This is a genomic window from Catellatospora tritici (assembly GCF_019083965.1).
In the GTDB taxonomy this organism is placed as follows: domain Bacteria; phylum Actinomycetota; class Actinomycetes; order Mycobacteriales; family Micromonosporaceae; genus Catellatospora; species Catellatospora tritici.
In genome coordinates, this window is sequence record NZ_JAHRCY010000017.1 from 1 (window position 1) to 56,587 (window position 56,587).

Here is a 56,587-nt window from a genome sequence, read left to right on the forward strand (position 1 = left end):
ACCTACAAGCCGAACATCGCCGACAAGCGCGAGAGCCCGGCCACGCCCCTGGCCCGCGCCCTGGCCAACCTCGGCGCCAAGGTCAGCTTCCACGACCCGTACGTCCAGCACTGGGACGTCAACGGGGTCGAGGTTCTGCGCGCCGACGACCTCGACGTCGCCGTGGCCGAGGCCGACCTGGTCATCCTCGTCCAGCAGCACCGCCAGTACGACGTCGACGCCCTGGCGGCGGCGTCCCGCGAGTTCTTCGACACCCGCGGCGTGACCACCGGCGACGACGCGCACCGCCTCTGAGCAGGCAGGCTGTCTGAGGTGCCAGGCTATGGGCCTGCTCACAGCGGCAGGCCCGGCCGCGGCGTCGGCCTTGCCGTCGCGCCGGTGCGGAATCTAATGTCGCTCCCGGTCCGAAGCCGTGCCCGAGGAGTGTGAAGGTGACGCTGTTTGCGCTGCGCTGCGCGGTGCGGCCGTACACCTGGGGCTCGCGGGAGTTCATCGCCGCCCTGCAGGGCCGGTCCGTGCCCAGCGCCGGACCCGAGGCGGAGCTGTGGATCGGGGCCCATCCCGGTGACCCGTCGCGCGACGGCACCGGGCGCGGACTCGACGAGTTGATCGCGCGGGCGCCGCGGGCACTGCTCGGGGCGGCCGCTGACCGGTTCGGGCCGCGGCTGCCATACCTGATGAAGGTCCTGGCCGCGGCGTCGCCGCTGTCCCTGCAGGCCCACCCCGACCTGGCCCGCGCCCAGGCCGGATACGCCGCCGAGGACGCCGCGGGCGTGGCCCTGGACAGCGCCGCGCGCAGCTACGTCGACCGCAACCACAAGCCAGAACTGCTCGTCGCGCTCACTCCGTTCGACGCGCTGTGCGGCTTCCGGCCGGGCGCGCAGGCGCGGGAACTGCTCATGGCGGTCGCGTCGCCGCCACTGGACGGGGTGCTCGCGGCGCTGGCGGCGGGCGGGCCCGTCGCGGCGGTCGGGGCGCTGCTCGCGCTGCCCCGCGACACCGCCGCCGAGGTGGTCCGGCACGCGTTGGCGCGGGCCGACCGGCTGCCCGCGGCCGAGGCCGCGCTGCTGCGACGGCTGGACGAGGCGTTTCCCGGCGACATCGGCGTGCTGGTGGCACTGTTGCTGACGCACCTGACCCTGGCGCCGGGCGAGGGGCTGTGGGTGCCCGCCGGGGTCATGCACGCCTACGTGCAGGGGGCCGGGGTCGAGATCATGGCTGCCGGTGACAACGTGCTGCGCGGCGGGTTGACCGCCAAGCACGTCAACGTGCCCGAGCTGCTGGCGGTGCTCGGCGATGGTTGCGCCGCACCGGTGGTGATCGCGCCCGTCGAGGTGGACGAGGGTGTCACGGCCTGGCCGGCGCCGGTTGAGGACTTCGCGCTGCATCGGGTGACGGTCGCCGACGGTCGCCGCGAGTTGGCGCCGGGCGGCCCGCGCCTGGTGCTGTGCGTCGCGGGCGAAGTCGTCGTGACAGACGGTGACGGCGAGGTCAGGCTGGGTTCGGGCGAGGCCGCGTTCGTGGCCGCCGGGCCTGGGTTGGCGCTGTCCGGCACGGGTACGACCTTCGTCGCCTCGGTCTGACCCGACGGCAGTCTGACCGCGACGGCAGGCTGACCCCGGCGGCACGGATGGGATGTGTCGGAGTCGGGTGGGTTTGCCCTGGTTGAGTGATGATGGACGCATGGTGTTGCGACGCATCCTCAGCAGCCTCGGCTTCGGCGGTGTCGACGTCGACACCGTGCTGTCGACCCCGACCGCCCGGCCGGGCGGTCCGTTCGCCGGGCAGGTACGCCTGCACGCGCGCGGCGCCGTCGAGATCGAGTCGATCGAGCTGCTGGTGGTCGCCTCGAGCCCGGCCGGTTCGGGTGAGGTCGAGCTGGCGCGCTTCCCGGTCGCGCAGCGGCTGGAGCTGGCCGGGGGCGCCGGGCAGGCGGTGGGGTTCCACCTGGTGCTGCCGTACACCGTGCCGGTGACCCTCGTGTACGGCCACCCGATGCCCGGCATCGGGGTCGGGGCGCGTACGCAGGTGAGCGTGGCGGGTGGGTCGGCCAAGACCGACTTCGACCCGCTCGGCGTCGAGCCCACCGAGATCCACCAGCGGGTGCTCGACGCGCTGGGCACGATCGGCTGCCGGTTCATCCGCAGCGAGCTGCGTCCCGGCCCGCAGCCGTGGCAGGCGATCACGTTCTACGCGCCCGTACCGGCCGGACAGCCGGTGGGTCCGCACATCCCGCAGCTGCTCTTCGCCTTCACCGGCGACCCACAGGGCATCACCGTGTACGCCGAACCCGCCGCTCGTCCCGGGCAGGGCACCACCCACCGGGTCACCGGCGAGCAGGCGCGCGAGCTGGGCGCCGACACCGGCCGCTGGATCGAGTTGGTCGACGGCTGGGTGCGTGGCGCCCTCGCCGAGCTGGCCAAGGCGCCCGTCGACCAGGGCTCGTTCATGCGCCCGCCCGCCGCCGCGCCCGCCGGTCAGGGCTGGCTGCCGCCGCGCCACCCCAACCACGGCTACGCCTACTCCGGGTACGAGGGCTCCGGCGGTTACCGCTACGGCGGCTACCGGCCCGGGATGGGCGGGGCGGTGGTGGCGGGGTTGGGCGGCGCCGCGCTGGGCTTCCTCGGCGGCATGGTCATGGGCGAGATGATCCACGACGCGCTGACCCCCGACGTGACCGGCGACGCCGCCGGTGCCGCTGCCGACCCTGGCCCAGAGCAGGGCACGGACCAGGGCGGCGACACGGCGTCGGCGTTCGAGGGCGGCTCCGACCCGAACAACTATGAGGTGACCGGCGACGAGTTCAACCAGGGCGGGTTCGAGACCGACGGCTTCGGCGCGGGAGGCTACGACCCGGGCGGTTACGACCCCGGCATGAACGACTTCGGCGACTTCGGCGGTGACTTCGGCGGCGGAGACTTCTGACCGCCCCCTCAGCGGCGGACCTGGAGGGTGGCCAGGAGGGTGGCGGTGGCGGCCGCGACAGCGGCGACGGCCTCGTCGAAGGCCTGGGCGTTGTGGGCGGCCGGGGCGCGGAAACCGGAGATCTTGCGGACGTACTGCAGGGCGGCGGCCTGCACGTCCTGCTCGGTGACGATCTCCTGGAACGGCGGGCGAAGGGTCTTGATGCTGCGGCACATGGTAGCCATTGTCCCTCGCTGGGCATCATGGACGAGTGACCGCACCAGCCGACCTCTCCGTCGCCCGGCCTGCCTCCGTACGCGTGCTGGCGGCGTTGCTGGTGCTCACCGCGCTGGTCACCGCCGCCGTCGAGTGGCTGAACTGGTACTACGCCGAGGACGGGGGCTACGGGCTGTTCGTCCGCACCGGGTGGGCGCTGCTGCGGGCGCTCGGGTTCCTGGTGTTGATCTGGCACGTGTGGGCGGGGCGGCCCGGGGCGGCGCCGTTCGGGCTCATCCTGTGCATGACCACGATCTTCTCGGTGGCGCGGCTGGTCGTACCGAAGCGGGGCTATCCGCCGCTGCCCGGCGTGATCGGGTTCGGTGTGGTCACGCTGCTGTGCCTGCTGGTCATCGCGCTGCTGTATCGCTCGACGGGCGTGGCCGGGCATCTGAGCAGGCCGCGTGCCCGGTGGGTGGTGGACCGCGACGGGATCAACCGCAAGGTCGTCGAGACCCGGCCGCAGGTCGCCGGATGGCTGATCACGGCGCGGGTCGCGTCGTTCAGCTACAGCGCGCTGATGCTGGTGGCGTGCGCGGTCGCGTTCGGGCCGGTGTTCGACGGCCGGTTGGCGCAACTGCCGCTCGTGCTGGTCTGGCTGCTGCTGGCGCTGGGGATCAGCTACGTGACGTTGTTCGCGACGTACTTCCTGCTCAAGGGCAAGGGGTGGGCCCGGCTGATGCTGGTGGCGCTCACCGTGTTCGTGCTGGTGGTGCACCTGCCGCTGTGCTGGTGGCTGCTGGGCATGGACGGGTTGGTCCGTGAGGGCGGGCCACTGCTGGTGGCGGCGCTGCTCACCCTGTACGGCCTCTGGCGCGCGGGCCGCAATGGCCGCACCCCGGCCACCGCGTGACACCCGCGCCCCCGCGCTCCACGTGACCGTCCGCCCTCCGCGTGACGCCCCCCGCCCCCCGCCCCCGCGCTCCGCGCCGTTGGGAGGGTGCAGTTTCGGGGAAAGTGCACGAATCTTGGCCGCTATTCCAGCACTTTCCCCGAAACTGCTGCGATCAAGGCGCGAGGGTCGGGGTCGGGGTCGGGGTCGGGTCGGGGGAAGGGCTGGTGGTGGGGCGGAAGGTGCGGCGGTAGGCGAGCGGGGCGGTGCCGATGCTGGCGCGCAGGTGCTGGCGCATGGAGACGGCGGTGCCGAACCCGGCCCGCTCGGCGACCTGGTCGACGGTCAGATCGGTGCTCTCCAGCAGGTGGCGGGCGTGTTCGACGCGCTGGCCGGTGAGCCAGCGGCCGGGGCTCAGCCCGGTCTCCTCGCGGAAGCGACGGGTGAACGTGCGTACGCTCATCCGCGCGTGGCGGGCCAGCTGGGGCAGGTCGAGCGACTCACCGAGCCGCTGCAGCGCCCAGGCGCGGGTGGAGGCGGTGGAGGCGTCCCCGGCCTCGGGCAGCGGGCGTTCGATGAACTGGGACTGGCCGCCGTCGCGCCACGGCGCCACGACGCTGCGCCGGGCGGCCCGGTTGGCGACCTCGGTGCCGTGGTCGCGCCGCACCACGTGCAGGCACAGGTCGAGCCCGGCGGCGACCCCAGCCGAGGTCAGGATGTCGCCGTCGTCGATGAACAGCACGTCGGCGTCCAGTTGGACCTGCGGGAACATGGCCCGGAACAGGTCGGCGTAGGCCCAGTGGGTGGCGGCGGGGCGGCCGTCGAGCAGCCCGGCCGCGGCCAGCGCGAACGCGCCGGTGCAGATGGACATGATCCGGGCCCGCCCGGCGACCCGGCGGACGGCCGCCAGCGCGGGGTGGTCGGGGTCGAGGCGGACGTGTTCGCGGAACAGGCCGGGGAGGATGACCGTGTCGGCCCAGTCGAGCAGTTCCAGGCCGTGCTTCGGGACGATGTCGTAGCCGCCGCTGCTGTGCACCGGGGCGGCGCCGGGGGTGCACACGCGCACCTCGTAGAGGCGGTTGCCGTCGGGGTCCGTGGCGCTGTTGAAGACCTGCGTGGGGATGCCGAGGTCGAGCGCGACCACGCCGTCGAAGGCGAGGACGGCGACGCGGTGCGGTCGGTCCATACCGTCGATGATGCCACGCACGTGGCCGGATGTTTTCGGATAGTGGCAATCAGGCCACTGGTCGCCCGCGCCCGCCCCTCGCATGATGATCACGTGACATTGCTGGAAAGCCGCGTCAAGCGGGTCAGAAGTCAGAACGTCGCCTGGGCGGTGGCGGCGGTCGCATTGGTGGCGATCGTCGGTTCGGCCGGGTTCCGGGCCACCCCAGGCGTGCTCATCGAGCCGCTGCGGCAGGAGTTCGGCTGGTCGCGCGGCACCATCTCGGCGGCGGTATCGATCAACCTGGTGCTGTTCGGGCTCACCTCACCGTTCGCCGCCGCGCTGATGGAGCGCTTCGGCATGCGCAAGGTCGTGGCGGCGGCGATGCTGCTGGTCGCCACGGGCAGCGGCCTGACCGTGTTCATGAACGCCGGCTGGCAGCTCATTCTCTGCTGGGGCGTGCTGGTCGGGCTGGGCACCGGGTCGATGGCGCTGGCGTTCGTGGCCACGTTCACCGGCCGCTGGTTCATCAAGCACCGCGGTGTGGTGACCGGCATCCTGACCGCCGGTGGCGCGACCGGCCAGCTGATCTTCCTGCCGTTGCTGGCGAACCTGGTCGCGCACCACGACTGGCGCGTCGCGGCGCTGACGGTGGCCGGGTCGGCGCTGCTGGTGGTGCCGCTGGTGCTGTGGCTGCTGCGCGACAATCCGGCCGAACTGGGCGTGCTGCCGTACGGCGCCGACCCGGCCGAACCGGTGGCACCGGCGCCCGCGCCGACCGGGGCGGCCCGGCGGGCCGTGGGGGCGCTGCGCGACGCGGCCCGTACCAAAACGTTCTGGCTGCTCGCGGCCGGGTTCGCCATCTGCGGCGCGACCACCAACGGCCTGGTCGGCACGCACTTCATCCCCGCCGCGCACGACCACGGCATGCCCAGCACCACGGCGGCGGGGCTGCTCGCGCTGGTCGGCATCTTCGACATCGCCGGTACGGTGCTGTCGGGCTGGCTGACCGACCGGTTCGACCCGCGCAAGCTGCTCGGCGCCTACTACGGCCTGCGCGGCCTGTCGCTGCTGGTGCTGCCGAGCCTGTTCGCGGCCGACCCGCACCCCAGCATGCTGGTGTTCGTCATCTTCTACGGGCTGGACTGGGTGGCCACGGTGCCGCCGACGATCGCGCTGTGCCGCCAGGCGTTCGGCGCGGCGGCGCCCATCGTGTTCGGGTGGGTCTTCGCCTCGCACCAGCTCGGCGCGGCGGCGGTCGCGTTCGTGGCGGGCGTGGTCCGGGACCAGTCGGGCACGTACGCGGGGGCGATCTACGTGGCGGGGCTGCTGTCGCTGGTGGCGACGGGCCTGTCGCTGGCGGTCCGGCGCCCCGGTGAGGTGCGCCGCTGGCGCCTGGCCCGCGCCTGACCCCGCCCCCACCCTGTCCCCAACCCTGTCCTCACCCCGGTTGTCGATCACGGTGCCGGGGTGGGGACACGCCGTCGAACCCGGCCATAAGTTCATGATCAACGGGAACCAGGTGTGGGAGAGGGCGGGTGGGGGTAAACAGAAGTGGTGAGAACCACGCTGGTCAAGGGCGGTGACAGTACGCCCGAACGTTTCGGCAGGGTGCAGAACACCCTGCTCGGCTCCGGGTCCGCACCGTTGCGGATCGCGATGGTGGCGCCACCGTACTTCGACATCCCACCCGCCGCGTACGGCGGCATCGAGGCTGTCATCGCCGACCTCAGCAACGCCCTGGTCGAACTCGGTCACAAGGTGACCCTGATCGCGGCCGGACATGACGGCACCCAGGCCCGGTTCTGGCAGGTCTGGGAAGAGGCGGTGCCGGAGCGGCTGGGCGAGCCCGGCCCGGAGATCATCTACGCGGCGCTGTCGCGCCGGGTGGTGGAGAACCTCGCCGCGGCGGGCGAGGTGGACGTGGTGCACGACCACACCTTCGCCGGTCCGCTGAACGCCCCGGCGTACGAGCTGCTTGGCCTGCCCACCATCGCGACCGTGCACGGGCCGGTCGACTCCGAGCTGCGCGGCTACTACCAGACCCTGGACCGCGATCTCTCCCTGGTGGCGATCAGCCGCCGCCAGCGCTCACTGGCACCGGAGCTGAACTGGCTCGACACGGTGTACAACGGGCTCAACCCGAACGACTGGCCGTTCCAGGAGCGCAAGGGCGACTACGCCCTGTTCCTGGGCCGGTTCAACGCGGACAAGGGCGCGCACACCGCGATCGAGGCCGCGCACCGGGCCGGACTGCCGCTGATCCTGGCGGGCAAGTGCGCCGAGCCCGAGGAGAAGGAGTACTTCGCCAAGGAGGTCGAGCCGCGGCTGGGCCCCGACGACCGGATGATCGGCGTCGCCGACGCCGCGCGCAAGCGCGAGCTGCTGACCAACGCCCGCTGCCTGCTGTTCCCGGTGCAGTGGGAGGAGCCGTTCGGCATGGTCATGATCGAGTCGATGGTGTGCGGGACGCCCGTGGTGGCGCTGCGTGCCGGTGCCGTGCCCGAGGTCGTTGAGCCCGGCGTGAGCGGACTGATCTGCGACGACCCCGACGAACTGCCCCAGGCGCTGGTCGACGTGGCCCAACTGGACCCCCGGGCCTGCCGCGAGCACGTCGTGCGCGGGTTCAGCGCGACCCGGATGGCGGTCGGCTACGCGCGGGCGTACCGGGCGGCGCTGGCGCGCAAGCAGCGGCCGCAGGCAGCCGCACGCGGAGCAGCCCGTATGGCGGTCCGCGCCAGCCGACTCACCCCCGGAAGGTGACCGTGACGAATCCCGCCCCGCTCAACGCCTCCGAGCCGGTTCCGCACGGCCAGGGTGAGGTCACCATCGTGGAGGGCACCACGTTCAGCATCTGCGCGCCCAACGGGGACATGAACCCCGGGGCCGCGCAGGGGCTGTTCTTCCGCGACACCCGCATCGTGTCGTGCTGGCAGCTGCGCCTGGACGGCCAGCCGCCGCAGCCGCTGCAGGTCGTCGACCGCGACGCCTTCGCGGCCCGGTTCATGCTGCGCCGCCCGCCCGCGCCGGGGCACGCCGACAGCAGCCTGCTGGTGGTGCGTGAGCGCGTCGTCGGCCAGGGCATGCGCGAGGTGATCACGCTGGAGAACGTCGGGTACGAGCCGACGATGGTCACCCTGGAGCTGCGGGTGGAGACCGACTTCGCCGACCTGTTCGCGGTGAAGGAGGGCCAGATGGTCCCGTCGGTCACGCATGCCACCGCGACCGGCGTGAACCTGGTGTTCAGCCGCTCGGACAACTCGCGCGGACTGCTGGTGCACGCCACCGGTGAGCCGACCAGCAGCCACAACGGCCTGAGCTGGCAGGCGGTCATCCCGGGCCGCGGCCGCTGGCGGACCGAGATCGAGGTGCATCCGGTGGTGGAGAGCCGCCGGATCGAGCCTCGCTTCCGTGACCACCTCGCGGCCGAGGACGCCGACTCCGGTTCGTGGCGGCGCCAGGTCACCAGCATCCGGGTGCAGCACGACGGCATGTCGCTGGTGCTGCGCCGCAGCGTACGAGACCTGGACGCGTTGCGGATCTCGGTCAGTGACGAGGCCCGGCAGACGTTCGTGGCGGCCGGGGCGCCGTGGTTCATGACCCTGTTCGGCCGCGACAGCCTGCTCACCTCGTGGATGGCGCTGCCGCTGGACCCGGGGCTGGCCGTGGGGACGCTGTACACGCTGGCCGGACTGCAGGGGCGCAAGGTCGATCCGCGCACCGACGAGGAGCCGGGGCGGATCCTGCACGAGCTGCGGCTGGGGCCGGAGAGCGCGTCGGCGCTGGGCGGCTCGCACTACTACGGCACCATCGACGCCGGGCCGCTGTTCGTGGCGCTGCTGGGCGAGGTGTGGCGGTGGGGGGCGGCCGAGTCCGACGTACGCGCGCTGCTGCCCGCCGCCGACGGGGTGCTGGCCTGGATGCAGGCGTACGGCGACCGCGACGGCGACGGGTTCGTCGAGTATCGCCGCGCCACCGACCGAGGCCTGTTCAACCAGGGCTGGAAGGACAGCTTCGACGGCATCAACGACGCGGCCGGGCGGCTGGTGGAGCCGCCGGTGGCCCTGGCCGAGGTGCAGGGCTACGCGTACGCGGCGTGGCGGGCGCGGGCCGAGCTGGCCGAGGCTTTCGGCGACCAGGCCTGCGCGGCGGCCTGCACCGAGCGGGCCGAGAAGCTGCGCGAACGCTTCGCCGAGGCGTTCTGGCTGCCCGACGACGGCTACTTCGCGGTGGCCCTGGACGGGCACAAGCGGCCGTTGGACGCGTTGACCAGCAATCCGGGCCACTGCCTGTGGACCGGGATCGTCTCCGACGAGCACGCCGCGCAGATGGTGCGCAAGTTCGCCGGCTCCGACATGGACAGCGGGTTCGGGCTGCGTACGTTGTCGGAGCGGATGGGCGCGTACAACCCGATGAGCTACCACAACGGGTCGGTGTGGCCGCATGACACCGCGCTGTGCATCGCCGGGCTGATGCGATACGCCCACGTGCCGGGCGCGGTGGAGCTGGCGCACCGGCTCGCCGACGGGCTGATCGCCGCCGCGACGGCGTTCGGCGGGCGGCTGCCCGAGCTGTTCTGCGGCTTCCCGGCCGACGTGTACAAGCCGCCGGTGCCGTACCCGACCTCGTGCTCGCCGCAGGCGTGGGCCAGCGCGGCGCCGCTGCTGATCGTGCGGGCGTTCCTCGGCCTGGACCTGGACGCGCCCCGGCGCAACATCGTGCTGAAGCCGCGGCTGCCCGAGTCGTGGGGCACGGTCACCGTCGACCGGCTGCCGTTCCTGGGCTCGAAACTGCGCATCAGCGCCAAGGGCACCGACGCGGAGATCCGCGGCCTGCCCGAGCCGTCAGGGGCGGAGCTGGGCCTGGTCGCCGAGTGACGCGCGCAGCTGGGTGAAGCAGCGGTTGAGCAGCCGTGACACGTGCATCTGGGACAGCCCGAGCCGCTGGGCGATCTCGGCCTGGGTCAGGTCGTCGGTGAACCGCAGCGCGAGCAGGTGCCGGTCGCGCTGCGGCAGCGCCGCGATCGCCTGACGCACCACGTGCTGGTCGGCCAGCGACTCCAGCCGGGCGTCGGCCTCGCCGAGCAGTTCGCCGAGCTCGGCCAGGCTGCCGCCGGTGCTGACCATGCTGTTCAGTGAGCCGACCGCGTACGCGCTGGCGCAGGCCATCCCGGCGCGGATCTCGTCGGGGTCGCGGTTCAGATGCGTGGCGAGGTCGCCGACCTGCGGGGTGCGCTGCAGGCGCTGGCACAGCTGCGGGATGGTCCGGTTGATCTCCAGGTGCAGCTCCTGCAGCCGCCGGTGCACGCGCAGGGTCCAGCCCCGGTCGCGGAAGTGGCGACGCAGCTCGCCGAGCATGGTCGGGGCGGCGAACCGCTCGAAGCGGACGCCCTGGGCGACGTCGAACCGGTCCACCGACTTGATCAGCCCGACCAGGGCGACCTGGGTGAGGTCGTCCAGCTCCTCGCCGCGGAAGCTGAACCGGCGGGCGATCCGCCGGGCCAGCGGAATCGCGGCGTTGATCGCCTCATCGCGGGCCTGCGTCCAGGCGGGGTCGTCGCGCGGGAACCGGCGCAGCCTGACCAGCGCCGCCGACACGACCCGGTCGCGTCGCGCCGACCATCCGTCTGTAACGCCGTCTCCGTTCACTATGCGAATTTTATCCGCGTATGCCGTGGCCGCCGCCTGATCGACAGAGTTGCCCGGCAACCGGGCGTATCTTGTACCCTCATATGCCCGCTTGCCGGGCAACTTGCCCGCACCATCGACCTGGGGGACCGATGCTCACGCCGATCATGGCGACGTTGGCGTACGTGGTGGCGCCTGATGGGGGCAGCGTGCTGCTGCTGCATCGGGACAAGCGGCCGGACGACATTCACTACGGCAAGCACGTCGGACTGGGCGGTCGGGTCGAGCGCGACGAGGACGTGCTCACCGGCGTATGCCGCGAGGTGCGGGAGGAGTCCGGACTGGACGCGGGGCAGCTGTCGCTGCGCGGCACGGTGTCGTGGCCCGGATTCGGCAAGCGCGGCGAGGACTGGTTCGCGTTCGTGTTCCGCGTCGACTCCTTCAGCGGGCAAGCGCACTCCGGCAACCACGAGGGCACGCTGACCTGGGTGCCGATCGAGAAGCTGTACGACCTGCCGATGTGGGCCAGCGACCGGGAGTGGCTGCCGATGGTCTTCGACGACGACCCACGCCCCTTCCACGGGGTCATGCCATACCGCGACGGCGAGATGGTCAGCTGGTCCTACGTACGCTGACGTGGTGGACCCCGGTGACACACTGTCGGCCCTGTGGCGGGCCGACGGCCCGAAGCTGCGCGCGATCCTGGCCCGGCGGCTCAACGACCTCGACCTGGCCGAGGAGTGCCTGGCCGAGGCGCTGGCGCGGGCCGCGCAGAGCTGGCCCGTCGACGGCCTGCCGGACAACCCCGGCGGCTGGCTGGTCACCACCGCCTGGCGGGCCGCGCTCGACCAGCTGCGCCGCGCCGAGACGGGCCGCCGCAAGCTGGCGCTGCTGGCCAACGAACCCCCGGCCGACAGCGACGACGACACCCTCGCGCTGATCTTCGGCTGCTGCCACCCGGGGCTGCCCGAGGCGGCGCAGGTCGCGTTGACCCTGTACGCGGTGGCCGGGCTGAGCACCGAGGAGATCGCCGCCGCGTTCCTGGTGCCGGTGCCGACCATGGGCCAGCGGCTCAGCCGGGCCAAGCAGAAACTCAAAGCGGCGGGGGTACGGTTCGCACCGCCCGACCCCGAGGACTACCCGCAGCGGTTGCCCGCCGTCCTGGCCGTGGTCTACCTGATCTACAACGAGGGCTACCTGGCCAGCTCGCACCACGCCCCGCAGCGGCGCGACCTGGCCCGGCAGGCGCTGTCGCTGGCCCGCGAGCTGGCCGTGCTCATGCCGACCGAACCCGAGGTGGCCGGGCTGGCGGCGCTGCTGGAACTGCACGAGTCCCGGGCGGCGGCCCGCTTCGACGGCTGGGGGCGGCTGGTGCTGCTCGACCGGCAGGACCGCGGCCGGTGGGACGGCAAACTCGTTGCGGCGGGCACCGCGCGGCTGGAGCAGGCACTGGCGCGGCGGCGGCCGGGGCCGTACCAGCTGCAGGCGGCGATCGCGGCGCTGCACGCGCAGGCCGAGTCGACCGAGGCCACCGACTGGCTGCAGATCGGCACCCTGTACACGCTGCTGCACCAGCGGACCGGCAACCCGCTGGCGCTGCTCAACCGCGCCGTCACCGCCCGCTACCTGTTCGGCCCGGACACCGCGCTGGCCGAGGTCGACGCGTTGGCGCCGGAACTGGGCGACTACCGGCTCTTCCACGCCGTACGCGGCGAGCTGCTGGCCGCGCTCGGGCGGGCCGAGGAGTCCCGGCAGGCGGTGCTGGCGGCGCGGGAACTGGCCGTCAACCCCGCCGAGCGGGAACTCCTCGACCGCAGGCTGGCTCAGTGCGCGACGATCGGGCGCACCTCGACGCTGGCTCCGTGACGCAGACCCGGCCACTCGGCGGCGACCTCCACCGCCTGCTCGATCGTGTCGGTCTCCAGCATGATGAAGCCGCCGACGACCTCCTTGAGCTCCAGGTACGGCCCGTCGGTGACGACGGTGCCGCCCACGCCGTCACCGCGCAGGGTGCGGGCGGTCTTCGGGTGCTGCAGCTCGGCGCCGCCCGAGGCGAGCACACCGCGCTCCTGCCAGCCGTCCATCACGGCGACGATGCGGTCGTACTCCTCGCGCAGCTGCTCGGGGGTGAGCGTCTGCTCCAGGTCGGGGTCGTTGCAGATCAGCATGACGTACTTCATGGGTGTCTCCCTCGTGGGCGGGTGCCGTTCGCACCCTCTCACCTGGGTGACGTACGGCCGCACCCCGGTTTCGACACGTCGCCGAATTTTTCCGCGGTCAATGACGGTGAATATAGGGCCCGCTGTACCGCCACCGCGGTGGTTGCCCTACGGCGTCAGCAGCGCGTCGGCCAGCACCACGATCGTGCCGGGCTTGTTGCACTGGATGAGCAGGCGCACGTAGTAGGCGTCGTCCACCTTGGCCGACACAGTCGCAGGACTGTCGATGGTCGCCTGCACGGTGCTGCTCGGTCCTTCGTCCGCGCTGCCGGGCTTCCGGTCCTGCGGGTCGGGGAAGACCATCAGCTGGACCAGCTGATTGACCGGAGTCGGGTCCTGGAAAGCGCGCAGCGTCGCGGTCAGTCTCTTGGCCGTGCGCGGCCGTTCGTAACTGATCTCGACCTTGTTGTCCATGGTGGTGTTCGCCGGGCAGCGGGTGGCGATGGCATGGCTCATCGGCGGCAGCCCATCCGGCAGGCTGATCAGCCGACCCTTGCCGAGCGCGGGAGTGAGGTCGGAGAGGTACACGCCGGACGTCGGCGCTGCCGAGGTGGCGGACACGGCCGCCGCTGAGGCGGGCGCCGGACCCGCAGTGGCCGTCACGCCCGCGGGACCGGCGGGTCGCGTCGGGTCGGCCGGAGCCGCGCTGTTCGGGAAGAAGATCGACCAGGTCTGCGCCAATGTGCCGACCACGGTCACCGTGCCCACGACGAACGCGCCGATGAGCGACCACTTGATCTTGCGTCGGGCCGGGGTCTCGATGGGGGATGGCGCGGACACGGTGCTCCTGGGCGGTCAAGGGGCAAGGACGACGATTTTCGCACGGATTCGTACAGGTGAGAATGGTCCCAGCGGAAGAGATATCCGACAAGACCGATGATCTGCCCTGTTGCGCTCCGAGGGCAGAATGCCGTCTTATGGCCGACTCCCTTCCCACGCCACCAGCGTCGCCGCAGCCACCGTCCACACCGGACGCATCGGCCGACCGCACCGTCCCTATGAGCGTCCCGCCCACCGGCGCGGGTGCGGCTCCCACCCCTGCCAAGGCCGCGCCCCGCGGCGGCCGCGGCCTGGCGGCGATAAGCCTCGTGGTCTCGCTGATCGCGGCGGCGCTGTCCGTCGTCGCGGTGCTGCGCTCGGGGCCGTCCGAGCCGGAGGCCACGGCCAACCCCGGCGGCGCACCGAGCGCCCAGGCCAAGCCGGGCAACGACGCCCCGCAGGGCCAGCCGACGAATGAGGCGGCCCCGCAGCCGTCGCCCTCGGCCAGCGTGCTCGACGTGCTCAACCCGCAGGCGACCTTCACCTCCGCCTACACCCAGCAGCAGCTCATTCCGCAGGTCACCCGGAACGACCGGGCTTACCTGGACCTGAACGAGCCGCGCGTGGTCAACGGCAACAGCGACCGTTTCGACGTGTACCTGACCCTGCCGTACAGCAGCAGCGTGCCGGTGATCCAGCTTGACGAGGGTGTCGAGGCGGCGGTGCTGATGAACAACGAGAACCCTCAGCCTGAGGACTGCACCTCGGCGATCCGCACCAGCCCGGTCCCGCCGAGCGCGACGACCGCCGCCCAGCGGCCGCTGGTGATGTGCATCGCGACGTCGCCGAAGCAGGCCGCGAGCGTCGGCCAGGCGCAGGTGATCGTGGTGCTGAAAGTGACCGCGCTGTCGGATGACGCGAAGGTCACCATGCAGCTCACCGCCTGGAAGCTGCCGAGCTGACACGGGCTTCGTCTGCGGCCCGGGGCTTGCCGTCCCGGGCCGCAGACGTCAGCTCAGTCGGTGCGCAGTGCGACGACCGGGTCGAGCTTGCCCGCCCGCTGGGCGGGCACCACGCCGAAGGCGATGCCGACCCCGGCCGACACCCCGAACGCCAGCACCGCCGACCACCAGGTGACCGTGGCGGGCACCGGGCTCAGCGCCCCGACCGCCAGCGACACCCCGACCCCGATGACGATGCCGAGGATGCCGCCGACCGAGGTGAGCAGCACGGCCTCCAGCAGGAACTGCAGGCCGATGTCGCGGGGCCGGGCGCCGACGGCCTTGCGCAGCCCGATCTCGCGGGTCCGCTCGCGTACCGACACCAGCATGATGTTGGAGACGCCGACCCCGCCGACCAGCAGCGAGATGCCCGCGATCGCGGCCAGCACGGCCGTGAGCACGCCCAGGATCTGGCCCAGCGCGCCGAGGATCTGCCCTTGGGTGACCGCGCTGAACTCGTCGTCGGGGTGGCGCCGGTGCAGCTCGGCGACGATGTCACGGCCGAGGGCGTCGATGCCGTCGCTGTCGGGGGCCTTCACCGCGAACGCGTCGATCCGGTTGGTGCCGATCAGCCGTTGCGCGGTGGTCAGCGGGATGTGCACCTCGTTGTCGCGGTCGACGCCCAGGCTCTGGCCCAGCGGCGCGAACACGCCGATGACCCGGAACCGGACCCCGGCGATGGACAGCTGCTGGCCGACGGGGTCGCGGGCGCCGTACAGCCGGTGGGCGACGCTGTCGCCGAGCACCGCGACCCGGCGTCCGGTGTCGACGTCGGTGCGGCTGAGGTAGGTGCCGGTGCGCAGGTCGCGCAGGAACACCTTCGGCGTCGACTCCAGCACCCCGAGCACGCTGGTGAACATGGTGTTGTTGCCCGCGCGCACGTTCTCGCCGGAGGTCAGCGACACGGTGACCCGGTCGCGGTCCCCGACGACCTTCACCACCGCGTCCAGGTCGGTGCGGTCCAGTTTCGACACGGTGGGGGCGGCGTTGAAGTTGACCTGCCCGGGGACCACGATGAGCAGGTTCGAGCCCAGCCCTTCGACCTGGGCCTGCACCGCGTCGCGGGTGCCGGTGCCCAGCGCCACCAGGATCACCACGGCACCGACGCCGATGACCATGCCCAGCATGGTAAGCATGCTGCGCAGCCGGTTGGCCCGCAGCGCGTCCAGCGCCACCCGCCAGGCCTCGGCGAACCTCACGGCGCCACCTCTCCGGCCGGGGCGGCGCTGTCGGACAGCACCAGCCCGTCGCGCATCATGATCTGCCGCCGGGCCCGCGCGGCGACCTCGCGGTCGTGGGTCACCAGCACCACCGCCACGCCCTCGTCGGAGTTGAGCCGTTCCAGCAGCTCCAACACGGCCGCGCCGGTGGCGGAGTCGAGGTTGCCGGTCGGCTCGTCGGCCAGCAGCACGACCGGTTCGGTGACCAGGGCGCGGGCGATGGCCACGCGCTGCTGTTCGCCGCCGGACATCTGGTTGGGGCGGTGCAGCATCCGGTGGCCCAGGCCGACCCGCTCCAGCATCTGCGCGGCCTTTCGCCGCCGCTCCTTGGCGCCCAGGCCCCGGTAGACCAGCGGCAGCGCCACGTTGTCCAGGGCGCTGGTGCGGCCGAGCAGGTGGAAGGCCTGGAACACGAAGCCGATGGTGGCGTTGCGCAGGTGCGCCATCTCACCCGGGTCCAGCCCGGACACGTCGCGGCCGCCGATGCGCAGCGTGCCCGCGGTCGGCTGGTCCAGGCCGCCGAGCAGGTGCATCAGCGTCGACTTGCCGGAGCCGGACGGGCCGACGATCGCGGCGTACTCGCCGTTGTCGATGGTCAGGGTCACCCCGCGCAGGGCGGGCACGTCCACCCCGTCCAGGGCGTACACGCGCTCGATCCCGACGGCCTCGATGGCCGGGGCGTCGCCGGTCATGGCAGCTTGTCCCCGGCGGTGACGCGGTCGGCGCCGCGTACCACCACCTGCTCGCCCTCGCGCAGACCGTCGGTGATCTGCAGGGTGTCCATCCCGGACACTCCGACGGTGACGCGGCGGCGTTCGGCGGTGCCGTCGGCGGTGCGGACCCACACCGTGTCGTGGCCGTCGGTGGTGAACACGGCCGAGGCGGGCACGGTGACCGCGTCGGCGGCCTCGCGCACCTGGAGCCTGGCCACGGCGCTCATGCCGGGTCGGGGCGTGGGTGCACCGGCGGGCAGCGCCCCGAGGGAAAGGTGCACCCGGTAGGCGACCGCGCCACGGCTGTTGGCCGTGGGCAGCACGTCGATCGCGGTCACCGTGGCCGGGTAGGCCACCCCGGGCGCCGCGTCCAGTTCCGCCTCGGCGGCGATACCGGTGGCGACCAGCAGGATGTCGGTCTCGTCGACCTCGGCGACCAGGCCCAGCTCGCTGGTGTCGACGACGGTGACGATCGCGGTCCCGGCCGACACCGGGGCGCCCACCGCGGGCACCCCGGCCACCCCGGCGGGCACGGTCGTGCCACCGGAACCGGCCGTGCCGGTGCCGCCGCTCAGGCCGCCGAGCAGGCTGGACAGGTCGGGTGCGGCCGCGGCGGTGGAGGTGCCGCCGAGCTGCACCACGCCGGGGATCGGCGCCCGCAGCGTCAGCGCGTCCACAGTGGCCCTGGCCAGGTCATACGCTTGCTGGGCCTGGAGTCTCTGGGCGGCGCTCAGCGCCTTCATGGCCGAGCCGAGCGAGGCCACGCCGCGCTGCACCGCCCCGGCGGCGTCGGCGACGGCGGCCGAGGCCTGCCGGTAGCCGCGCTCACCGGCAATGATCTGCGCCAGCAGTGCCTGGCGCGCCTGCTCGTCGGCGATCTGCGCGGCCGCCGTCCGGGCCTGGGTGAACGCCTCGGCGGCAGCCTTGTCCAGGTGCTTCTGGGCACCCCGCAGGTCGATCGAGGGGCTGCCGCCGCCGGAGCGCTTCGCCGCGTCGAGGGCCTGCTTGGCCTGGGCCAGCCGGGACTGGGCGGACGGGGAGGCGACGACGGCGAGCACCTGGCCCTTGGCCACCTGCTGACCGGGTGTTACGGCGAGCTTGGCGAGGGTACCTTCGGCGGGTGCGGTCAGGGTCGCGGCCGCGCGGGCGGTCACCGCGGCCGGAGCGTCGACGACCTCGGTGACGGTGGCGCGGCTGACCGCGGCCAGGGTCACCTCGGGGGCGTCGTCGCAGGAGGCGGCGGACAGCGAGACGGTCAGCAGCACCGTGCCTAGCAGCAGGGTGGGCCGGGCGGATCGGTGCAGGAGGGGTCGCACCCGGGCGATGGTAGCCAGCGTCGGCTGCCGATGGCCATACTCAGGTGGCTCAGTTCACCGTCCGATGTGGCGGATTTGGGGAGGTAGAGGGTGGAGAAGCAGTTGCCGTCGCCGCGGCGGTCGGTGTTCGCGACCGGGTTCGTCGGCGGGCTCGGGCTGGTGTGCGCGGTGGTGCTGGCGCTGGCCGTACGCGAGGCGGCGTCGATTCTGCTGCTGATCCTGGTGGCGCTGTTCCTGGCGATCGGGCTGCACCCGGCGGTGTCGTGGCTGCAGCGGCGCGGACTCAACCGGGGTCTGGCCGTGACGGTGGTCGCGCTGGCGGTCACGCTGCTGGGCTGCAGTGGCATCGTCGCGTTGGTGCCGCCCCTGGTGAGCCAGTCCGACCACCTCGTCGACGCGATACCCACCTATCTGGACAAGATCGGCAAGGATCCGCAGCTGGCCGAGTTCCTGGCCCGCTACGACCTGGTGAACCGGCTGAAGTCGGCGGCCACGCCGGAGACGCTGGGGCAGGCGCTGTCGGGCGTGTTCGGCGGCGTGCTGCTGTTCTTCGGGCTGATCTTCAACATCGTCACTGCGGCGGTGCTGACCATCTACTTCCTGGCCGCCTGGCAGCGGCTCAAGGAGGGCTTCTACCGGCTGTTCCCGGCGAACCGGCGCGAGCAGGCGCAGGCCGTGGGCGACGAGATCTTCGAGAAGTTCGGCGCGTACCTGCTGGGGTCGCTCGCGGTGGCGCTGCTGGCCGGGGTGTTCGCGTTCGCCTTCTTCCTCATCGCCGGGGTTCCGTACGCGTTCGCGTTGGCGTCGGTGGTGGCCGTGTGCGACCTGATTCCGCAGATCGGGGCGATGCTGGGCGCGATCGTCGGCGTCATCGCCGGGTTCGCCGTCTCCATTGAGGTCGGCGTCGCCTGCATCATCTTCTTCATCGTGTACCAGCAGGTGGAGAACTGGCTGATCGCCCCGCGCATCATGAAGCGCTCGGTCGACATCTCCGACCTGGCGGTCATCCTGTCCGCGCTGGTCGGTGCGGTGCTGCTGGGCGCGGTCGGCGCGCTCATCGCGATCCCGGTGACCGCCGCGCTGCAGCTGATCCTGCGCCGCATCATCATTCCCAGCCTGGACCGGGCCGGGATCATCGACGCCCCGGCTGAGGAGGAAGCAAGCCGACACACCGAAGAACAACCCGATGCGGTATGACTGTCGCCATGACGAACGGCTTCCCCGCCCCCGCGCCGTCCACTGCCGACACCGACGCGGTCGCCAAGCTCGGTGAGTCGGCCCGTGGCTGGCACGGCCTGCAGCTCGGTGTGCTCGGCTTCATCGGGTTCTGTGGCGTGCTGCGCATGGGCGAGGACAGCCCCGGCCCCGAGTGGCTGTCCTGGATGGCCGGACTGATGACGGTGGGTTCGTTCGGCACCGCGCTGTGGTCGATCCTCAAGGTCGGCAAGGTCGCCTGGCCGACCGGCGAGGCCCCGGCCGAGCCGGTGTCGCTGGGCGCCCAGCTGCGTACGGGCATCCGCGCCACCATCGCGTCGGTGGCGATGATGGCGGTGGCCGGGTTGACCGCGTGGTGGCCCGCGCCCCCGGCGCCGTCGGTGGAGCTGGAGTTCGGCAACGGCGCCACCGCGTGCGGCGTGGTCACCGACGGGGCCCCGCCGCGCACGCTGTGGCTGAGCACCAGCGGCGGCGTCACCCTGCCGGTGCCCGTCGACGCGATCGTCACCATGCGCCCGGTGTCGAGCTGCGCCTAGCGCGGCCACCGGGCAACGGTCGGCGAAGACGAGAACGTATCTCGTGCCGGTGATGCCGAATCCGGGTCGCCGGCGGTCGGTCAGCGCGCCCGCTGGGTCACCTTTCCCTGGTCGATGGTGTAGACGGTGGTCGCGGTCGTCATAATGATCTTTTGGACCTTCCCGTCATCCGGTACCTGCGCGAGGTACACGCCGTCGCCGACCTGTGCGCGCACCGTCGTCCCATCGGAGCTGACGATCTCCACCGACTCCGTACCGGCCGGGGCGACACCCGCCGTCCACATACCGGCACCGTCGCGGTCGTTGGCGCTCAGGGTCACGCCGAGCGCGACGGTGCCGGCCGAGACCGTCGACAGGGCCGGTCCGAAGTACGACAGGCCGTGGTCCGGGTCGTCCGCAATGTTGGTCCAGGAGCAGACGGCGAAGGCCTTCGAGGTCCGGTAGACCTTCAGCACCCAGGTGTCCTCGTGCCGCACGGTCAGGCCCAGCGTGGCCCCGGCCAGCCCTTTGTGGTTGTCCAGCGTCCGCCGGCAGTACTGCGCGAACTCCTCCTCCTGGTATGTCGCGGTCGTCGCCAGCGGGTCTCGGGCCAGGTCCAGCCCGCCGTCTCGCACCGTCAGTTTCGCGTCGGCCAGGGCGTCGCGCGGCCCCCACAGGACGGCCATGCCGTCTCGCCGGGCCAGCTGCACCTCACCGCGCGTGGCGGTGACCGTCACCGCGTCGGTGGGGTCGCGCAGCTGCGCGACGATCGCCACCGTGCCGTCCGGCAGCCGGTCCCGGTACGCCACCAGCGGCTGCTGCGGTTTCACCACGGTGGTCGGCCCATACGAGATCCGCCCGGAGATCGCTCCGTCGGCGGTGCGCGCACAGTCGAAGATCATGGCGCGCAGCGGCCCGGGAGCGCTGGTGTAGAGGCGGAACCGGGCGTCACCGCGGCGCATCTCGATGAGCGGCGTCCCGAGCGTGGTCGGCAGTTGGGCCGCCCGCAGCGTCTTGGCGGCCTCGGCGGTGTAGCTCGCCTGGCAGCCGCGATCGAGTGCCGCGACGTCGAGGGACTCCGTGTGCCGGTCGATCCCGTACACCGTCGCACCGGCCAGGCCGAGCAGGGCGGCCGCCGCCATCGCGATCCGGGCCCGGTGCCGGCGCTGCCGTCCGCGCCGTTCCACCTGGGCGAGGTCGACGCGGAGCGAGCCGTCGCCGAACCTCGTCGCGATCAGGCTGGTCAGCTCGTCGTCGGTCATCGTCATCGTCGGGCCTCCATCCGGTACGTCGCCTGGTCGCCGAGCGCGCCGCGTAGCGCCGCCAGGGCGCGGTGCAGATGGACGTGCACCGTCGCGGAGGTGATCCCGAGCAGCTGCCCGGCCTCCTCGGCGCTCATGTCCGCGAGGATGCGCAGCGCCACGACCTCCCGCTGCCGCCGAGACAGCGTCCTGACGGCCGCGACCAGCGCATCGTCGGGTGCCTCCGCGGTCGAGGTCATGATCATGGGGTCGGGTCCGTCGGCGGTGAGGAACTCGCCCCTGCGGCGTCGCCACCAGGACCGGGACACGTTGAGTGCGGTCCGGATGACCCAGGCGGTCGGGTTGCCGTGGTCGCGCACGGATCCCCAGTGCTGGTACGCGCGCGCGAACGCCTCGGCGACCGCGTCCTCGGCGGTGGCTCGATTGCCGACGGCCATGAGCACCGCGCGGTACGCGACGTCGCGGCGTGCGCTGAAGAAGTCGGCGAAGGTGTTCACGGCGTCTTTCGATCTGGTGGGTTCGGCCTGGTCGGCGCTCGGAATACGCCGTAGGGACCTGCCACCTTTACGGAGCCGGATAACGACCCGATAACGGCTGACTCCGCAACCGGTCGCCGACGCCCGGCCGCGTCCGGGCCGCCGGGAAGATCACACCTGCCAGACGTCCACGCAGCTGGTGTCGGCGGCGCTCCACTGCGCCAGCAGGTGGTGGCCGTCGGCGCTGAACGCGGTACGGGCCGACTTGACCGAACCAAGGTCGGTGCGGAACACCTCCTCGGCGCTGCCGGTCTCGTGCAGCCACACCGCCAGGCCCGCCGCGCTGCGGGCCGTGCCCGCCCGCAGCCGCCCGTCCGGGCTGTCGCACTCGGAGGCGAACCCGTCGGTCGTGCTGTGGTCGGTGTATCCGGCGTACCGTCGGTTCAGGTCCTCGCCGACCATCTCCTCGATGACCGTGCCGGTGAACAGGTCCCACATCGTCGCCACGTCCCGCACGTACCGCCCGACGTGCACCTTCCGGTCGGCCTCGGCGATCAGCCGCCACTGGCCCTCGTGCACCAGCACCTTCACCGGCCGGTTGTTGGCCGCGGCCCGGAACTGGTTGGTGAGCTGCCCGGACATCACATCCCAGACCGAGAACCGGCCCTGCGGATCCCACGACACCAGGGCCAGCCGGTCGTCGGGGCCGACGAACACCTTGCCGCGGCTGTCCGACGACATGCCCATCGGTCGTACCTCCCGCACGACCGCCCCGGACGAGATGGCCCGCATCCGCACGTACACGCCGGAGCGCTCGCACTCCACCAGCAGCTCGTGGTCCGGGGTGAGCAGCCAGTCACCGGCCACCCGCATCTGGTGCCGCTTGGCGGCCCGGTCCCCGGCGATCACCTTCACGGTGCGGGTCATCGCCGCGATCGCGTCGGAGGTCAGCAGCGCACCCGGGGCGATCCGCTGCTCCACCAGGATGCCCTCGCGGGCGGCGGTCAGGTCGTAGACCCGGTCGTCGGCGGCGCGGACCTGGGCCAGTGCCGTGCCCGGCCCGTACTGCTGGCCCTGCCCGACCAGCCATCGCACGAGCCGGGCCCGTCCCTCCGGCACCTCCCAGGTCAGCGGCTCCATCCGCCACGTCGCCGCGTTCGCCGCGATGCGGCGCGAGCCGACCCGCCCGGCCCAGCGGGCCGCACCCCGGATCACGGCCAGCTCCGGGTCGGTCGGCTGCCACAGTGGCCGCTGCAGGTCGCCGCGCAGCGCCGCCCGCGCCACGGGCAGCCGGGACGCTCCGCCGACCAGCAGCACGCCGGTGACGTCGTTGAGGGTGAACCCGGCGCGGGCCACCACGGCGCGGCAGCTCGCGATCAGCCACCGCAGCGCCGGTTCGGCCAGCCGCTCCAGCCCGGCCCGGCTCATCCGGTACGTCGGGGCGTGCGGGGAGATCCGGTCGGTGACCTCGTCGGTCTCGGACAGGCGGTGCTTGACCGAGCGGACGAAATCGGCCGCCGCGAACCGGGCCAGCAGGCCGGTTTCCCCGCCCGCGTGCAGCGCGGGCGCCAGCCACTCGTGCAGCGCGGCCCGCAGGTCGTTGACCAGCAGCAGGTCGAAGTCCTGCCCGCCACCGGAGGTCTCCTGGCCCAGCACCACCGGGTGCTCGCCGTCGACCCGGGTCAGCGCCACCGACCAGGACGCGCCCAGGTCGCACACGAGCAGCAGCGCCCCGTCCGGGAAATCGCCGTGCGTGTGGGGGTCGACCACCGCCGACACGGCGTCGCCGACCAGCTCCGCGTCGGGGAAGCCCGCGTCGGCGGCCAGTGCGAGCAGCTGCTGGCGGCGTGGGTCCTGCGGCCCGTACGCGGACGGGACGGTCAGGGCCAGTCGCTCGATCGGCTGCCCGGTCCGCTGCTCGGCCTCGGCCCGCAGCACCTTCAGGTACGCCGCCAGCACGTCGGTCGCGGACACGGTGCGGTCGCCCAGGTGGATCGGCTCGCCGGTGTCCAGGGCCTGGCGCGGCCCGGCCGCGAACCAGCGTGGCAGCAGCTCGCGCCGCTGCACCGCGGCCGTGCCGACGACCAGGCTGTCGCCGTCCAGGCACACCGCCGACGGCCAGCGCATCGCGCCGGAGATCGGGCACGGGACCGGATGGAGCTGGGTGCCGGTGACGACGGCAGCCGACGTCTGATACGCGCCGAAGTCGACCACCAGGATGGGCTGGGTCATCGTGGACTCCCTGCTCGTGCTGCACCGAGGGTTGACACCGTCGTCAGCCGCGCGCTGATGGTCGCCGATGTTAGCCAGCGGCTGTTGCCGGGCGGTTAACCTTTCGGGCATCGGGGTTAAGAATTCGGGGGAGCTCAGGGCGGACCCCGGGTGCGCGGTTCGGGGTGCCGATCGGGATGCTTCCCGATGGTTCGCCGACCAGCGCTGCGGCAGGTTTATGGCATGACCGACCAATCGCGACTGACTCGCACCGCACTCGTCGGGGCGCCGCTGCTGTGGCTCGCCGGGTGGCTCATCATGCGCTGGCGGGGCCACCTCGGGCCTGGTGCCGCCTGGACCGCGGCCCACTCGGTCTGGGTCGTCGCGTTCGCGCTGTTCGCCGTGGCGGCGGTGCACCTCTACCGCAGGCTGGACGGCTCGGCGCGGGTGCTCGGCGTCGTCACCGCCGCGATGAGCCTGTTCGGCGCGGTCGCCATGATCGGGCAGATGGGCATCGACCTGTGGTCGGGCTTCGGCGCGGCGGACAAGGCCGCGATGGGCGAGCGTGCCGACCAGGCGATGGCGCTGCCCGGGGTGGACCTGGTGCTGTACCAGTTGGCTCCGGCGCTGCTGTACTTCGGCCTGTTGCTGCAGTTGGTCCTGCTGGCGGCGAACCGCCGCGCCGGGTGGACGGCTCCCGCGCTGGTCGCGCTCGGCATCGTGCTGGTGCTGGTCGGGCGGGGCGTCGACGGGGTACGGCTGCTGGAAGGGCTCGGGTCGGTGGCCATCTGGGGTGCGCTGGCGCCGCTGGCCCGCCAGGCGCGGCACCAGGTCTGAGGGCGTACGTCACCGACGGGTACTGCCGGCAGCCGGTCCGGCAGTGCCCGTCGGGCTCAGCCGTTGACGCTGCTCGAGGACAGGATGTCGTTGACGGTGTCGGAGATCGATTTGGCCACGTCGGGCAGGAAGATCGAGACCACGGCGATGACCAGGACGAGGAACAACAGCAGGCCGAGGCAGCCGCCACAACCGCTGCTGGCACTGGACTTGCGGCCCAGCAGCGGCACGTAGCCGTCGGTCTGGTCGTAGCGAACGTCGACCTGGTCGCCCTGCCGGAAGTGGCCGTCCAGCCGGACGGTGCGCGGCTCGCCCCAGTGCGTCGTGTATGTGGCCTCGGCGTGGTGGTTCGTGGTGGTGTGCATGCCGCCGTTGGCGTTGTGGCTGGTATGGGTGGTGGTCCAGGTCTTGGTGATGGTGCCCTGGGCGGACCAGCCGCTGGATTTGATACGGCGGCGCCGGAAGAACTGATAAACCAGATAGAAGAACATGCCCACGCAGATCAGGGCGATGACAAGGCCGATTACTCCGCCCATGCCCGCGACATCGAAGTCCATCACGCGAGTGTAGGGAGCGGTGGCACAGTCCGGTGAGTCGGAAATCATTCCGTTCACGACACGGATTGTGTCCGGTGAAGATGGAGCTGCCCGGGAACGTGGAACGTTCCCGGGCAACTCCGCGAGCGCACTCGTCAGCCGCAGATTCCGGGCTGAGCGGAGAGCATGGACTGGCCCCAGTCGGCGGAGGTTCCCACCGGCTTGGTGAGGTGCGGGATGGGGTTGTCGTCGAGCACGGTCGGTGCGGCGTCGCGGTAGAGCGTGACCGTGTTCGAGTTGTCACGCACGTAGTAGAGGCCGCCACCGGGCGAGAACGCGCTGTTGACGTTCATGCCCCAGTTGCCGGGTGATCCGCTGGTCCAGCTCGTGCCCGAGGTGATCTGGTAGTTGCGGACCAGGCCGTCGGAGGTACGGCTGCCGATCACGTAGTTCGGTGCCGTGGCGGTGAAGGTGGTGAGGCCGAAGCCGGTGCCGACCGTGGACCAGTTGATGATGTCGGCCAATACCGGCTTGGCCGTGGTCACCTGATACCGGCGCAGCACGTCCCCGCTGGTGATCCCGTAGTAGTAGGTGCCGTCGAAGCCTGCCTTCAGCAGGGTCCAGCCGGTGCCCAGCGCCACGGGTGCGGCGAAGGTGAGGGTGTCGGTGTTGGTCAGGATGTCGATGCGGTAGAGCGTGCCGCTGGTGCTGGGCACCAGGAGCGTGTTGTTGTTCAGCACCGCGATCGAGGCGGGTGTGTAGCCGATCGTCGCGGTCGACGTCAGCTTGCGCACCACTGTGCCGGTGGCCGGTTCGAGCATGGTGAAGGTGAGCGCCCCGTTGGCGTTGATGCCGTAGATCACCGGGTCCGAGGTGCAGTTGGCGGTCGTGCTCGGGGTGATGTTGGCGGTGTTGTAGAGCTGTACGTCGGCGACCTGGCCGTTGAGGAACGCGCCGCTGGTCTGCCAGTCGACGCCGATCCGGAGTTGGCCGCCGGCGTAGGTGCTGGTGGTGGGGTGCTGCAGGCTCGCCGAGTTGACCCCGTCGATGCTCAGGATCGCCATGCCGGTCGACTTCTGGTAGCTGACCGTGAGGTGGGTCCACACACCGAGCCGGGCGCTGCCGGGCGGGGCGACTGCGGTGTGCCACGCCGCGGTGGAGGCGTCGCTGTCGGCCATGGCGAACCGCCACGAGCTGTCCGAGCCGTTGGCGTAGAGCTTGAACTCGGACTTGACGGTGCCGTCGCCGGAGAGCACGACGCCGTCGGAGTTGTTGAGCTTGACCCACGCGCTCAGCGTGAAGTCGGCGTTGACGAAGGTGAGCGAGCTGCTGGTGTGCAGGTAGCCCGCGCCGCCGAACTGTGCGTTGGGGCTGAAGACGTCCCCGGTGTGCCAGACCACCCCGGTGCCGCCCGCGGTCAGGGGCGCCGAGGTGGCGCCCGCGCCGACGATGTCACCGGCGGTGGTGATCGGTGCGCCGTCGGCGGCGGAGCCGATGTCGGCCAGGGTCCAGGCGTGGGTCGAGGTGATGAGCCCGGCCGTCGTCTGCGCGGTCAGGGTGGCGGTGCCCGCCCCGCTGTTGAGGGCGGTGGTCAGGTATGCCGTGGTCGCTCCGGTGGCGGCGACACCCCACAGGTCGGCGTCACCGTCGGCGTCGATGTCGGACGCCTGGATGGTGTCGGCCGGGGCGAGGCCGGTGGTGGTGACGGCGTACTGGGTGTAGGAGACGGTCGCGGTGTAGTCGGGGTTGGTGGTCACGGTGACGCCGGTCCACAGGTAGAGGGCGCCGGTGGACGTGTTGTGCAGGAACAGGGCGGTGCCGCCGGCGAGTCTCGTCGAGGCCAGGGCCCAGTTGCCCCAGTTCTGGTCGCCCGCCGGGGTGTTGACCGTCACGTCGTAGCCCATGGGGTAGCCGCCGACGGTGTTGTTGTTCGGGTAGAACGACAGGTAGTAGCGCCCGAAGTCGGCGGAGCCGTTGACGGCGAGCAGGTCGGGATAGGCCAGCCCGGCCCCGGAGGCGTTCCAGGCGTTGACCACCCGCACCGGGTCCTGGCCGTGCATGTCGGTGAACGTGCCCGGACTGACGGTGCTGACGAATCCGCTGGTGGTGTGGAGGGTCGAGCCGTCACCGTTGCCGTTGAGGATCACCGCCATACCGGGCCGGTCGACGGTCGGCGCGTAGTAGGCCATGACGTCGTTCTGGCTGCCGCCGGTGAAGGTGCCGGTGCTGACGGTCGTGGCGTCGAAGTCGTGGGCGCTGTCGGTGCCGAAGGTGCCGTTGCCGTTGACGCCGATGTTCTGGGCGAGGCGGTTGATCCGGGAGTCGGTGCCGCTGGCCGGGTCGTCGTAGCCGGAGGCGAGCCAGAGGCCCGGCGGCAGGTCGGCCCGGCCGACGGTGAGCAGGTCGGCCTTGCCGTCCATGGTGAGGTCGTCCACGGCCTCGGGGCTGGCGGCCTGGGCGGTGAAGGTCTGCGAGGCGCTGTCGCCGATGTTGCCGCCGGCGGTGACGCCGGTGACGGTGATGGTGTTGGTGAACCGGGTCGGGGTCACCGTGAACGACGCGTTTCCGCTGGTCGCGGGGACGGTGATCGGGGCACCGGCATTCAACTGGTACATGTACGACGCCGGTGCCGTACCGGTGGGCGGTGGCGTGACGGTGACCTGGATGGGCGAGTTCACGGTGGCCGTGGCGGCGACGGTGACGTCGGGCGCGCCGGCCCGGGTCGGGTCGAAGTTGAAGTCACAGGTGCTGGAGTAGGAGCTGTAGGCGCGGCCGTCGTAGGTGCGTACGTGCCAGGAGAACTTCGTGACGGCCCCGGCCGCGGCGGTTTCGAGGACGGACTTGTTGACGAGGGCGACGGCGGTTTGGCCGGAGCCGAAGTCGAAGGTGGCCGGGGGCGTGGAGTAGAGGATGCTCCCGGGGGCGCTGGACTTCCAGAGTTCGAAGCCGGCGCCGACGGTGTTGCCGTCGGGGTCGGAGACGACCGCCTTGAGGTTGATGTTGGCGTCGCCGACGGTGGTGAGGGTGGTGCATCCGGTCACCGGTGAGGTGGACAGGGTGCTGGGGACGTTCGGGGGCTGGTTGTACTCGAGGTTCAGGGTGGCCGTGGACGGGGAGAACTCCTTCCACGAGTTGTGGTCGTTGGCCTCGTTGGTTCCCATCAGCAGGAACGTCTGGGTCTTGCCCAGTCGGCTGGTGACCACGCTCTTCACGTCGAACTCGACGTCGGCGGCAGGGCACGAGGAGTTGTAGCCGTGCGCCTCGGGCTGGCCGTCGATCACCGAACCCTGCTTGCCGTTCCAGTAGTTCCAGGTGGCGTTGGACGACGACAGCGTGTACGCGGTGGGGGCGTACACGTTGACGGTGCTGGCGGTGCACGACCATGACCAGACCTCGCGCAGGCGCAGCGTGGCCTTGTTGACCGTGCTGCCGGCGGCCAGCGTGGGCAGCGCGAAGTTCATCAGCGTGTGCGACCACACGACGCCGGAGTTGCCGACCTGCATGTTCCCCTGCGGGTCGGGGGTGTCGTTCCAGTAGTTGCTCGACGGGTACGTCTCGGCCACCGACGCCCACCCGGTCTTGTTGTAGCTCTTCGGGGTCCAGACAGGGGTGGGGTCGATGTAGACGGGGTAGGTCGTCTTCGCTCCGGACAGCACCTTGGTGTCGGGGGTGAGCGTCATCGCGTCCTTGCCGACCGACAGCCCGACCGGAGCCAGGGCGGCACCGGCACCGGGTGCGCGCGCCGACGACCGCGCCGGGCGGCCGTCGGCGACCCGCCCGCGGACCTCGGCCGCGCCCGGGGTGAAGGTGGAGTCCCACATCTTCGGCGGCTGGGCGTGCAGCACGACGTCGCCGGAGCTGTCGCGTCCGCTGAGGCCGCCGTCTGCGTCGACCTTGAGGTCCATGCCGGAGGCGCGGGTGGCGAACCGGAGCTGGCGCAGGGCGGGGTTGCGGGCCGCCGCGGCGTTCTTGACGACGAGCACCTCGCTGACGCCGCCCAGGGTCGTGACCCGCACCTGCAGGTCCACCCCGGGCAGGATCTCGGCATAGGTGGCGGTGTCGCCCGCGAGCTGCGGCGCCGGCAGGGTCATCGGCAGCGACAGCTCAAGGCTCGCCGCGCCGCCGTCCATGCTGGCCACCGGGCCGTCGCCGCCGCCGGACAGCTTCACCGACGACGCGGTGACGGCGGGTGTGATCGAGCCGTCCGCGTTGCGTCGCAGGGTCGGATCGAGCTCGGCCCACTTGGTCCCGGTCCGCTTGCGGACCGGAACGAGGTTCTGGCTCAACGACATGCGGCCGTCAGGGAGTGCGGTCAGCATGCTCGAGGCCGTCGTCGATCCGGTCACGACGACCGGCTTGCCGGACGTCTTCGCCGCGGCGACGGCCTGCGGGATCGTCAACGCGTCTGGGTTCACCGCCGGTGCGGGCGGGGTGGCCGGGCTGGCGGGTGCCGCCGGTGCGGCGCCCTCCGCGACGCCGCCGAGCTGCACCGCGACACAGACAGCGGTCAGCACGCCCAACACCCTGAGTCGGGTTGAGTGCATTCTTAACCATCCTTGGCGTGGGGTGGAACGGGGAAACCCAGAGGCGGCCCCGTTTGTCAGACGACAGCTAAGCACCAACCCGGTAGCCGTGGGGGGCGGGAAAAGGCGGCGGTCGCCGGTGCCGGGAACGCCCCGGAACCGGCCTCGATCCGGCTCAGATCCGGGCGCCGGTCCTGCCCCAGGGCTTGTAGACCGACAGGACGGTGGCGGCGGTCAGCACGACCACTGACGCGATCGAGGCGTCCAGCACCTGCCGGGCGGGGTCGACCAGCAGCCCGGAGCGGGCCGCGGCCAGGGCGTCGGCCAGTGCCGGATGGCGGGTCAGCATCGGGATGACCAGCGCGGCCAGGTTGAGGAACAGCTTCACCGCCACCCACCAGTGCTTGACCAGCCCCCAGTGCGTGCCTACGCCGAGGATCACGCCGGTGGCCAGGGCGAGCAGGCCCAGCGGCAGCACGGCGGCCAGGTCGAGGGTCGACATGAGGGCGTACGCGCCCTGCCGGGTCGCCAGGTCGGTCGACCCTTCGGCGGTGATCGTCATGATGAGCATCGCGTAGGCGACGCCGAGCCAGCCGACCGAGGCGCCGATGTGCGTGGTCAGCAGCCAGCGCCGGTTGTCGCGCGACAGTCGCATCTCACTCACCGGCCCAGCCGGGCCGGACCAGCCCCGACTCGTACGCCTCGACGACCAGGTGGGCCCGGTCGCGTGCGCCGAGCTTGATCATGGCCCGGCTGACGTGGGTCTTGGCGGTGGCGGGGCTGACGAACAGCCGCTCGCCGATCTCGTCGTTGGACAGCCCGGCCGCGACCAGCGCCATGACCTCCCGTTCGCGCTCGGTGAGCACGGCGAGCCGATCGGTGTCGCGGGGGCGCCGCGAGCGCTGGGCGTACTCGGCGATGAGGCGGCGGGTGACGCCGGGGGACAACAGCGCGTCGCCGCGGGCCACCACCCGGACCGCCTGGATCAGGTCGGCGGGCTCGGTGTCCTTGACCAGGAAGCCGCTGGCGCCGTGGCGCAGGGCGTCGAAGACGTACTCGTCGAGGTCGAAGGTGGTGAGGATGACGACCTTGATCTCGGCCAGGGCCGGGTCGGCGGCGATGCGGCGGGTCGCCTCGATGCCGTCGAGGCGGGGCATGCGGATGTCCATCAGTACGACGTCGGGGCGCAGGGAGGCGGTCAGCGCGACCGCCTCCTCGCCGTCGGCGGCCTCGCCCACGACGGTGATGTCCTCCTGGGCGGCGAGCAGGGCGTGGAAGCCCGCGCGCACCAGTGCCTGGTCGTCCACCAGCAGTACGTCGATCATCACGCGGCTCCGGTCGGCAGCGCCGCGCAGACGGTGAAGCCGCCCTCGGCACGCGGGCCGACCGCGACGGTACCGCCCAGCGAGGCGACCCGTTCGCGGATGCCCGCCAGCCCGTTGCCGTCGCCGGGCACCCCGCCCCGGCCCCGGTCGGTGATGTCCAGCAGCAGCTCGTCGGCGCCGTACCCGATGGTGACCTGGGCGTTGTCGACTCCGGCGTGGCGGTGGACGTTGGTCAGCGACTCCTGCACGATCCGGTACGCGGCCAGGTCGACGGCGGCGGTCAGGGCGCGCGGGGTGCCGGTGACGCGCAGGTCGACCCGCAGCCCGGCGGCGGCGAAGCGTTCCACCAGTTCGTCGAGCCGGGTGAGGCTGGGTGCGGGGGTGCGCGGGGCGTCCTCGTCGACGCCGCGCAGCACCCCGAGGGTGGTGCGCAGCTCGCGCAGGGTGTCGCGGCTGGCGGTCTTGATCGCGGTGAGCGCGGTGCGGGCCTGCTCGGGGTCGGCGTCCATCAGGTGCAGGGCGACGCCCGCCTGCACGTTGATCAGGGAGATGTGGTGGGCGACGACGTCGTGCACCTCGCGGGCGATGCGCAGGCGCTCGTCGCCGACGCGGCGGCGGCGGATCTCGATGACCCGGTCGCGGTTGCTGCGGATCAGCTGGCCGAACAGCAGCGGTGCGGCGAGCACGAACGCTCCGGCGATGAGTCGCTCCTGGTGGCGCCACTCCGCGACGGGGAGGTTGTGGATGAACTCCGCGACGGGGAGGTTGTACTGCCACCAGGCGGCGTAGGCCAGCGCGGCGGTGATCCAGGCGGCGGTCCGGTGGCCGAGCACGACGGCGCTGGCCAGCGCGATCACCAGGGCCAGGAAGAACGGGCCGATCGGGGGGTACTGCAGCACGACGTAGGCGGCGGTGCAGGCGGCGGTGGCGGCCAGTGCGACGACCGGGCTGCGGCGGATCAGGTACAGCGACGCGGCGGAGGCGAACAGCAGGCCGTAGCCGAGCAGGGGCAGGTCGTACGCGCCGCCGGTGGACATGCTGGAGAACGTGGTGTGGGTGATGGCGAAGACGGCGAACACCTGTATCAGGCCGACGACGATCGGCAGGGCGCGGCCGCGGCGGGCGCGCAGGTCGCGGAATTCGGGGGAGTCCCAGGTCATGCCTCAACGCTAGGTCGCGCGGGAGGCGGTGTCGTCGCATGGGCGGAGTGAGCGCGCCTACTCCCGGGGGAGTAGGCGCGCCGCGTGTCCGGTGCGCTCGGGCGCAGCCAGGGTGGCCCCGATCAGGCCGGGGGCATGAGCACGCCGTCGAGGATGTACACGGTGCCGTTCTTGGTCTTGATGTTGCCGCAGGTGATGGTCGCGGTGTCGTTGACCTTGAAGTCGGTGCCGCTGCCGCTGATCTTCAGGTCCTGGCCCTCGACGGTCTTGTGGGAGCCGTCGAGCTGGTCGGGCGCCAGGTTGCCGGTGACGACGTGGTAGGTCAGCACCTTCTTGAGCAGCTCCGGGTCGGCCATGACGCGGTCCAGGTCGGCCTTGGGCACCTGGCTGAACGCGTCGTTGCTCGGGGCGAACACGGTCAGCTCCGGCGCGGAGTTGAGCGTGTCGGCGAGCCCGGCCTTGGTGATCGCCGCGACCAGGGTGGACAGCTGCGGGTTGCCCGCCGCGGCCGAGGCGAGCGGCTGCTGTCCCATCTGTTCGAGGCTGCCCGCCATGGCCGGGTCGGTGGGCAGCGCGGCGCAGGCCGCGCCGAACGTGCCGCCGGGGCCCATGCTCATGCCCGGGGACGGCATGCCCATGCTCGGGCTCATCATGGGCATGCCGGTCTCGGACTGACGCGCCTGCGGGGCCGTCATGGTGTCGCTGCCGCCGCAGGCGGCCATGGCCAGGGACAGCGACAGGGCGACGAGACTCGCCGCGGCGGTCAGCTTCTTCTTGCCGTACATGACTGGTGGGGTCCTTTCTCCGGTGAAACCTCCACCGGTGATTCGACACCGAAGTCGCCCCGGTTTGGTGCAATTCACGCCAAATTTGTCGTTTTTGTGTCAAACCATCGGTACCTGGGCGATGATGGGCAGTGTCGGCGAGTCTGATCCTCCGGCCGGTTCGACCGTCACGCCCAGCAGATCCGCCCCGCGCACGCCCTCGACCAGCTGGGTCGCCTGCGTCTGTCCGGCCGCCAGCCAGCCCGCCGACCGCGGCTTGCCATCCCGCATGAGCCAGAACTGGTACGCGTGCCCCGCACCCGGATCGTGCGCCCCGGCCAGCAGCACCACCGCCGCGTCGCGGGTCGGCGAGGCGACCACCGTCACCCGGCCGCCCCCGGCCACGGCGGCCTGGCGCACCGTCGCGTCCGGTGCGGTCAGCACCGACTCGATCGTGGCCGCCCGCTCCTGCGCCTGCCGCGCGGCCGCCCGCTCGTCGCGCAGCCGCTGCTCCTGCACCGCCCAGGTGCCGCCGACCAGAGCCGCGGCCAGTACGCACGCCGCGGTCACCAGCGCCGCCGGATGGCGCCACCAGCGCCTGGCCGACGCGCCCGGACGGTCGCGTACCGGCCGGGCCGGGGGCACCTGCCGGGTGCGCCGGATACCCGCCAGCACCTGCTCGCGCAGCCGCGGTGGCGGCACCGACCAGGTGTCGTCGGCCAGCCGCGCCGCCGTCTCCCGCAGCTCGGCCACCTCCGCCGCACACGTCGCGCAGCCGTCCAGGTGCCGGGCGAAGACCTGGCGCTCGTCGGGGTCCAGCGCGTCCAGCGCGTACGGCCCGGCCAGCGTGTGGAGCTCGTTCGGGCTGCTCATCGGGCCACCTCCACACCGAGGCAGTCGCGCAGCCGGATCAGGCCGTCGCGCATGCGGGTCTTGACCGTGGGCAACGCCGCGTCGAGCAACTGCGCCACCTGCTTGTACGTGTAGCCGCCGTAGTACGCCAAGGTGACCGCCTCGCGCTGCAGGTCGGTCAGCGTACGCAGACAGCGGCGCACCTGCTGGCGCTGCAACCGGGCCGTGGCCTGCTCCACCACCTCGTCGGCCGGGGTCTGCTCGGGCTCGGGCGCCAGCCGCTGCACCCGGTCCAGCGCCGCCTGCTCCGAACGCACCCGGTCCACCGCCCGGCGGTGTGTGATGGTGAAGACCCAGGCCGTGGCCGAGCCCTTCGCCGGGTCGAACCGGCTGGCGTTGCGCCACACCTCCAGCAGCGCCTCCTGGGCCACCTCCTCGGCCTGGGCCGGGTCGCGCAGCACGCGGCGGGCCAGGCCGTACACGCGTGGCGCGACCAGCTCGTACAGCCGGGTGAAGGCGGCCTCGTCGCCGCGCGCCACCGCGCGCAGCAGGGTCTCGGCATCGGGCGCGGGGTCGGGCACCGCCGCCAGATGATCGGGCCGTTGGTACGGCTGCTCGTCGCTTGTGTTCACCGCTGTGCCTCTCCGGCCGGAATCCCGCCACCTGGGTACCACAAGGCATTCGCGGCCGCGCGCCGGACGGATGGGTCGGCCGTGATCCAGGCCTCACACCTGCACGAATGCGGTCGACGGCTGGCTACGGTCGATACGACTCCGTTTCGTTCTGCAAAAGGCTGCCCCTGTGACTGCCACCCTCACCCGTGCCGACGGGCCCACCCCCGCCGCCGCGCCGGTCCACCCCCGCCGCTGGCCGGCCCTGGCGATCATCGCGCTGGCGCAGCTCATGGTGGTGCTCGACGCGACCATCGTGAACATCGCGCTGCCGAAGATGCAGGTGGACCTGCAGATCAGCGACGCCGAACGGCAGTGGGTGCTCACCGCGTACACGCTGACCTTCGGTGGCCTGCTGCTGCTCGGCGGCCGCATCGCCGACTACTGGGGCCGCAAGCGCACCTTCATCGTCGGCGCGATCGGCTTCGCGCTCGCCTCGGCGCTGGGCGGCGCCGCGCAGGACGGGCTCACCCTGTTCGCCGCGCGCGGCCTGCAGGGCGTGTTCGGCGCGCTGCTCGCCCCGGCCGGCCTGGCCCTGCTGACGGTGCTGTTCACCGAGGCCAAGGAGCGGGCCAAGGCCTTCGCCGTGTACGGCGCCATCGCCGGCGGCGGCGCCGCCATCGGCCTGCTGCTGGGCGGTGTGCTCACCGAGTACGCCAACTGGCGCTGGTGCCTGCTGGTCAACATCCCGATCGCCGTCATCGCGATCGCCGCCGCGCTGCCGGTCGTGCCGGAGAGCCGCGCCCACGGCGACACCCGCTACGACATCCCCGGCGCCGTCACCGTCACCCTCGGCCTGGTCGGCCTGGTGTACGGCCTCACCAAGGCCGCCGAGCCCGCGTACGGCTGGGAGTCGCCGGTGTCGCTGGGCTTCATCGGCGGCGGCGCGCTGCTGCTGGCCGCCTTCGTGATCATCCAGCTGAAGTCGAAGCACCCGCTGCTGCCGCTGCGCATCGTGCTCGACCGCAACCGCGGCGGGGCGTACCTGTCCGGCATCCTCACCGGCGCCGGGCTGATGGGCGCGTTCTTCTTCCTGACCTTCTACTTCCAGGGCATCCTGCTCTACACCCCGATCGAGGCGGGCCTGGCCTCGCTGCCGATCTCGGCGGGCGTGTTCATCTCCGCCGGCGCCGCCAGCCAGCTCATGCCCAAGCTCGGCGCCAAGCCGCTGATGGTGGCCGGGGCGGTGCTCGCGGCCGGGGCGATGTTCTTCCTCACCCAGATCGGCCTGGGCACCGCGTACGCCACCCACGTGCTGCCCGGGGCGCTCGTGCTGGGCCTCGGCCTCGGGTTCACCTTCGTGCCGCTGTCCAGCCTCGCGCTGGTCGGGGTGCCCGAGCACGACGCGGGCGCGGCCAGCGCCACGCTGAACGCCACCCAGCAGGTGGGCGGGTCGCTGGGGGCGGCGCTGCTGAGCACGTTCGCGTTGAACGCGTCGGCGGCGTACCTGACCGAGCACATCGCCGACGGGCCGTTGCCGCTGGTGCAGGCGAACGCGGCGGTGCACGGGTACACGGTGGCGTTCGCCTGGGGCGGTGGGCTGCTGACCTTCTCGGCGCTGGTCATCCTGCTGCTGATCAAGGTCAACAAGAAGGACCTCCCGGCCGAGGGCGCCATCCACGTCGGCTGACGCCCGGCCCGGCCGACCACCCGGTGCAGCTTGACGCGGCCCGTCCAGCGGACTCTTTCCGAGATCCGTCCGCCGGACGGGCCGCCGTGGGTCAGGGGGCGGTCGGCTTGGTGGGGCAGCCGTTCTTCTTCTGCCAGGCCGTGATCTCGGCGACCGGGGACTTCTGGCCGCCCTTCTTCCACGAGTCCAGGTACTTCCACGGCCAGATCACCCCGCGCCGGTTCCACCAGTCGCCGGTACGCGCGCACACCGGCGAGATGCCGAAGTGCAGGTGGCAGGCGCTGGCCAGCCCGGTCTGGCCGACCTTGGCGAGCTTCTGCCCGGCGGTCACCCGCACCCCGGGCTGGATCGACGTCTCGATCGCCGAGAAGTGCGAGCCGTAGTAGCGCAGGCCGTCGTCGCCCAGGATCGAGATGTGCAGGCCGCCGCGCAGGGCGCCGTCGTCCTTCTTCGGGTCGTACCGGTTGACCCGGTCGACCTCCAGCACCAGCCCGTCGACGGCCGAGACCACGGTCGACCCGCACTTGGCCATGACGTCGGTGGCCGGGTAGTCGTGGTGGGTGTGCCCGTAGGACGTGTTGCCGAGCACCGGGTAGACGTACTTGCCCTGGTAGCCGCTGGGGCTCGGGCTGGGGGCGGGGCTCGGTGCCGTCGACGGGGTGGCACTCGCGGACGGGCTGGTCGCGGGCACGAAGGCGGGTGCGGCCGCGGGGGCCGTGCCGCAGGCGGCGAGGGTGGCCAGCGCGACCGCGCCGGTTACGAGGAGGGGGAGGCGCACAGCAGCCGACCATACTCCCGCCGCCGCGCTGCCGCCCGTCCGGCAGGACGTTCCCTGGCCGGCGGATGAATCTGCGAGATCCGTGTTTTGACAGGCCAGGGTCGATCCACAGGGCCGGGTGGTGCGGGTCAGCGCAGCGGGCGGCGGCGGGGGACGTACCGGACGACGGTGCCGAAGAGACGGTCGTGCCAGGCGCGCCGCCGGTCGTCGGTGAGCACCCCGAGCATGCCGAGCAGCCATACCGGCGGGAAGGCGAGACCGACCGCGGCCCGCAGCAGAGCCCGCCCCGGACCCAGGTGGCGGCCGTTGGGCCGGCGGACCATGGTGCCCAGCAGCAGGCTGCCGACGGTCTGGCCGGTCAGCCACCAGCAGGCGGCGAAGTAGACGACGGGCAGCAGGGCCGCGATCAGGCCGGTGGTGGCGTTGAGCCAGCCGGGCGTGCTGCCCTCCAGGGTGGCCCAGACCGACGGCACGCCGGTGACGACCAGGGACGCGGCCAGCGTGAGCAGGGCGGCGTCGATGGCGAGCCCGGACAAGCGTGAAACGATTCCGGCGTACGACTGATGGTCGGGCGCCGTCACCGGTCACCGTTCGTGTGGTGCACGTGGAACAGCCGCCGGAACGACTCCTCGAGCCGGTCGTCGGCGGTGGCCGAGGTGGTTCGCAGCTCGTCGGCGGCGTTGGCCAGCATGCCTCGGCTCTGCTCGGTGATCAGCGCCTGCATCCGCGGGTCGCGGGTGAGGTCGTCGATGACGACCGGGATGACCTTGTGCCGGATCTCGGGCAGCGCGCCCTCGACCAGCCGGGGCACGACCCGGTCGATCAGGTGCGGGACCAGGTTGTCGACCATGCGGGGCACGATGGTGCGCTCCAGCCAGGACACGGTCTCCTCGACGGTGCCGCTGAAGGCGCGCAGCGCCGCGGCGCGGCCGGTGAGCAGGGTGTCGCGGCCGAGCGCTCCCGCCGTGGTGACGGCGTCGCGGCCCCGGTCGCGGGCACCGTTGACGGTGTCGCGGGCGGTGGCCAGCGGGGCGACGCGGGGCACGGCGGCGTCGACGCCGGCCCGTAGGCGGCGGGCCTGGTCGCGGCCGGTCTCGGCGAGCCTGACGGCGGTCTGGCGGGCCAGTTCCGCGCCCTGCTGGGTGAAGCCGACGGCCACGGCCAGCGGCGAGCGCGCGTCGACGAGGGCGGGTTCGACTCCGCTGGTGAGCAGGTCCTGGGTGCGCTGCTGGTCTTCGGGGTCCGTGCCGCCCAGCCGCTTCAGCCGCTCGGCGACCAGGACCGCCGCGCCGAGGGCCAGCCCGGTGAGCCCGGGTTGCCGCTGCTTTTCCGACATAACATGAATTTACGGCAAAACAGGGACGCATCTCGGGAAATGGTGAGGCCCGAGGGCTTGGCCTGCCCCCGGGCCTCGTGATGCCGCCGACTTGCACACGCCAGCACGTTTAAGCGTACGGATCAGTCATGAAGTCCCCGCGTCCTACCGTTGGAACCACCGCGCCATGAGCGGCGCAGACTGGATTCGAACCAGCACCTCGGTGGAGATCGTCCGTACGCGGTCGATCTGGCGATCGGCGGCGAATGCTGAATCTGGAGCGAGAGTCTGAGTTTGATCGCGGCTGCCTCTACCAATTGGGCTACCCCCGCGCGTGGTGCGGGGGGCAGGAGTCGAACCTGCACTGGACCGCGTCTGTCAGCTTCAGCGTCAGCTTCAGCTTGCGCTCCTGGCGCACCCCCCACCCTCCGGCGGGGGGAGTCTCGGTTTATGCGAACAGGTACCCGAACACCTTGTCGCCGACGTGGCGGTCGACGGCCTCGGCGTTGTTGGCCTCCTCGCGGGCGAACTTGACCGCCTGCTGCAGCCGCTCCACCCGGTCCAGCAGCACCGACACCCGCTTGGCGGGCAGCGCCCCGGAGAACTTCACCGTGGTCCAGTAGCCCACCGCGATGTCCTCGTAGTACACCTCGACCTGCGCCGGGTGCTTCTCGGTCGCCTCGGCCTTGACGTGGTTGCGCGGCACCTTCTTGGTGCGGATCGTACGCACCGGCTCGGTCGACCAGCAGTCGGCGGAGTCGCTGAACACCCACGACTCGGCCGCGTCCAGCACCGGCAGCTTCTTGACGAAGGTGTGCAGGTCGGTGAGCTGCTTCTCCAGGAACAGCAGGTACGTCACCGGCACGTCGGACAGCAGCACCCGGTCGTCGACGACGACATCGGCGCGCGCGACGCAGTTGGTGGCGTCCTTGGTCGCGGTGACGTCGAACAGCCTGGTCAGCGTGGTCGAGATCTGCCGCAGCACGTCCTCGGCGCGGGTCTGCACCCGGGTGGACTCCGGCGGCAGCTGCTCGCCCTCCTCGTCCTTGGCCTGGTATGTCCGCGAGATGCCCGACAGCAGCGCCGGCTTCTGCACGGCGTGGTGGGCCTCGGTCAGGTCCTGAAACGAGCGGCTCTTGACGCCCTTCTCGACCGCGATGATCTGGTTGAGCTTCGCCATGTGATTGTTCCTCCCGAGCCGGAACCCTATGCGAGCCGTCGGCGGGGTCGCAAAAGGATTAGGTCTGGATTCGCCCAGGTGAGCCCGGTGTCATCGGTTGATCACGTACGGTTGATTCCTGCACAGTCCGGCCGCGGCGCCGAGCGCCATCGGGCAGGAAGATCCCTGCGCAGCCGGGGGGTGGTCGAGATGCCGATCGTGTTCGCCATACTCGCCACCGGATTCGTGTTCGTCTGCGGCGCCAACGACGGCGCGGCGCTGCTGTCGCTGGCCCTACGACGCGACGTGCCGCTGTTCGGGGTGCTCGCCGTGCTGCTCACCGCCATCGTGGTCGGTCCCGCCCTGTTCGGACTGGCCGTCGCGCGCACCTTCACCGACCGCCTCATCGACGCCCACGCCGTACGCGGACCGCTGATCCTGCTCACCGGCGTCGCCGTGGCACTGGCCCTGGTGCTGCTGCTGACCTGGCGCGGCGTGCCGACCAGCCTCACCCTGGCGGTCCTCGGCGGCCTGGCCGGGGTCGGCGCCGGACTGGGCGTGCCCCCGGTCTGGTCCACCCTCGGCCTGGTGCTCGCCGTCGCGGCGGCCGCGCCGCTGCTCGGCGGCCTGCTGGGCTACCTGCTCGGACTGGCCGCCCGGCGCCTGCCCACCAGCGCCCGGCTGCCCGGCGCGCTGCGCTACGCCCACGTCACCGCCTTCGCCGGGCAGAGCCTCGCGTACGCCGCCAACGACGGCCAGAAGATGTTCGCCGTCGTCGGAGTGGCCCTGGCCGTCGCGCACCGGGCCCGGGGCATGCTGGCCCCGACGGTGCCGGTGTTGTGCGCCACCGCACTGGTCTTCGCGACCGGGGCGGTGCTGAGCCTGCGCCGGATCGCCCGGGGCGCCACCGCCGGACTGCTGCCGCCGCGGCCCTGGCACGTGGTGTCGGCCGAGGTCGCCGCCGCGACCGCGGTGCTGGGCAGCGCCGGGTTCGGCGTACCGGTGAGCATGACCCAGTCGGCCGCGGCCGGGCTGGTCGGCGCGGGCGCGAGCTGCGGGGTGCGCCGGGTGCGCTGGCAGTTCGCCACCCCCGTGATGACCGCCTGGCTGGTCACCCTCCCCGCCAGCCTCACCCTCGGCTACGCCGCCGGACTCGTCCTACGGGAACTCCGATGACCCCGCCGCCCCCGTCGCCGCCTCCGTCGCCGCGTTTGGGTGCAGTTTCGGGGAAACTGCAGGAATCCGGGCCGCCATTCTTGCACTTTCCCCGAAACTGCAGCCCAACCACGCCGGGCGCGGCCCGCGGGTCCCGCGGGTCCAGCGGGTCCAGTGGGCGTGCGGTGGGTGTGCCGGAGGTGAGGGGATGAGGCTGCGGCGGGTGTTGGACGATCTGGCGGGGCGGGCGCCGCGCCGGGTGCTGTCCATCGTGGTCGCACAGATCGACGCGGCGCTGGAAGGGGTGGCGCTGGCGGTCGCGGTGACCATCGGCGAGCTGGAGCCGCCGCTGGCACGGCTGCGCATCGCCGAGATCGAGCACGTCGGCGACGCCCACCGGGGACGGCTGGTCGCCGAGCTGGCGGCGGCGCTGACCACCCCGATCGACCGGGAGGACCTGTTCCGGCTGTCGCGCTCGGTCGACGACGTGCTCGACCACCTGCGCGACTACGTACGCGAGACCGATCTCTACGGAGTTCGCCTGGACGCCGGGGCGGTGGCGATGCTGGAGCAGGTCGCGATCGGCCTACGCGAGCTGCGCCGGGCGCTGGACCGGTTGATCGAGCGGCCGACCGAGGCGGCTGAGGCGGCGCTGGCCGCGCACAAGCGCTCCGGCCGGGTCCGCCACCTCTACGCCCAGGCCCTGGCCGACCTGCTCAGCGGCGACATCACCGCCCCCGTCCTCAAGCAACGCGAACTGCTGCGCCGCCTCGACGTCGTCGGCCTGCGCCTGGCCGAGTGCGCCGACGCCCTGGCCGACGCCATGCTCAAACGCAGCCTCTGACCTTGAGGTAAGGAAGGGCCCCTTCTTATCGCTTTCCGAGGTAGAGGGGCCCCTTGTTGACGCCGCGGCCCTCGCCGGTGTGCGGTCGGCGAGGGCGCGGGAACGCGTACCAGCTGATCAGCGTCAGCGGTCGGCCGCGCCGGGGCCCACCCAGCGGCCCAGCGGGCGGGTCGGATCGTCGTCATCGTCCTTCTTGTCGCCCGCGGCGGCCAGCAGCCCGGCCAGGCCGCCGCTGCCGATGCCGCTCTTGGACAGGCGGGTGTCCAGGGCGGTCGGCCCGGCGCCGGTGGCGTCGGTCAGCGCCTGCATCTGCGTGGCCTCGTCAGGGCTGAGGCCGTACTGCTCGGCGACCTCGTCGGGGCTGGTACGGGCGTGCGCGGCGAACTCGGGGTCCGTGGCCATCCGCTCGACGACCTCAGGGAATCGGGACATGATCTTGGTCCTTTCGCTGGGTGGTCCATTGTGCGGGGTACCACGGACTGCGTCCAACTCCGGTAAGAATGCTGACGCTTTTACTTTAAGAGGGGGATCTGATGCGACTGACGGTCGTCGGCTGCTCGGGCTCGGTGCCCGGGCCCGACAGCGCGAGCTCGTGCTACCTGGTCGAGCAGGACGGATACCGGCTACTGCTGGATCTTGGCACCGGGTCGGCCGGGCCGCTGCAGCGGTACTGCGCACCCGAGCAGGTGGATGCGGTGCTGATCAGCCATGCTCACAACGACCACTACTACGACCTCAACGCGCTGTCGTACCTGCGGCAGCGGGTCGGGGCCGGGCCGCTGGACGTGTACGGCCCGGCGAACCTGCCCGGGGCGCTGGGCTGGACCGACGAGGCGGTGCTGCGGCTGCGCACCGTCACGCCGCCCGGACCGCTGCCGCTGGGGCCGTTCGAGGTGCGGGTGGCGGCGGTGGCGCACGGAATGGAGTCGTATGCGTACCGCGTCGGCGACGGGCTGTGCTTCACCGGCGATACCGCCCCCTGCGCGGAACTGGACAAACTCGCCGAGGGCTGCTCGGTTCTGCTCGCCGAGGCCTGCGGGTACGAGCCGGACAGCGTGCCGCGCCACCTCAGCGCCGCCGACGCCGGGCTGCTGGCCGCCCGCGCGGGTGCCCGTCTGCTCGTGCTCACCCACCTGCGCTCCTGGCTCGACCACGAGCGCCTGCTCGCCGAGGCTTCGGCGGTCGCGGGTTGCCCGGTGCTGCTCGCCTCCCCCGGCCTACGCCTGCAAGCCTGACCCGCCACCCGCTCCGGCACTCGACCCTGCGCGCCGCCGTCGGCTGCGCGCAGGGTCAAGAAGGGCCCCTTCTTCCACGTATTGCGATAAGAAGGGGCCCTTCCTTACCGCGTCAGGGGGTGAGGAGGGTGGTGAGGTGGGGGATGGCGTCGGGGAGGGGGATGCGGGTGGTGGTGCCGTCGGCGCGGGTGGTGAGTTCGACGGTGCCGTCGGCCAGGCCGCGGGCGCTGACGGTGATCCGGTACGGGATGCCGACCAGCTCGATGTCGCTGAACTTGACGCCGGGGCGCTCGGCGCGGTCGTCGAGCACTACGTCGATCCGGCGGGCGCGCAGGTCGGCGTAGAGCCGCTCGGCGGCGGCCACGACCTGCTCGTCGGTGCCGAGCTGGGCGATGGCGACCGCGAACGGGGCGACCGCGACGGGCCAGACGATGCCGCGTTCGTCATGGTGGGTCTCCACGATCGCCGCCAGCGCCCGCTCCACGCCGATGCCGTAGCTGCCCATGATCGGGGTGATCCGTTCGCCGTCGGGGCCGAGCACGGTCACGCCGAGGGCCTCGGTGTAGCGGCTGCCGAGCTTGAAGATGTGCCCGATCTCGACCGTACGCAGCACGTCCAGGGGCTGCTCGCAGCGGGGGCAGGGTTCGCCCGCGACGACTTCGCGCAGGTCGGCCCAGCGGCCCACGGCGATGTCGCGGTCGAGGTCGACGCCGCGCAGGTGTACGCCGTCGCGGTTGGCGCCGGTGGTCATGTCGCGGCGGCCGCGCAGCGCCTCGTCGGCCAGGATCGGCAGCTCGGTCACGCCGACGCCGCCGAGGCTGCCGGGCAGGGCGCCGAGGGCGGCGCGGATCTCCTCGGGGTGGGCGGGGCGGACCTCGACCGCGCCGAGGGTGTCGATGAGCTTCTGCTCGACCAGGGCGTGGTCGCCGCGCATCAGCACCAGGGTGAGCTGGTCGTCGACGACGTACACGAGGGTCTTGATCTGGCGGTCGGCGGTGACGCCGTGGTCGCGGACCAGGTCCTCGATGGTGCGTACGTCCGGGGTGTCGAACGGCTCGGGCGCGGGCAGGCCGGTGCCGTCGGCCGTGGCGGGCAGGTGCGAGGTGGCCTTCTCGACGTTGGCGGCGTAGCCGCAGGCGCAGTGGACGACGATGTCCTCACCGGCGTCGGTGGGGCACATGAACTCGGTGGAGTCGCTGCCGCCCATGATGCCGCTGGAGGCCTCCACGGCGATGGCGGGGATGCCCAGGCGGGCGAAGATGCGGTGGTAGGCGTCGCGGTGCGCGGCGAAGGACTTGCCGAGCCCGGCGGCGTCGGTGTCGAAGCTGTACGAGTCCTTCATGGTGAACTCGCGTACCCGGATCAGGCCGCTCTTGGGGCGGGGCTCGTCGCGGAACTTCGTCTGGAACTGGTACCAGCGCTGGGGCAGGTCGCGGTAGGAGCGCAGCTCCTGGGCGACGGTGGTGAAGATCTCCTCATGGGTCATCCCGAGGGCGAGGTCGGCGTCCTTGCGGTCGACCAGCCGGAACATCTCCGGCCCGATCATGTTCCAGCGGCCGCTCTGCTGCCACACCTCGGCGGGCTGCATGGTGGGCAGCAGGAACTCCTGGGCGCCGATGGCCGACATCTCGTCGCGGATGATGTCGATGATCTTCGCGCGGACGCGGACGGCCAGCGGGAGCAGGCTGTAGTGGCCCGCCATGAGCTGCCGGATGTATCCGGCGCGCAGCAGCAGCCGGTGGCTGACCGCGTCGGCGCCGGCCGGGTCCTGGCGCAGCGTCGGGACGTACAACTCTGACCAGCGCATATTGACGACACCTGCACTTTCTGCGTCCGGGACGCCGATGGTTGCGCCGATCCTAGGTGGCGGCGTCGCTGCCCGGCGAACGGATAACGGCAGGTGGGGCCGTCACGTGTCGGCGCGGTCCTGCATCTCCCAGACGTGGTCCAGCACGTGCCAGGCGATGCGGCGGGCGGCGTAGGGCACGTACCAGCCGCCGGGCACGGGCGGGCTGCCGTCGCGCGGGGTGGCGAGCACGTCGAGGATGTCGGCGCGCATCGCCGCGATCGCGGCGGTGTCGTCGAAGGCGGGCGCCTTGTGCTTCACCCCGATCTTGCGGGCGTACGACGCCTCGGCGGCCACCACGTGATCGAGCATCTTGTCCCGGTCCCGCCCGCCGCCGCGCGGGCCTTTGCGCAGCTCGGCGGGTGCGTGTGCGGCGGTGTCGGCCAGTGTCTCCCAGGCGGCGCGCACCAGCGCGGCCTGCCGGGCGGCCTGCTCGGCCCCGAACGGGCGCCGGTCGGCCCCGGCCGGGCGCTCCGGGGCGCCGAAGTCGGTGGTGCTGCCGCCCTTGACCCGCTCCACCACTCGTAGCGCGCCCGTCTCGAAGGGGATCTTCGCGCGCTCGACCACCACCGCGTAGCGGTCGGCGTACGCGGTGAGCGCCGCGAGCGCGGACTCCGCGTCGCGGCCGGAGCGGCACCAGCCGGGCCACTCCAGCGCGCACGCGAAGATCCGCTTCGAGCCGAGTTCGAGGTATACGGACGTCATATCGACATCTTGGCATGCCTGCGGCGCCTTTTGCGCCGGTCGGCGTGTTACGCGAGGATGTCGTACTTCACTGTGGTGACGCCGCTGGACAGGTTCGCGATCTGCGCGAACGCGGCGCGGGACAGGTCGAGGCAGCGCCCGGCGATGTATGGGCCGCGGTCGTTGATGCGCACCACCACGGACTTTCCGTTGGTGGGGTTGGTGACGCGGACCCGGGTGTTGAACTTGAGACTCTTGTGCGCCGCGGTCAGCGCGTCGGGGTTGAAGCGCTCGCCGTTGGCGGTGCCCTGCCCCTCGGCGTAGAAGGAGGCTTTGCAGGAGCCGGTGCCGACGACGGTGGCCGTCTGGCCGGCGCCGGAGGCGGCGGCGCGGACGGCGCCGCGGGAGACCTTGTCGGGGATGCGTTGCACCACGATCGGGGTGACGCTGGGTGAGGCCGCCGCGAGGTTGTCGGTGTGCTGGGTGGCGGCGGGATCGCTGCCGGTGTCGGGCGAGGTCGCCTCGACGGCGAGTGCGGTGCCGCCGACCAGGATGGCCGTGGCGACGGTGGCGGTGGCGATGGGGGCGAACGTCCTTCGGGGCTTGTGCTCGAGGGAATGTCGGCCGGACAAGTCGCTTACCTTCCGTAGACAACAAGGACCGGCGCGGTGTCTGCCGTGGCGAGAGCACCGGGCCGAAGTGGACCGTATCGAGCCGACTGCATCTGGTGTCAACATGATCACGAACTTGATGGTGATTTGTACGGAAAACTTCGCACGATCGTAGGACTTCGAACCCGTCCGGGTGGCGGCGACGCGCCGAAGATCACCGGTCCCGGTCCCGGTCCCGGTCCCGGTCCCGGTCCCGGTGGCGCTCGCGGGCCCGGGAGGCGAGCTGGTGCGACAGCACCGACACCCCGGCCGCGATGACCACCGTGTTGAAGACCATCTGCAGGATGACCAGCACGCGGGCCTGCTGCCCCTGCGCGTGGACGTCGCCGAAGCCGACGGTGGCCAGCGTGGACAGCGCGAAGTAGAGCGCGTCGATTCGGGTCTGCAGGTCGACGAACGATCCCGGCGACCCGACCGCGACCACGTAGTCGGCCAGCGCGAAGAACAGCACCCCGACGGTCAGCGCGTTCAGCAGCCCGATCAGCGGCCGCTCGCCGTCGCCGAGCTGGTGGCTGATCTGGCGCAGGATGACCGCTGCCACCACCACCAGCCCGACCAGGGAGAACAGTGTCCGGATGACCAGTTCGACGGTCCCGCTGCCGGCGTCGGTGGGCACGACGAAGTACACCGCGATCAGGATCGCGGTGTTGACGAGCCAGCGTATGAGCGGACGCCGGGCCAACCAGGACATGCCGCCCATACTGCCCGCCGGTCGTCGGGCGGGCGGGGCGCGACGCGCGGTCAGTCCGACGCGCGGTCAGTCCGCCGCGACGCGGAAGCCGATGTTGCTGGTCGAGCTGTCGGGCGTGTTCGCCGAGCGGGCCGCCACCCGGTAGCGGTTGCAGTACGACACGTGGCACAGGTGCGAACCGCCCCGCATCACCTTCGCCGCGCCCTCCGGCGGGCCGGTCGGGTCGACGCGCGGGCCGGTGGTGTGGAAGTCCGGGCTGAACCAGTCGGCGCACCACTCCCACACGTTGCCCGCCATGTTGTACAGGCCGAACCCGTTGGGCCGGAACGACTTGACCGGCGCCGTCCCGGCGAACCCGTCCACGCCGCTGTCACGCGTGGGGAACTCGCCCTGCCAGATGTTGCACATGTGCCTGCCGCCGGGGGTCAGCTCGTCACCCCACGGGAAGCGGGCCTGCACCAGCCCGCCGCGGGCGGCGTACTCCCACTCGGCCTCGGTCGGCAGGCGGGTGCCCGCCCAGTCGCAGTAGGTGACGGCGTCGTGCCAGGACACGTGCACCACGGGATGGTTCTGCCGGTCGCCGATGCCGGTCCCCGGACCGTACGGGTCGCGCCAGCTCGCGCCCGCGACCTCGAACCACCAGGGCGTGGTCGGCACGCGGGCGCTGCGGGCGACCAGGTCGGGGGCGAGGTGCCCGCCGAAGACGTACGACGAGCCGAACCGCTCGGCCTCGGTGACGTACCCGGTCGCCTTGACGAAGGTGGCGAACTGGGCATTGGTCACCGTGGTCGGATCGATCCGGAACGGGCGCACGGTCACCTCCCGCACCGGCCCCTCACCGTCGGCGGGGAAGCCCTCGCTGTCGTCGGTGCCCATGAGGAACGCCCCGCCGGGCAGCGCGACGGTGCGTCCGGCGGCGCGCGAGCCCGCCGTCGGCGCCGGCGGCGCGAGCTGAACCGCCACGGCCCGGCCGGGTGTGCAGCAGGCGGGATGCTGATCGTCCACGACGACTCCAGAGGTCAGCCCGAGGGGTGAGGAAGGGCACCTTATTAGCACACGTCCGTTGAGAAGGTGCCCTTCCTCACCCCGCAGGGCGGGGGCTAGGGGGCGGTGGGGCCGGCGCTGGTGCGGTCGGCGGCGAGCTGGGTGGCCAGCGCCGGGATGCCCAGCGCCGTCTCCTGGGCCGGGGTGGCCTGGTAGAGCAGGTTGGTCAGCTGGTGCGGGTCGTTGACCAGGTCGTAGTACTCGCGGAACAGGATCGCGCCGGTGCCGGTCGGGATGCCGTTGGCGTCGGTGTGCACGTCGCGGTACTCGGTGTATTGCTTGGTGGCGGTGACGTACGACGACCAGCTCGGCGGGCCGCCCGCGGCGGTGCCGTGCTTGAAGAACTCGGTCAGGATGTGGTCGCGCCGGTAGGAGCCGAGCAGCGAGTGCCCGTCCTGCGGGTGCTGGCTGTCGGGGGTGATCCCGGCGGCGTCCAGGATGGTCGGCGCGATGTCGATGTTGCCGGTGAGCCGGTTGTCGGTGACCCCGGCGTTCAGGCCGCCGGCGGGCCAGGAGACCCGGAACGGCACCTCGATCGCCGGGCCGTAGGGCACCGACTTCTTGGTCCAGCCGTGGTCGCCCCAGGCGAAGCCGTTGTCGGAGATGAAGAAGACCAAGGTGTTCTGCAGCTGCCCGAGGGCTTCGAGCTTGTCGTGAATGGCCTGCACCGCGTCGTCGACCGACAGCAGGGTGCGCAGCTGTGCGGTGCGGATGTTCTTGCCGTCGGCCAGGGTGCCGTCGGCGTTCTTGATGTAGGTGGGCTTGTCGGCGCGGTCGTTCTCGGGCACGCCGGGGCGGCCGTCCCAGGCCGGGACCTCGGTGTCGGCGTACGGCACGTCCGGGGTGTTCGGGCCGTGCGGGGCCTTCGGGGCGACGTACAGGAACCAGGGCCGGGTGTCGGTGGTGCTGCGCTGGATGAACTGCAGCGCCCGGTTCTTGACGACGGTGGTGCTGTAGCCGTTGATCGTCTGCACGGTCCCGTTGACGTTGTACTGCCCGTCGTTGTACGTGATCGGCGCGAGCAGCGCGAACTCGTCGAAGTACGGCGGGTTGTCGTGCACGTCCCAGCCGTTGAGGTACTTGCCGTACAGGCCGGTGCGGTAGCCCGCCTCCTGCAGGTAGCGCTGCACGGTGGCGTGATGGTTGAGGTTCTCCTGGTGCTGGTTGCCGCGTACGCCGTGGTTGTGCGCGTACTGGCCGGTGAAGATGGTGGAGCGCGACGGGGCGCACAGCGGCGTCACCGAGAACGCGTTGGCGAACGTGGTGCCGTGGTCGCCGAGCCAGCCGATGGTCTGCGGGGTGGCCCACTGGGTGTTCTTGGGCTGGTCGTCGGTGACGATGACCAGGATGTTCGGCCGGGCGGCGGCCGCGTTGGCGGGCTGGGCGGGCAGGCCGGTGGCGGCCGCCACGCCCGCCGCGGCCGAGGCCGCGAGGAACGAGCGCCGCCGCAGCGACGGGGTGTCCGACATGGAATCGCCTTTCCTTGGGTGCGCGGCGGCGCGCGGGCGCGGCAGCGCGCCCACGTGGGCCGGGCAGGGGGAGCCGCGAGAGGTGCGGCGAAAGAGGGGTGCGGGGGAGGCGTCAGGCGCGCGGTGCGCGCGGACACAGCGCGCTGGCCTGCCGTCGAAGATCGACGTGCAGGCGTGCCGTGAACAGGCGCGTCAGCTCCACGGGTCCAGCGTAGGAGCGCGGTACTGAGGATCTCAAGAAAATAGATATTTCGACTTCAGGGCCGGTATTAACGAACGATGTAGCGCCAGGTCAGCGGCGGCGGTGCGCGAAGTGTTCGGCCACCCCGGCCAGCAGCGCGGTGTCGAAGGACAGCTCGGCCAGGGCCGTGTGGGCCGCGGCCAGGTGCTCGGCCAGCAGCTGCCGGGCCGCGTCAGGACCCAGGGTGCGTACGGCGTTGGCCTTGCCGGTGTCGTGACCGGTGTCCTTGCCCAGTGCCGCCTCGGCTGCGGTCAGGTCCAGCAGGTCGTCGCGCAGCTGGAACACCGTCCCCGCATGGTCGGCGTAGCGGCGCAGCGCGTCGGTCTGCGCCACCGGGCGGCCCTCCAGCAGCATCAGCGGCACCAGCGCCGCCTCCAGCATGGCCGAGGTCTTCAGCCGGTACATGCGCAGGATGTCCTCGGTGGCGGCGTCGCGGTCCAGGCGCAGGTCCAGCAGCTGGCCCTGGCACAGCCGGCGCGGGCCGAGCACCGTCCCGACGTACTCGATCACGGCCGTGACCCGGGCTGGCGGGTGGTGTCGGTCCAGCGTCGCGAGCAGGCCGAAGCCGGACGACAGCATCGCGATCGCGGCCAGCTGCGCACCCGCCTCGCCGTGGGCCAGGTGCACGGTCGGGCGGCCCCGGCGGGTGGTCGCGTCGTCCTGCGCGGGCAGGTCGTCGAAGACCAGGCTCGCGGTGTGGAACAGCTCGATCGCGCCGAGCAGCGGCTCGATCCGGGGGTACGGCACCCCCAGGCTCTCGGCCAGCATCAGCGTCAGCGCCGGGCGCAGCCGCTTGCCCGCGCCGTCCAGCGCGTACGCGATGATCTCGTCGAGTTCGCCGCCCCCGCCCGGGGTCGCCGCCCGCACCACGTCGTCGAGGTAGGCGCGCCGGTCGGCGACGAACGTGCGTGCGTCCACCGTCGTCTGCGGACGGTGCCGCAGCGACCGGCCCACGGTGTGCTTGAGCCGCATGTCGGCCGGGTCCAGTTCGCGGGCCGCCACCGCGCCCAGCCCTGCCGCCCGGCGCAGAAACCGCTCCATCTCGGCGGTGGCGTGGTAGTCGCGCGGCAGTCGTGCCGCCCCGGACGGGGCGGCATTGACCGCCACGGCGAGCTTGACCGCGCCGAACCAGGTGAACGCCTCGCGCGCGGTCTCGTCGCCGCCGTACACCTGGTCGCAGACGTAGGCGTCGTAGCCGAACAGGTCGTGCAGAGCGTCGCGGGCCAGCGCCGGGTCCAGCGTGAACGGGGTGACGCGGCCAGCCGCGCGGTCCTCGGCCCGGTCGGCGAGGTCGTCCTTGAACTGGCTCAGGAAGATCGTGTTGAGGCAGCGGGCGTAGAAGCCGTCGGGGACGGAACGGCGGCCGAGCAGGTTCGCGATCACGCGGCTCATCCCGGCCTTGACGAACACGTCCGGGTACAGCTCGGCCAGGCGGTCGGCGGCCGTGGCCGCGTCGCGGTGCTGGGCCAGGTACATCGACTCGGCCGCGTGCCACAGCGGCCGGTGCGCCTGGAACGGGTACACCGTGAGCAGTTGGTCGTAGAGGTCGAGCAGTTCGTCGGCCAGCGGGTGGTCGGGCAGCCCGGCGGGGTCCAGTGGGGCACCGGTGGCCAGTCCGGACGCGATCATCGCGTGGTAGTGGTCGCGGTCGGCGGGGGACAGGTAGCCGGGCAGGTCGTGCAGGGTGTCGTCGACGATGGCGTACGCGGCGCCGTAGGCGTAGGCGCCGGGCAGGATGCGGGCCAGGTGCTCGCGGCGCGTGGCGGGCTCGGTGGAGCGGACGTCGTACGCTCCGATGGCCAGCACGCCCGCGATCGTGCGCACCACCTTGCCCATGCCCCCGGCCCGTACCACCGCCTCCGGCAGGATCCGGTGCAGCCGCTCCAGCCGCCCGGCCAGCCAGCCCGGTTGCGGTACCCGGTCCAGGCCGGGCACGCGCGCGGTCAGCACCGACAGCACCCCGGCCACGTCGCGGGCTCGTTCGACCTCGCGCGCCAGATCCTGCCAACGGCCCAGCTCCCGCTCGGCCCGCTGGACGAGCCGGTCGACGTCGTCGGCGGCGGGGACCTCTGCCAGGTCGTACACGGCGAAGTAGGTCGCCTCGCGGGCCGCCTGCGCGCGCCGGTCCCGCCGCCGGCGGCCCGGGGTGAGCCAGCGGGGCAGGCGGCGACGCGATGCCGCCATCCGGGCCAGCTGCTCCGTGTAGCGGTCCACGTGCGCCGCGATCGCGCCCGGGTTGCCGTCGCGCCAGCGCGTGTAGTCCGCCAGCGTGTGCCGCACGCCGTGGACGAGCCGGTCATGTCGCAGGTCGGCCTCGGTGAACGGATACGGACCCAGGTGATCCGGGGACACGCTCATCCCGACCACCGCCCCTCGTCTCGACATGGATCAATGTGCCAGGTCGGGGCAAGGCGGATGGGCACGCGGTTGGCGACGTCGCTCTACGATCGCCGCCGTGCGCCCCTTCGCAGTGGTCTTCAGGCCCGTCACCGCCCTCGTCGGCGTGGTCGCCGTCACTCAGATCGCGGTGGCGCTCGCGCACCCGGCCTGGTTGCGGATCCTCGGTCTGGTCTGGATTCTCGTCATGGTGTCCTACCTGCTGCTCGCCGTTGCTGCGCGGTACCTGCGGCGGCGCTGGACGGTGCGCGGTGGCGACCGGCCCGCGTTCGTGGCCCACGGGTCGACGCGAGTGCTGTGGGTGTTCTGGTTCTCGACCACGGCGGCCAGGCTGTCCGGTGCCATCGGCGACCCGGGCAGCGGCGGTCCGTACTGGTGGCTAGGTATCGGGTCAGCGCTCGTGCTGGGTTACCCGTACCTGTGTGTGCTGCTCGACCGGCCCCGGCTCGAACTCACCCCGCAGGGCGTCAGCCTCGTCGGCTGGCGCAGGGTGGACCAGTCGTGGGAGTGGCTGGCGGAGCAGCGGGGCGAGCTGGCCCCGCGACTGTCGGCCACCGCGCTGGGCCGGGAGTGGTCTGTCCACTCCGGCCTGGTCGTGGCGATGGTCCGGTGGTACTTGGACCACCCGGAGCACCGCGATGCCATCGGCACGGCGGCGGAGCATGAGCGGATGCTCGCCCTGTACGGCAGCACCCTGACCGGCCGCTGAACGGCTCGTTTCGGACCGTTTGGAAATCGATTGCCCTCCCCGCTGGCGCCCACTACCGGCTGATTCGGTTGGCCAGGTCCTTCGGCTGCGGGGCAACAGCCTGCTGGATCCGTTGTGCGGCAGTTGGAGGCTCCGGATACGGGGTGGCAGTGCGCAGTGAAACATTGACATAAGTGAGGACGATGACCAAACTCGGGGAATCGATTTCTCGACCCCCGAGCCGACCGCAGCCCCCGCGGTCGAGAGGAGTTGCCATGGGCCGCCGTGCCCGTCTCACCCTCAGGACCTTCCTCGTCAGCCTGCTCGCCGCAGTCGGCGCGACCGTGGTCACCCAGACCCCGGCGTTCGCGGCACCGAACTTCAAGGCACCGTTCCCCTGTGGACAGACCTGGACCTACAGCCATCACTCCGCCGAGGTCCGACTGGCCCTGGACTTCGTCCGCGCCGACGGCGGCGTCACCAACGGCACCCCCGTCATCGCCTCGGCGGCCGGTACCGCGTACCGGTTCTCGCAGCCCAGCGGTGCGGGCAACTACATCGCCATCGAGCACGGCGGCGGCTGGAAGACCTACTACTTCCACCTCAGCGCCTACTCCGTGCCCGACGGCGCGGTGGTGGCGCAGGGCCAGCAGATCGGCGTCACCGGCAGCACCGGCAACTCGTCCGGCCCGCACCTGCACTACGAGCAGCTGCTCAACGGCGTCGGGCAGAACATCGCCATCAACGGGGTGTCGCTGGCGCCGTACCCGGGCTCGTACAACCAGAAGTACCTGACCAGCGACAACTGCGGCGCCTCGGCCCCGCTGTTCCCGGCGGGCTCCCCGACGGACTTCAACGGCGACGGCAAGGACGACATCGTCGCGTTCAACCTGGGCTCGCTCAACGACGTGTACGTGGCGACCTCGACCGGCTCGGCGTTCGCGGGCACCTCGGTGAAGTGGAACGACTTCTTCGGCCTCACCGGCGAGAAGCTGCTCACCGGCGACTTCAACGGCGACGGCAAGGACGACGTCGTCACCTTCACCGGCGGGACGCTCGGTGACGTGTACGTCGGCCTGTCCACCGGCACCGGTTTCCTCGGCGGCGCCAAGTGGCACGACTGGTTCGCGCCCGGCGCCGAGGTCCCGGTCGTCGGTGACTTCAACGGCGACGGCAAGGACGACATCGCGACGTTCACCCACGACGCCCAGGGCGACGTGTTCGTGGCCCTGTCGACCGGCACGGGCTTCGGCGCGGGCGTGAAGTGGCACGAGTTCTTCGCCCCGGCCGGGGAGTACCCGGCGGTCGGCGACTTCAACGGCGACGGCCTGGACGACATCGCCACGTTCACGCAGGGTCCGGCGACCGCCGCCGACGTGTACGTGGCCCTGTCCAACGGCTCGTCGTTCGGCGCCGGGGTCAAGTGGCACGACCTGTTCGCGGTCGGCGCGGAGCTGCCGCGCGTCGGCGACTTCAACGGTGACGGCAAGGACGACATCGCCACGTTCACCTGCAACGCCGACGCCGACGTGTACGCCGCGCTGTCCAACGGCAGCAGCTTCGTCGGCACCACGGTCAAGTGGAACGACTTCTTCTGCCTGGCCGGGGAGTTCCCGTACACCGGGGATTACAACGGCGACGGCAAGGACGACATCGTCGTGTTCAGCAAGGGCAGCACCAACGACGTGTTCGTCGGCGTCTCCACCGGCACCGGCTTCCTCGGCGGCGCCAAGTGGCACGACTTCTTCGGCCTCACGGGAGAGACGACGCTGTGACCGGCTCCGCCTTCCGGCGCCTGCTGCGGCGGGCGCCGGCGTGCGGCGCGTCGGCCGCGGGCCGGGGACGGCCCGCGAGCAGGCACAGCACGGCCGTCACGAGGTACAGCACGATCAGGGCGAGCCAGCTCTGCCGGTGCTCGGTCAGTTCGCTGGGCAGCATCGGGTCGGCCAGCCCGTTGGGGTCCTCGACCACGGTCACCGGGTCGCCGACCCGGTAACGCGGCTCCCCGCTGGTGAGCTCGCCCGACACCGGGCGCCAGCCGGGGGTGGTCAGCGTGTAGTGGTAGCGGTCCTGGCTGCTGCCCGCCTCGCGTACGGCGGTGACCCGGGCCTCCACGCGTCCGCCGCGCAGCTGCAGGAGGCTCGGCCCGGTCTCGACCAGCACGCTCACCACCAACAGGAACCCGATGAGTCCGGCGGCGGCGGTCCACAGCGGGCGGAAGCCGGTGACGGCGAACCAGCCGCCGATCAGTCCGGCCGCCAGCAGCACGCCCATGGCCACGCCGCGGAACTCGGCGTCGAGCAGGGTCGTGCCGCCGACCATCGCGGCGACGGCCAACGCGGTGACCAGCAGCAGGAGACGCATGCCGCGGAACTGCCGGGGGTGCAGGGCGCGCAGAGGGTTACGCATGGCGGACAGGATAGGCGTCGGCATGCGCTGTCCATATCCACTGCGCCGCCCGCTAACCCGCCAGCCCCGTCACGCCCCGCCGTCAGTCGCCCGGTGGGCGGGTGCAATCTCGGGGAAAGCGCACGAATCGGGGCCGAGATTCCTGCACTTTCCCCGAAACCGCCGCATTGCGACCTCGGTCTAGGCTCGCGGCATGCAGGCGGGTGAGGTCGACGGGGTTGCCGTCACGTGGCACGACTATCCGGGTGACGTACAGGCGTCGCTGGTGTTCGGGGTGGGTGCGCGTGACGAGGACGTCGACCTGATCGGCCTGAACCACCTGGTGCAGCTGCTGGTGCTGGAGTCGGTCAGCACCGAGGCCGACCAGCGGACCGGCGTGGTGGAGACCTCCTTCACCGCGTCGGGAAGCGCGGCGGAGGTGGCCGAACATCTCGCCGAGTGCTGCGCGGCGCTGGCCGAACTGGCGCGCGACCCCCTCGACGACCTCGAGGAGACCGCCGCGCAGGCCGACGCGTCCGACCGCGTCATCTCCCTCGACCTCGACCTGGACGACCCGTGCCGGGACCCGTGGGGGTCGCTGCTGGCCCGCCGGCTGGGCGCGGCCGGGGCCGGGGTGCTGCGCTGGCCGCCGATCGACTACACCGACTTCACCCCCGATGAGGTACGCGCCCACGTGGCCCGCTACTTCACCGGCGCCAACGTGGCCCTCGCGCTGACCCGGGCGCCGTGGCCGGGACTGCGGCTGCCGCTGCCGCCCGGCGACAGCCCCGCCCGACCCGACCTGGTGCCGGTCCGATCCGGCGGCTGGTACGAGGATGAGGTGGCCGCGCCCGGCATCGCCGTCACCGCGCACGCCGGTTCGGCCGCGCACCTGGTGTTCGCGCTGCTGCACCGCCGGTCGGACGAGGCGCTGGACGCGGCCGGGCTCGACTGTGTGGTCGCGCCCTGGTACACGCCGGTCGGCGCGACCACGGTGCAGCTCGGCCTGGGCCTGCAGTTCTCGGGCAAGCGGGGTCGTGACGCGGCGATGGCGGCGCGGATCCTGTGGGAGCAGTTGCGGGCGCTGGCCGACCGGCCGGTGTCGCAGGCCGACCTGGACTGGGCGGTGAGCTGGCATACCGGCGAGGGGTCGGAGATGCCCGAGGCGGTGCGCCGCTTCCTGGACCAGCAGGGTGCCACCGAGGCGGTGCGCGACGCGATGCGGCTGGACCGGGTGGCCGGTGCGGCTCAGGCCGGGCTGCTGGGCGTGTCCGACAGCCCCGCCCCGGCCGAGCTGGCCGCCGCGGCGGAGCTGACCCCCGCCGACGTACGGGCGGCGGTGGCGTCGTGGCTGCACACGGCGCTGGTGGTGGTGCCGGTCGGCACCCGGGCGGAGCTTGGGCTGGCGCGGATCGACTGTCCGATGAGTTCGTACGTGCCGCAGGGGAAGGTGCTGCGACCGTCGCTGCTGCGCAAGTTCGGGCGGGGTGACGAGCGGCTGGTGCTGGCGATGGACGGGATCCACCACGTACGCGGGGACGGTTCGGTGCACACTTTCCCCGCCAACGACGCGATGGTGGTGGAACAGGGCAAGCAGGTGTTTCTGGGCAACATTCGGCACGGCTGCCTGGTGGATGTGTCGCATCTGGCCGAGGCGTGGGCGCTGGGCGAGGGTCTGCCGCCGCGGCGGTGGCGCCGGACGGGCTGAGCATCCACCGGCGACCAGGAGCAGGCAGAACCGAAGTGGATTCGCCGGGTGAAGTTGCCGTCGGCTGACCGAGCCGTTGCGGTTGTGCGAACCATCGGCCCTCGCCCTTGTGACGGCCTGCGTTGACACCATACGGTGACTACCATCCCCGTCCCTGCGCAGAGAGGTACCCCTGTGCGTCTCCACATCCGACGCAACCTCGCCCGTCTCGCCGTCGCGTTACTGGTGATACCGGGCGCGGCAGCGTTGACCGCGTCCAGCGCCG

Annotated in this window: 54 protein-coding genes (1 of these 54 cut by a window edge); 21 read left to right on the forward strand and 33 right to left on the reverse strand. The window is 72.0% G+C overall.

The annotated features are described in order from the left end of the window. From KUA19_RS30450 to KUA19_RS30460, 3 genes are all read left to right on the forward strand, one after another. On the forward strand, nucleotides 1–294 hold a 294-nt coding region (locus tag KUA19_RS30450), incomplete at its 5' end, for a UDP binding domain-containing protein (protein WP_302563261.1). A 143-nt stretch (nucleotides 295–437) separates the two neighbouring features. Further along, on the forward strand, nucleotides 438–1,583 hold the full coding sequence (manA, locus tag KUA19_RS30455; RefSeq protein ID WP_217401755.1) for a mannose-6-phosphate isomerase, class I: 1,146 nt from the start codon (nucleotides 438–440) through the stop codon (nucleotides 1,581–1,583). A gap of 100 nt (nucleotides 1,584–1,683) precedes the next feature. Beyond that, entirely contained in the window at nucleotides 1,684–2,925 is a 1,242-nt protein-coding gene (locus tag KUA19_RS30460) for a sporulation protein (RefSeq protein ID WP_217401476.1), read from the forward strand. An 8-nt stretch (nucleotides 2,926–2,933) separates the two neighbouring features. Here the strand turns inward: KUA19_RS30460 and KUA19_RS30465 are convergent, their stop codons facing one another. Then, on the reverse strand, nucleotides 2,934–3,140 hold the full coding sequence (locus KUA19_RS30465) for a DUF2277 family protein (protein ID WP_217401478.1): 207 nt from the start codon (nucleotides 3,138–3,140) through the stop codon (nucleotides 2,934–2,936). A 35-nt stretch (nucleotides 3,141–3,175) separates the two neighbouring features. Between KUA19_RS30465 and KUA19_RS30470 the strand changes: the two genes are divergently transcribed. Next, the gene (locus tag KUA19_RS30470; RefSeq protein ID WP_217401480.1) at nucleotides 3,176–4,033 is read left to right on the forward strand and encodes a hypothetical protein; all 858 of its coding nucleotides are present in this window, start codon (nucleotides 3,176–3,178) and stop codon (nucleotides 4,031–4,033) included. A gap of 154 nt (nucleotides 4,034–4,187) precedes the next feature. Here the strand turns inward: KUA19_RS30470 and KUA19_RS30475 are convergent, their stop codons facing one another. After that, entirely contained in the window at nucleotides 4,188–5,198 is a 1,011-nt protein-coding gene (locus tag KUA19_RS30475) for a GlxA family transcriptional regulator (RefSeq protein ID WP_217401482.1), read from the reverse strand. Nucleotides 5,199–5,297: 99 nt separating this feature from the next. On the opposite strand from KUA19_RS30475, the gene KUA19_RS30480 reads away from it, so the two are divergent. From KUA19_RS30480 to KUA19_RS44720, 3 genes are all read left to right on the forward strand, one after another. Next, nucleotides 5,298–6,587 (forward strand): MFS transporter, encoded by a 1,290-nt coding sequence (locus tag KUA19_RS30480; RefSeq protein WP_254550367.1) that lies wholly within the window; start codon nucleotides 5,298–5,300, stop codon nucleotides 6,585–6,587. Nucleotides 6,588–6,734: 147 nt separating this feature from the next. Beyond that, nucleotides 6,735–7,940, forward strand: coding sequence for a glycosyltransferase family 4 protein (locus KUA19_RS30485; RefSeq protein ID WP_308167734.1), 1,206 nt, complete (start codon nucleotides 6,735–6,737; stop codon nucleotides 7,938–7,940). Nucleotides 7,941–7,942: 2 nt separating this feature from the next. After that, nucleotides 7,943–10,054 carry an amylo-alpha-1,6-glucosidase gene (locus KUA19_RS44720; RefSeq protein WP_217401484.1) on the forward strand — a complete coding sequence of 704 codons (2,112 nt, stop codon included), beginning with the start codon at nucleotides 7,943–7,945 and terminating at the stop codon, nucleotides 10,052–10,054. On the opposite strand, the gene KUA19_RS30495 is transcribed toward KUA19_RS44720, so the two are convergent. Next, complete coding sequence (locus KUA19_RS30495) at nucleotides 10,022–10,825, reverse strand: SigB/SigF/SigG family RNA polymerase sigma factor (RefSeq protein WP_308167735.1); 804 nt, start codon at nucleotides 10,823–10,825, stop codon at nucleotides 10,022–10,024. The two genes, KUA19_RS44720 and KUA19_RS30495, sit on opposite strands and share 33 nt — an antisense overlap. 131 nt (nucleotides 10,826–10,956) lie before the next feature. Here KUA19_RS30495 and KUA19_RS30500 point away from each other — a divergent pair, with 131 nt between their 5' ends. Next, nucleotides 10,957–11,439: an NUDIX hydrolase gene (locus KUA19_RS30500; RefSeq protein ID WP_217401485.1), complete on the forward strand. Its 483-nt coding sequence runs from the start codon at nucleotides 10,957–10,959 to the stop codon at nucleotides 11,437–11,439. A gap of 4 nt (nucleotides 11,440–11,443) precedes the next feature. After that, entirely contained in the window at nucleotides 11,444–12,670 is a 1,227-nt protein-coding gene (locus KUA19_RS30505) for an RNA polymerase sigma factor (protein ID WP_217401488.1), read from the forward strand. Here the strand turns inward: KUA19_RS30505 and KUA19_RS30510 are convergent. Further along, entirely contained in the window at nucleotides 12,628–12,984 is a 357-nt protein-coding gene (locus tag KUA19_RS30510) for a YciI family protein (protein ID WP_217401490.1), read from the reverse strand. The two genes, KUA19_RS30505 and KUA19_RS30510, sit on opposite strands and share 43 nt — an antisense overlap. Before the next feature lie 147 nt (nucleotides 12,985–13,131). Next, entirely contained in the window at nucleotides 13,132–13,803 is a 672-nt protein-coding gene (locus tag KUA19_RS30515) for a hypothetical protein (protein WP_217401492.1), read from the reverse strand. A 218-nt stretch (nucleotides 13,804–14,021) separates the two neighbouring features. Here KUA19_RS30515 and KUA19_RS30520 point away from each other — a divergent pair, with 218 nt between their 5' ends. Further along, complete coding sequence (locus KUA19_RS30520; protein WP_217401493.1) at nucleotides 14,022–14,744, forward strand: hypothetical protein; 723 nt, start codon at nucleotides 14,022–14,024, stop codon at nucleotides 14,742–14,744. A gap of 53 nt (nucleotides 14,745–14,797) precedes the next feature. On the opposite strand, the gene KUA19_RS30525 is transcribed toward KUA19_RS30520, so the two are convergent. The 3 genes from KUA19_RS30525 to KUA19_RS30535 are packed head-to-tail and all read right to left on the reverse strand — an operon-like array spanning nucleotide 14,798 to nucleotide 18,032. Then, complete coding sequence (locus KUA19_RS30525; protein WP_217401496.1) at nucleotides 14,798–15,982, reverse strand: ABC transporter permease; 1,185 nt, start codon at nucleotides 15,980–15,982, stop codon at nucleotides 14,798–14,800. Continuing rightward, nucleotides 15,979–16,695, reverse strand: a complete 717-nt coding sequence (locus KUA19_RS30530; protein WP_217401499.1) for an ABC transporter ATP-binding protein — start codon at nucleotides 16,693–16,695, stop codon at nucleotides 15,979–15,981. Before KUA19_RS30530 ends, KUA19_RS30525 begins: the two co-directional genes overlap by 4 nt. Continuing rightward, a complete protein-coding gene (locus KUA19_RS30535) occupies nucleotides 16,692–18,032 on the reverse strand; it encodes an efflux RND transporter periplasmic adaptor subunit (protein WP_308167736.1) in 1,341 nt (446 codons plus the stop codon). The genes KUA19_RS30530 and KUA19_RS30535 overlap by 4 nt, the downstream gene beginning before the upstream one ends. A 90-nt stretch (nucleotides 18,033–18,122) precedes the next feature. Here KUA19_RS30535 and KUA19_RS30540 point away from each other — a divergent pair, with 90 nt between their 5' ends. Together KUA19_RS30540 and KUA19_RS30545 are read left to right on the forward strand one after the other, a co-directional pair. Further along, the gene (locus KUA19_RS30540; protein ID WP_217401502.1) at nucleotides 18,123–19,229 is read left to right on the forward strand and encodes an AI-2E family transporter; all 1,107 of its coding nucleotides are present in this window, start codon (nucleotides 18,123–18,125) and stop codon (nucleotides 19,227–19,229) included. Nucleotides 19,230–19,237: 8 nt separating this feature from the next. Then, nucleotides 19,238–19,783, forward strand: coding sequence for a hypothetical protein (locus tag KUA19_RS30545; protein ID WP_217401504.1), 546 nt, complete (start codon nucleotides 19,238–19,240; stop codon nucleotides 19,781–19,783). Nucleotides 19,784–19,863: 80 nt separating this feature from the next. Here the strand turns inward: KUA19_RS30545 and KUA19_RS30550 are convergent, their stop codons facing one another. The 3 genes from KUA19_RS30550 to KUA19_RS30560 form a co-directional block, all read right to left on the reverse strand. After that, nucleotides 19,864–21,030, reverse strand: coding sequence for a hypothetical protein (locus tag KUA19_RS30550; RefSeq protein ID WP_217401506.1), 1,167 nt, complete (start codon nucleotides 21,028–21,030; stop codon nucleotides 19,864–19,866). Next, nucleotides 21,027–21,521: an RNA polymerase sigma factor gene (locus KUA19_RS30555; RefSeq protein WP_217401508.1), complete on the reverse strand. Its 495-nt coding sequence runs from the start codon at nucleotides 21,519–21,521 to the stop codon at nucleotides 21,027–21,029. The genes KUA19_RS30550 and KUA19_RS30555 overlap by 4 nt, the downstream gene beginning before the upstream one ends. Before the next feature lie 150 nt (nucleotides 21,522–21,671). Then, nucleotides 21,672–23,732 (reverse strand): Hsp70 family protein, encoded by a 2,061-nt coding sequence (locus KUA19_RS30560; protein WP_217401509.1) that lies wholly within the window; start codon nucleotides 23,730–23,732, stop codon nucleotides 21,672–21,674. Between the two features lie 222 nt (nucleotides 23,733–23,954). Between KUA19_RS30560 and KUA19_RS30565 the strand changes: the two genes are divergently transcribed. After that, a complete protein-coding gene (locus KUA19_RS30565; protein WP_217401511.1) occupies nucleotides 23,955–24,548 on the forward strand; it encodes a hypothetical protein in 594 nt (197 codons plus the stop codon). Nucleotides 24,549–24,604: 56 nt separating this feature from the next. Here the strand turns inward: KUA19_RS30565 and KUA19_RS30570 are convergent, their stop codons facing one another. The 8 genes from KUA19_RS30570 to sigK form a co-directional block, all read right to left on the reverse strand. Beyond that, complete coding sequence (locus tag KUA19_RS30570) at nucleotides 24,605–25,105, reverse strand: DUF3592 domain-containing protein (RefSeq protein WP_217401513.1); 501 nt, start codon at nucleotides 25,103–25,105, stop codon at nucleotides 24,605–24,607. A 134-nt stretch (nucleotides 25,106–25,239) separates the two neighbouring features. Next, nucleotides 25,240–29,598, reverse strand: coding sequence for a LamG-like jellyroll fold domain-containing protein (locus KUA19_RS30575; protein ID WP_217401521.1), 4,359 nt, complete (start codon nucleotides 29,596–29,598; stop codon nucleotides 25,240–25,242). A 184-nt stretch (nucleotides 29,599–29,782) separates the two neighbouring features. After that, nucleotides 29,783–30,271, reverse strand: coding sequence for a hypothetical protein (locus tag KUA19_RS30580; RefSeq protein WP_217401523.1), 489 nt, complete (start codon nucleotides 30,269–30,271; stop codon nucleotides 29,783–29,785). Next, nucleotides 30,264–30,932 carry a response regulator gene (locus tag KUA19_RS30585; protein WP_217401525.1) on the reverse strand — a complete coding sequence of 223 codons (669 nt, stop codon included), beginning with the start codon at nucleotides 30,930–30,932 and terminating at the stop codon, nucleotides 30,264–30,266. Before KUA19_RS30585 ends, KUA19_RS30580 begins: the two co-directional genes overlap by 8 nt. Further along, entirely contained in the window at nucleotides 30,932–32,092 is a 1,161-nt protein-coding gene (locus KUA19_RS30590) for a sensor histidine kinase (protein WP_217401527.1), read from the reverse strand. Before KUA19_RS30590 ends, KUA19_RS30585 begins: the two co-directional genes overlap by 1 nt. Nucleotides 32,093–32,214: 122 nt before the next feature. Continuing rightward, nucleotides 32,215–32,877, reverse strand: a complete 663-nt coding sequence (locus KUA19_RS30595; RefSeq protein ID WP_217401529.1) for a fasciclin domain-containing protein — start codon at nucleotides 32,875–32,877, stop codon at nucleotides 32,215–32,217. Between the two features lie 99 nt (nucleotides 32,878–32,976). Beyond that, nucleotides 32,977–33,729 (reverse strand): anti-sigma factor, encoded by a 753-nt coding sequence (locus tag KUA19_RS30600; protein ID WP_217401531.1) that lies wholly within the window; start codon nucleotides 33,727–33,729, stop codon nucleotides 32,977–32,979. Beyond that, complete coding sequence (gene sigK / locus KUA19_RS30605) at nucleotides 33,726–34,340, reverse strand: ECF RNA polymerase sigma factor SigK (RefSeq protein ID WP_372451894.1); 615 nt, start codon at nucleotides 34,338–34,340, stop codon at nucleotides 33,726–33,728. Before sigK ends, KUA19_RS30600 begins: the two co-directional genes overlap by 4 nt. A gap of 169 nt (nucleotides 34,341–34,509) precedes the next feature. Here sigK and KUA19_RS30610 point away from each other — a divergent pair, with 169 nt between their 5' ends. Next, on the forward strand, nucleotides 34,510–36,009 hold the full coding sequence (locus KUA19_RS30610; RefSeq protein WP_308167737.1) for an MFS transporter: 1,500 nt from the start codon (nucleotides 34,510–34,512) through the stop codon (nucleotides 36,007–36,009). A 91-nt stretch (nucleotides 36,010–36,100) separates the two neighbouring features. Here KUA19_RS30610 and KUA19_RS30615 read toward each other — a convergent pair whose 3' ends face one another. The 4 genes from KUA19_RS30615 to KUA19_RS30630 all read right to left on the reverse strand — a co-directional run bounded on the left by KUA19_RS30615 (nucleotide 36,101) and on the right by KUA19_RS30630 (nucleotide 39,282). Then, complete coding sequence (locus KUA19_RS30615; RefSeq protein WP_308167738.1) at nucleotides 36,101–36,787, reverse strand: M23 family metallopeptidase; 687 nt, start codon at nucleotides 36,785–36,787, stop codon at nucleotides 36,101–36,103. Nucleotides 36,788–36,915: 128 nt separating this feature from the next. Beyond that, entirely contained in the window at nucleotides 36,916–37,368 is a 453-nt protein-coding gene (locus KUA19_RS30620) for an RDD family protein (protein WP_308167739.1), read from the reverse strand. After that, nucleotides 37,365–38,123 (reverse strand): hypothetical protein, encoded by a 759-nt coding sequence (locus tag KUA19_RS30625; RefSeq protein ID WP_217401537.1) that lies wholly within the window; start codon nucleotides 38,121–38,123, stop codon nucleotides 37,365–37,367. The genes KUA19_RS30620 and KUA19_RS30625 overlap by 4 nt, the downstream gene beginning before the upstream one ends. Nucleotides 38,124–38,550: 427 nt before the next feature. Beyond that, nucleotides 38,551–39,282, reverse strand: a complete 732-nt coding sequence (locus tag KUA19_RS30630; protein ID WP_217401538.1) for a DUF7873 family protein — start codon at nucleotides 39,280–39,282, stop codon at nucleotides 38,551–38,553. Nucleotides 39,283–39,471: 189 nt separating this feature from the next. Between KUA19_RS30630 and KUA19_RS30635 the strand changes: the two genes are divergently transcribed. Next, the gene (locus tag KUA19_RS30635; protein ID WP_217401540.1) at nucleotides 39,472–40,437 is read left to right on the forward strand and encodes an inorganic phosphate transporter; all 966 of its coding nucleotides are present in this window, start codon (nucleotides 39,472–39,474) and stop codon (nucleotides 40,435–40,437) included. 187 nt (nucleotides 40,438–40,624) lie between these two features. Next, nucleotides 40,625–41,260 carry a DUF47 domain-containing protein gene (locus KUA19_RS30640; RefSeq protein WP_217401542.1) on the forward strand — a complete coding sequence of 212 codons (636 nt, stop codon included), beginning with the start codon at nucleotides 40,625–40,627 and terminating at the stop codon, nucleotides 41,258–41,260. Between the two features lie 123 nt (nucleotides 41,261–41,383). Here the strand turns inward: KUA19_RS30640 and KUA19_RS30645 are convergent, their stop codons facing one another. Beyond that, a complete protein-coding gene (locus KUA19_RS30645; RefSeq protein ID WP_217401544.1) occupies nucleotides 41,384–41,692 on the reverse strand; it encodes a hypothetical protein in 309 nt (102 codons plus the stop codon). 101 nt (nucleotides 41,693–41,793) lie between these two features. Here KUA19_RS30645 and KUA19_RS30650 point away from each other — a divergent pair, with 101 nt between their 5' ends. Beyond that, on the forward strand, nucleotides 41,794–42,495 hold the full coding sequence (locus KUA19_RS30650; RefSeq protein ID WP_217401546.1) for an MBL fold metallo-hydrolase: 702 nt from the start codon (nucleotides 41,794–41,796) through the stop codon (nucleotides 42,493–42,495). A 112-nt stretch (nucleotides 42,496–42,607) separates the two neighbouring features. Here KUA19_RS30650 and KUA19_RS30655 read toward each other — a convergent pair whose 3' ends face one another. From KUA19_RS30655 to KUA19_RS30685, 8 genes are all read right to left on the reverse strand, one after another. Beyond that, nucleotides 42,608–44,302, reverse strand: coding sequence for a proline--tRNA ligase (locus KUA19_RS30655; protein ID WP_217401549.1), 1,695 nt, complete (start codon nucleotides 44,300–44,302; stop codon nucleotides 42,608–42,610). A gap of 102 nt (nucleotides 44,303–44,404) precedes the next feature. Beyond that, a complete protein-coding gene (locus tag KUA19_RS30660; protein ID WP_217401551.1) occupies nucleotides 44,405–45,046 on the reverse strand; it encodes a hypothetical protein in 642 nt (213 codons plus the stop codon). A 47-nt stretch (nucleotides 45,047–45,093) separates the two neighbouring features. Next, entirely contained in the window at nucleotides 45,094–45,657 is a 564-nt protein-coding gene (locus tag KUA19_RS30665; protein ID WP_254550357.1) for a septal ring lytic transglycosylase RlpA family protein, read from the reverse strand. A 193-nt stretch (nucleotides 45,658–45,850) separates the two neighbouring features. Next, entirely contained in the window at nucleotides 45,851–46,387 is a 537-nt protein-coding gene (locus tag KUA19_RS30670) for a potassium channel family protein (protein WP_254550358.1), read from the reverse strand. A 66-nt stretch (nucleotides 46,388–46,453) separates the two neighbouring features. Continuing rightward, complete coding sequence (locus KUA19_RS30675; RefSeq protein WP_372451895.1) at nucleotides 46,454–47,392, reverse strand: formylglycine-generating enzyme family protein; 939 nt, start codon at nucleotides 47,390–47,392, stop codon at nucleotides 46,454–46,456. Nucleotides 47,393–47,487: 95 nt separating this feature from the next. Further along, entirely contained in the window at nucleotides 47,488–48,900 is a 1,413-nt protein-coding gene (locus KUA19_RS30680) for a sulfatase family protein (RefSeq protein WP_217401557.1), read from the reverse strand. Between the two features lie 112 nt (nucleotides 48,901–49,012). Beyond that, nucleotides 49,013–49,102 (reverse strand): putative leader peptide, encoded by a 90-nt coding sequence (locus KUA19_RS45060; protein ID WP_372451896.1) that lies wholly within the window; start codon nucleotides 49,100–49,102, stop codon nucleotides 49,013–49,015. A gap of 90 nt (nucleotides 49,103–49,192) precedes the next feature. Then, entirely contained in the window at nucleotides 49,193–51,499 is a 2,307-nt protein-coding gene (locus tag KUA19_RS30685; RefSeq protein WP_217401559.1) for a polyprenyl synthetase family protein, read from the reverse strand. Between the two features lie 97 nt (nucleotides 51,500–51,596). Here KUA19_RS30685 and KUA19_RS30690 point away from each other — a divergent pair, with 97 nt between their 5' ends. After that, entirely contained in the window at nucleotides 51,597–52,247 is a 651-nt protein-coding gene (locus KUA19_RS30690) for a hypothetical protein (RefSeq protein WP_217401561.1), read from the forward strand. Between the two features lie 254 nt (nucleotides 52,248–52,501). Next, entirely contained in the window at nucleotides 52,502–54,001 is a 1,500-nt protein-coding gene (locus tag KUA19_RS30695; protein WP_217401563.1) for a VCBS repeat domain-containing M23 family metallopeptidase, read from the forward strand. Here the strand turns inward: KUA19_RS30695 and KUA19_RS30700 are convergent. Continuing rightward, nucleotides 53,979–54,635, reverse strand: coding sequence for a hypothetical protein (locus KUA19_RS30700; RefSeq protein WP_217401564.1), 657 nt, complete (start codon nucleotides 54,633–54,635; stop codon nucleotides 53,979–53,981). The genes KUA19_RS30695 and KUA19_RS30700 overlap by 23 nt on opposite strands. A gap of 193 nt (nucleotides 54,636–54,828) precedes the next feature. Here KUA19_RS30700 and KUA19_RS30705 point away from each other — a divergent pair, with 193 nt between their 5' ends. Continuing rightward, nucleotides 54,829–56,322, forward strand: a complete 1,494-nt coding sequence (locus KUA19_RS30705) for a peptidase M16 family protein (RefSeq protein WP_217401565.1) — start codon at nucleotides 54,829–54,831, stop codon at nucleotides 56,320–56,322. Nucleotides 56,323–56,496: 174 nt separating this feature from the next. After that, nucleotides 56,497–56,587, forward strand: partial view of an ExeM/NucH family extracellular endonuclease gene (locus KUA19_RS30710; protein WP_308167742.1) — the 5' portion only. 4,448 nt of this gene lie beyond the right edge of the window; only the first 91 of its 4,539 coding nucleotides appear in the window; the start codon lies at nucleotides 56,497–56,499; its stop codon lies beyond the right edge, outside the window.

Bases quoted from the DNA above. Each gene is read 5' to 3' on its own strand.
- KUA19_RS30460 (WP_217401476.1), top strand. From the start codon at position 1,684: ATGGTGTTGCGACGCATCCTCAGCAGCCTCGGCTTCGGCGGTGTCGAC.
- KUA19_RS30465 (WP_217401478.1), bottom strand. From the start codon at position 3,140: ATGTGCCGCAGCATCAAGACCCTTCGCCCGCCGTTCCAGGAGATCGTC.
- KUA19_RS30475 (WP_217401482.1), bottom strand. From the start codon at position 5,198: ATGGACCGACCGCACCGCGTCGCCGTCCTCGCCTTCGACGGCGTGGTC.
- KUA19_RS30500 (WP_217401485.1), top strand. From the start codon at position 10,957: ATGCTCACGCCGATCATGGCGACGTTGGCGTACGTGGTGGCGCCTGAT.
- KUA19_RS30510 (WP_217401490.1), bottom strand. From the start codon at position 12,984: ATGAAGTACGTCATGCTGATCTGCAACGACCCCGACCTGGAGCAGACG.
- KUA19_RS30520 (WP_217401493.1), top strand. From the start codon at position 14,022: ATGAGCGTCCCGCCCACCGGCGCGGGTGCGGCTCCCACCCCTGCCAAG.
- KUA19_RS30530 (WP_217401499.1), bottom strand. From the start codon at position 16,695: ATGACCGGCGACGCCCCGGCCATCGAGGCCGTCGGGATCGAGCGCGTG.
- KUA19_RS30545 (WP_217401504.1), top strand. From the start codon at position 19,238: ATGACGAACGGCTTCCCCGCCCCCGCGCCGTCCACTGCCGACACCGAC.
- KUA19_RS30550 (WP_217401506.1), bottom strand. From the start codon at position 21,030: ATGACGATGACCGACGACGAGCTGACCAGCCTGATCGCGACGAGGTTC.
- KUA19_RS30560 (WP_217401509.1), bottom strand. From the start codon at position 23,732: ATGACCCAGCCCATCCTGGTGGTCGACTTCGGCGCGTATCAGACGTCG.
- KUA19_RS30565 (WP_217401511.1), top strand. From the start codon at position 23,955: ATGACCGACCAATCGCGACTGACTCGCACCGCACTCGTCGGGGCGCCG.
- KUA19_RS30570 (WP_217401513.1), bottom strand. From the start codon at position 25,105: ATGGACTTCGATGTCGCGGGCATGGGCGGAGTAATCGGCCTTGTCATC.
- KUA19_RS30585 (WP_217401525.1), bottom strand. From the start codon at position 30,932: ATGATCGACGTACTGCTGGTGGACGACCAGGCACTGGTGCGCGCGGGC.
- KUA19_RS30590 (WP_217401527.1), bottom strand. From the start codon at position 32,092: ATGACCTGGGACTCCCCCGAATTCCGCGACCTGCGCGCCCGCCGCGGC.
- KUA19_RS30595 (WP_217401529.1), bottom strand. From the start codon at position 32,877: ATGTACGGCAAGAAGAAGCTGACCGCCGCGGCGAGTCTCGTCGCCCTG.
- KUA19_RS30600 (WP_217401531.1), bottom strand. From the start codon at position 33,729: ATGAGCAGCCCGAACGAGCTCCACACGCTGGCCGGGCCGTACGCGCTG.
- KUA19_RS30625 (WP_217401537.1), bottom strand. From the start codon at position 38,123: ATGTCGGAAAAGCAGCGGCAACCCGGGCTCACCGGGCTGGCCCTCGGC.
- KUA19_RS30630 (WP_217401538.1), bottom strand. From the start codon at position 39,282: ATGGCGAAGCTCAACCAGATCATCGCGGTCGAGAAGGGCGTCAAGAGC.
- KUA19_RS30635 (WP_217401540.1), top strand. From the start codon at position 39,472: ATGCCGATCGTGTTCGCCATACTCGCCACCGGATTCGTGTTCGTCTGC.
- KUA19_RS30640 (WP_217401542.1), top strand. From the start codon at position 40,625: ATGAGGCTGCGGCGGGTGTTGGACGATCTGGCGGGGCGGGCGCCGCGC.
- KUA19_RS30645 (WP_217401544.1), bottom strand. From the start codon at position 41,692: ATGTCCCGATTCCCTGAGGTCGTCGAGCGGATGGCCACGGACCCCGAG.
- KUA19_RS30650 (WP_217401546.1), top strand. From the start codon at position 41,794: ATGCGACTGACGGTCGTCGGCTGCTCGGGCTCGGTGCCCGGGCCCGAC.
- KUA19_RS30655 (WP_217401549.1), bottom strand. From the start codon at position 44,302: ATGCGCTGGTCAGAGTTGTACGTCCCGACGCTGCGCCAGGACCCGGCC.
- KUA19_RS30660 (WP_217401551.1), bottom strand. From the start codon at position 45,046: ATGACGTCCGTATACCTCGAACTCGGCTCGAAGCGGATCTTCGCGTGC.
- KUA19_RS30670 (WP_254550358.1), bottom strand. From the start codon at position 46,387: ATGTCCTGGTTGGCCCGGCGTCCGCTCATACGCTGGCTCGTCAACACC.
- KUA19_RS30680 (WP_217401557.1), bottom strand. From the start codon at position 48,900: ATGTCGGACACCCCGTCGCTGCGGCGGCGCTCGTTCCTCGCGGCCTCG.
- KUA19_RS30685 (WP_217401559.1), bottom strand. From the start codon at position 51,499: ATGAGCGTGTCCCCGGATCACCTGGGTCCGTATCCGTTCACCGAGGCC.
- KUA19_RS30695 (WP_217401563.1), top strand. From the start codon at position 52,502: ATGGGCCGCCGTGCCCGTCTCACCCTCAGGACCTTCCTCGTCAGCCTG.
- KUA19_RS30700 (WP_217401564.1), bottom strand. From the start codon at position 54,635: ATGCGTAACCCTCTGCGCGCCCTGCACCCCCGGCAGTTCCGCGGCATG.
- KUA19_RS30705 (WP_217401565.1), top strand. From the start codon at position 54,829: ATGCAGGCGGGTGAGGTCGACGGGGTTGCCGTCACGTGGCACGACTAT.